Source organism: Microbacterium sp. zg.B48 (genome assembly GCF_024623505.1).
Classification (GTDB): domain Bacteria; phylum Actinomycetota; class Actinomycetes; order Actinomycetales; family Microbacteriaceae; genus Microbacterium.
The window spans coordinates 57672-115342 of sequence record NZ_JANJFE010000019.1; the positions used below are offsets into that span (position 1 = coordinate 57672).

The window sequence follows — 57671 nt, forward strand, 5'->3', positions numbered from 1 at the left end:
CAGGATGTCGAGCGCGTGATGCGTCTGCTGCTGCCCACGTTGCCGGAGAGCGATTGGCCGCTCGTGTTCGAGCACGGGGTCCTCGGGCCCAGACCGGACGACCCCTACACGAACACACCGCGGCGGGCGCGCCTGCTGCGTCCGCTGTCCTGGAAGCGCAACGGCTTCCTGCTGCTCCCGCAGGCACTGCTGCTGCGGCGTGGCCTGATCTGGCGCAAGCTGGCCGTGTTCCCGCTCGCCCGGCTGCAGAGCGTCGGCATCGAGCAGGGTCCGATCGATCGGACCCTGTCGGTCGCCGGCATCCGCGCCCATACGATCGCGGGCCGGGTGTCCGGCCGCCTGGGGGTGCTGGACCGGGATGCCGCGCTCGCACTCTTCGACGACGCCGAAGCTGCGGCGGTGGCCGCGGCCGCAACCGACCGCAGCCATCGCTGGGCGGGCGACGCGGCGGCATCCGAGCCGGTCGCGGAACCGGGAGGCGCACGGTGAGGCGCGACGGCCGGCTCGGCGTCGGCATCATCGGCGCCGGTCGGGTGGGACCGGTCGTGGGCGCCGCCCTCGGCGGGGCCGGACATGCGGTGGTGGGGATCACCCGCGGCTCGGACGAAGAACGCGTCGAGGCGATCCTGCCCGGCGTGCCCGTCCTGGATGCGCTCGAGGTCGTCCGCCGCAGTGAGCTGGTCGTCATCGCCGTACCCCACGAGGAGTTGCCCGGACTGGTCGCCGGACTGGCCGACCTGAACGCGTGGCAGCCGGGCCAGCTCGTCATGCACACCGATCCCGCGTACGGCATCGGCGTCCTCGCGCCGGCCGCCGCGAAGGGCGCGATCCCGCTCGCGGTGCACCCCGCAGTGGCGTTCAGTGGAACCTCGATGGATCTGCGTCAGCTCTCCCAGGCGTATGCGGCCGTCACCGCGCCGGCACCCGTGCTGCCGATCGCCCAGGCGCTCGCCGTCGAACTCGGCTGCGAGCCGGTCGTCGTCGCCGAGGAATCGCGCGCCGCGTACGCGGAGGCCCTCGAGACCGCCACCGAGTTCTCCCAGTCCATCGTCCGCCAGTCCACGCGGCTGCTGGCCGAGGCGGGTGTTCCCGACCCCGGCCGGTACCTTTCCGCGCTCGTGCACTCCACCGTCGATCAGGCACTGTCCGAAGCGGGCTCCGCGGCCACCGACGATCCGACGACCGCGATGGAGGGCTGATGCCGGCGCCGACCGGGGGCCGCGAGGTCGCTGCGTGCGCGCGGATAGACTTGGGCCGACTTCCGAGGAGCCCGAAACGATGAGCACTACGCCTGCGCCCGCCGACGCGAACGAGCCGACCGAGGAGGACGTCTTCGAGCAGAAGGCCGTGCGACTGGCCAAGCGCGAGCGGCTGATCGCCGAACGGCCGGATGCCGCGGGAGGCGCGTATCCGGTCGCCGTGCCGATCACCGACACCATCCCCGCGCTTCGCGCCCGTTTCGGCGAGCTGGAAGCCGGCGCCGAGACCGGTGTGACCGCGGCCGTCGCCGGTCGCGTGATCTTCAGCCGCAACACCGGCAAGCTGTGCTTCGCGACGCTGCAGGCCGGAGACGGCAGTCGCATCCAGGCGATGGTCTCGCTCGCCGGCGTAGGCGAGGAGTCGCTGCAGCGCTGGAAGGACCTGGTCGACCTGGGCGACCACGTCTTCGTGCGCGGTGAGGTCATCTCCAGCCGTCGCGGGGAGCTGTCCATCATGGTGTCGGACTGGCAGATCGCCGCCAAGGCGATCCTGCCCCTGCCCAACATGTACAGCGAGCTCTCCGAGGAGAGCCGCGTGCGCAGCCGGTACCTGGATCTGATCGTGCGCGACCGGGCACGGGAGACGGTGCGCGCGCGCGCGAAGGTCAACGCGTCCCTGCGCCAGACGTTCACCGACCGCGGCTACATCGAGGTCGAAACGCCGATGCTGCAGGTCCAGCACGGCGGCGCATCTGCCCGCCCCTTCGTGACCCACTCGAACGCGTTCGACACCGAGCTGTACCTGCGCATCGCTCCGGAGCTGTTCCTCAAGCGCGCCGTCGTCGGCGGGCTCGACCGGGTGTTCGAGATCAACCGCAACTTCCGCAACGAGGGAGCCGACTCCACCCACAGTCCGGAGTTCGCGATGCTCGAGTCCTACGAGGCGTACTCCGACTACAACGGCATCGCCGACCTGACGCAGGACCTCGTCCAGAACGCGGCTGTGGCCGTGGCCGGCTCCACCACCGTCACCTGGGCGGACGGGACCGAGTACGACCTCGGCGGCCAGTGGGACCGCATCTCGATGTACGACTCGCTGTCGGCGGCATCCGGTGTCCCGATCACGCCCCAGACCTCGGTCGAGGACCTCCGGGCGCTCGTGGCCCGCGAGGGCATCGAGGAGCCGCCGCTGGCCACGCACGGCAAGCTCGTCGAGGAGCTGTGGGAGCATTTCGTCAAGCCCGGCCTGGTGCGTCCGACCTTCGTCATGGACTTCCCGCTGGACACCAGCCCGCTGGTGCGCGAGCACCGCTCGATCCCGGGCGTGGTGGAGAAGTGGGACCTTTACGTCCGCGGTTTCGAACTTGCGACCGGTTACTCGGAGCTCGTCGATCCCGTCATCCAGCGCGAGCGGTTCACCGAGCAGGCCAAGCTCGCCGCACGCGGTGACGTGGAAGCCATGCGCGTGGACGAGGAGTTCCTCCGCGCTCTCGAGCACGGGATGCCGCCGTCGGGCGGCCTGGGGATGGGCATCGACCGTCTGCTGATGGCGATCACCGGTCTCGGCATCCGCGAGACGATCCTCTTCCCGCTGGTGAAGTAGCACCGCACCGCGCGGCGAGCCAGGCGGCACGCGTCACCCGCGCCGGAACGCCCAGTCCGGCAGATGCCCGGCATAGACGAAGGAGCGCACGATCTCGGCCAGCCCGTGCTCCGGCTCGATCCGGCATGCCCGCGCCGCGTAGCTCTCGGCGTGGGTGGAGCGGCCCAGCGCCCACGCCAGCCACGCGCACGTGGCGAGGGGTCCCGGCCGCTCCGCGCGCGGTGCGGCCGCCGCGATGCGTCGAGAGAGGGCGAGCGCCGCTTCGAGCCGGTCGGGATCCGGCCGCTCGCCCTCTCCCCACATCTGCATCGCCAGATGGGCGGGGTACTCCTCACCCGCCTCCCAGCGCAGCTGCGCATCCAGGGCTTCATCGCCCGCAGCCATGCCGCCGCTCCACTGGACGAGCGCGATGTCGCGCAGCGCGGGGCGCCCGAGGCACCACACCAGTGCCGCCGCCTGGAACGGGGCCAGACATCCGGGATCCCACCCCAGCGACTCCTCGAACAGCGTCGGGAGATCATCCAGCGTGCACACAGCGGCCAGCGCGCGGGGATCGACGCGGTGCTGGTCTGCGGATCCGGCCACGGATGCCGCGGCATCCGTCCGCCCGTCCCCGGATGCCGTCCCGCCTGGTCGCCGCGCACCGGAGTCCGGACCGCACAGCAGCCTGACCGCATCCTCCAGCGACGCGAGCGCGTCGGCCGTTCGCGCCCTCTCATCCCGCGGGACGCGCGGCAGCTCGGCGCCGGTGGCCTGATCTCCCGCGGTCACCGACAGCTCTGCGGCACTCTCGGGCGCCGCGCCGAGCTCGGCCAGGGCACGGCCGGACGGCGGGCACGATGGATCGAACGCGGAGCCCCAGCCGTCCGCCGCGACGCACAGCGCGTCGGTCAGCCGGATGCCGCACGCGTCGGCACGGCGTTCGAGCGCTGTGATCAGATCGCGGTGCGGCAGTCCCGCGGCGGCGAAGACAGCGTCGGTGTACGCAACCGCGGCCACCGCCTCCGCGTCGGGCAAGCGGCAGACCATGCCCACCAGGGTCGCGGTGAACCGATCCAGGTCGTCGAGGTCGGCAGTGCCGGGCAGATCGAACCGCATCGCACCGATGCTCCGCGACCCGGAGAAGGGAACCAGAACGAGGCTGCGGGTGGGGTGATAGCCGAGCATCTGGGGCACGAAGGAGAGGAATTGCGCCGCATTCGCGGCTGTGACGGTCGTGGTCATGAGTCGAGCTTGGGTCGTCCCGGGCCGGCGCGAACGGGCTTGGGTCCGCACTGGGGAAGGGTCGGTGGCCGCACCGGGGTGGGGAGGAACCGCTGGACGGTATCCTGGAGGCATGGATAGCTACTGGGTCGCGGTGTTCTGGTCGCTGCTGCCCACGGTCGTGGTGAGCGGGCTGTTCTTCTTCATCCTCCGCAGCATCCTGCGCAGCGACCGCACCGAGCGTCGCGTGTACGCGCGGGTGGAGGCGCAGGAGCGGGCCAAGCGGGGTCTGCCCCCGGCGCCGTCGGCGGCGTCCGAGCGCTGAGTCGTTCTCCCGTACGCTGGGGGAACGTCCGGGCGGGGGAGGCCACTTGATGACTGTCACGTTCGACGCGACGTGGTGGCTGATCCTCGTCTTCGTCACGGACATCGCCATCCGCATCGCGGCAGTCATCATCGTGCCGCGCAACCGCCGCCCGACCGCAGCGATGGCATGGCTGCTGGCGATCTACTTCATCCCCCTGATCGGGGTCTTCCTCTTCCTGCTCATCGGCAATCCGCGGCTTCCGCGCAAACGCCGCCGCATGCAGCAGCAGATCAACACGTACATCCAGGACACGAGCGCCTCGCTGGATTTCGGGACGCTGCGCCCGCACGCCCCGGACTGGTTCACCTCGCTGGTGACGCTCAACCGCAACCTCGGCGCGATGCCCTTGGCCGGCGACAACGCGGCGCACCTGATCTCGGACTACCAGCAGAGTCTGGACGAGATGGCCGCGGCCATCCGGCGGGCCACCCGGTACGTGCACATCGAGTTCTACATCCTGCAGACCGACCCGTCCACGGACAATCTGTTCCGTGCGATGGAGGAGGTCGCCGCGCGCGGGGTCACGGTGCGGGTGCTGCTGGATCACTGGGCCAACCGCGGCAAGCCGTTCTACAAGGAGACCTTGAAGCGGCTGGATGCGATGGGGGCCCAATGGCACCTGATGCTGCCGGTGCAGCCGTTCAAGGGCAAATATCAGCGGCCCGATCTGCGCAACCACCGCAAGCTTCTGGTGATCGACGGCAACGTCGCCTTCATGGGGTCTCAGAACGTCACGGACTCCACCTACAACCTGAAGAAGAACATCAAACGCGGTCTGCACTGGGTCGACCTGATGGCCCGGCTGGAGGGACCGGTCGTCGCTTCGGTGAACGCCGTCTTCCTCTCGGACTGGTTCAGCGAGACCGGTGAGATCCTCACCGACGAGATCGACCTGTTCAATGTGTCCTCCGGGCCCGGGGATCTGGACTGCCAGATCATCCCCTCCGGCCCCGGTTTCGAATTCGAGAACAATCTGCGGCTGTTCCTCGCACTGATCTACTACGCCCAGCGCAAGGTGATCATCGTCAGCCCCTACTTCGTGCCGGACGAAGCGCTTCTCCTCGCGATCACCACCGCCTGCCATCGTGGGCTGCACGTGGAGTTGTTCGTCTCCGAGGAGGGCGATCAGGCGATCGTCTACCACGCCCAGCGCAGCTACTACGAGGTGCTGCTGCGCGCAGGAGTGAAGATCTGGATGTACCGCAAGCCCTACATCCTGCACAGCAAGTCGATGACGATCGACGACGGGTTCGGCATCATCGGCTCCAGCAACATGGACATGCGCTCGTTCGGTCTGAACATGGAGATCTCGATGCTCGTGCGCGGAGAGCAGTTCGTCACCGAGATGCGCGACGTCGAAGCGAGCTACCGTGCGCTGAGCCGCCAGCTCACCCTGGAGGAGTGGGAGAAGCAGCCCCTGCGCTCCACCGTGCTGGACAACCTGGCGCGCCTCACCTCCGCGCTGCAATAGCTCCGGCGCCGTGACCCGGCTGTGACCGGATTCCCTGGCGAAGTCCAGTCGCATGCAGGACACTCGGGTCATGATCGCCTCGCACCGTCTGCTCGCCCTGCCCGTTGCCGTGCTGCTGACCGGCCTCGCCCTCGCCGGATGCGCTGCTCCGGTCGCCGGCGCCCCGTCCTCCAGCCCCGCTGCGGGGGGAGGAGAGGAGCAGGAGATCGACGCCGCCTGGCTGGACGACGGGCGGATGATCGGCCTGGTCACCCAGGGCAGCTCGGGTTGCGTCCCCACCGCGGAGGATGCGACGCTCGACGGCTCGGTGCTGACTGTGACCCTCGTCGGGCCGGATGCCGACACCGCCTGCACCGCGGACTACGGCCCCCGTGTGTCGTTGGTCGTGCTGCCTGCGGGTGTGGACCCCACCCAGGATCTGGAGATCCGGGTCACCGGCGACGGGTGGCGCGGCGACACCGATCTGGACGGTGTCCCGGGCCTGACCGCCGGCGGTACGACCGACTACGCGCCCAGCGCCGGGTGGACCGATGCGGACGGCCAGTTCGTGATCCTCACGTGGGGATCCTCGACCTGTGCGCCGATGGTCGAGACGGTCACCCTCTCCGGCCCGTCCGAGGTCACCGTCCTGTTCGCCACGCCGCCGACGGATCAGGTGTGCACGATGGACCTGGCCCCGCGTGCGGTGCTCGCCGTCGCCGAGGGTCTGGCCGATGACGCCGAGACCTTCGCGGTGCTGACCGGCGCGGAGTTCGACAACGTGCGGATCCCCATCGTCGGCGAGCACTGACCTCGGTGTGATCGGATGCCGCGGCCTCGGCATCCGATCACGGTTCGCGCAGGACGAGGAGCTCGCCGACCTGGCACTCCAGGACGCGGCAGATCGCAGCGAGTGTGGAGTAGCGGATCGCCCGAGCGCGGTCGTTCTTGAGCACCGAGAGGTTCACGACCGAGACGCCGACCAGCTCGGACAGTCGGGTCAGCGTCATCCCCTTGTCCTCGAGCAGTTCGTCCAGCCGGCAGTGGATGCCGCTCGGTCCGTCCTCGTCGGACTCCGCGGGAGTCACACGAGTCCTTCACTGTCGCGCTGCATCCGGATGCCGCGGCGGAACGCGAGCGAGATGAGTCCCAGCGCCATCGCCGCGATCCAGATCGGGATGAACGGCGCCGCCACCGCCCACGAAGGCGGGACGTATCCGGACAGGCCCGCGGCGGCCAGCACCCCGTTCCGGCCGAACGTCTCGAGCATGTAGACCGCGAGCGCCCCGCCGAGCATGGTCCACGCCGCGGCGTCGAGCAGTCGGGGATTGCCCCTGTCGAAGAATCGCCCGTGCAGGAACCGCACCGCCAGCGTCGCGAACACGGCGATCACGGCCAACCAGGCCAGTGCTCCCACGACGATCGAAAGCCCCAGTGACACTGTCGAGACGGAGTTGACTCCTCGGGCGACGATGTCTCCCGCGGTCACGTGCACGCTCGTGACCGGCTCGCCTTCTGCCGGGGAGAAGTCCACTGGGACGCCCGGGAAGGGCACCCCCGCCACCAGGCCGGCCGGGGTGAACGTCTCCAGCCACCGGATCACCGTCGTCACGACCACCACGACGGCCAGCGCCACCGCGGCGATCAGCGGAGCCATGAGGTCCGCCCGCTCCCTGCGGGTGATCGCCTCGTTCATCAGATCAGTCCTTCCGTGTCGCGCTGCAGGCGCTGCCCTCGGTCGAACACGAAGGACAGGGCGAGCACGGCGACCCCGGCCAGGAGGACGCCGGGCTCGAACGAGAAGGCCACCAGGAAGACATCGCCCGCGATCGGGTTGAGCTCGGAGGCGGCCATCATGCGTCCGAGCCCGCCCAGCCCGCCGGAGAGCAGGCTGCCCAGAAGCAGCGCACTCCCTGCGATCTGCGTCGCGACGACCAAGGAGCGGTGGAAGGGGCGCTTCCACAGCAGCAGGAGGAAGAAGTAGGCCACCGCTCCGGCGGTGATGGCGGCGGTGAGTGCGCCGAAGCCCACTCCGGCCGCGACCAGCCCCCGGGTGGAGTCGCTCAGGCCGGTCGCGATGACCCAGGCGGACTCGAACGTCGCCGACTCGATGCCCGCACCCCCGGCGGATCCGACATGGGGGACCTCCGCGTCGGTGAGCAGACCCACCGGGGTGCGGCCTCCGGCCATGTGGGCGATCTGACGAAGGGGAGGCAGCAGCAGGAGCAGACCGATGACCGCGGCCGCAGCCACGAACAGAGCGAGTGTGCCCCGCTCCATGGTCTTGGAAATGCTTTCGGGCGTGGTCATCCGAGGAGTTCCCTTTCGCGTGACGACGTGTGTATATCGATAATCGTTGTTATCGAAAGACGATATGCATGTCGGATGCCGGTGTCAACCCGTGCCGATATCCGATCGCCCCCCCGGTAGCCGGGCGCTATGCCCATGGCGAACACCGGCATAACGGCATCCCCCCGTCGTTACCCTCGATGTAAGGCGCTCGGTGCGCCCGTTGGCCCAGTGCCGGAGGAATGGATGATGTTCGAGAGATTCACGGACCGTGCCCGTCGTGTTGTTGTGCTCGCCCAAGAAGAGGCGAAGATGCTCAACCACAACTACATCGGCACCGAGCACATCCTGCTCGGTCTGATCCATGAGGGTGAAGGTGTCGCCGCCAAGGCGCTCGAGTCGTTGGGCATCTCGCTCGACGCCGTGCGCGAGCAGGTGCAGGACATCATCGGCCAGGGTCAGCAGCAGCCGACCGGCCACATCCCGTTCACGCCGCGGGCCAAGAAGGTGCTCGAGCTGTCCCTGCGCGAAGCACTGCAACTCGGTCACAACTACATCGGCACCGAGCACATCCTGCTCGGTCTGATCCGCGAAGGCGAGGGCGTCGCAGCCCAGGTGCTGGTCAAGCTCGGCGCCGACCTGAACAAGGTGCGCCAGCAGGTCATCCAGCTGCTCTCGGGCTACCAGGGCAAGGAACCCGCCGCCGTCAGCGGCGCCGCGCACGACAACACCCAAGCCGCTCAGGGAGGTTCTGCGGTGCTCGACCAGTTCGGTCGCAACCTGACGCAGGCTGCGCGCGAGAACAAGCTCGATCCGGTGATCGGGCGCGAAAAGGAGATCGAGCGGGTCATGCAGATCCTGTCTCGTCGCTCCAAGAACAACCCGGTGCTGATCGGAGAGCCCGGCGTCGGCAAGACCGCCGTCGTCGAAGGTCTCGCACAGGCGATCGTGAAGAACGACGTCCCCGAGACGCTCAAGGACAAGCAGGTCTACTCGCTCGACCTCGGCTCCCTCATCGCGGGTTCCCGCTACCGCGGTGACTTCGAGGAGCGCCTGAAGAAGGTCACCAAGGAGATCCGCACGCGCGGCGACATCATCGTCTTCATCGACGAGATCCACACGCTCGTGGGCGCCGGTGCCGCCGAGGGTGCCATCGACGCGGCATCCATCCTCAAGCCGCTCCTGGCTCGCGGAGAGCTGCAGACGATCGGCGCGACCACGCTCGATGAGTACCGCAAGCACTTCGAGAAGGATGCCGCACTGGAGCGCCGCTTCCAGCCGATCCAGGTCGCCGAGCCGAGCCTTCCCCACGCGATCAACATCCTCAAGGGCCTGCGCGACCGCTACGAGGCGCACCACAAGGTCCAGATCACCGACGGCGCGATCGTCGCCGCCGCGAATCTGGCCGACCGGTACGTCAGCGACCGCTTCCTGCCGGACAAGGCCATCGACCTGATCGACGAGGCCGGCGCCCGCCTGCGCCTGTCGATCCTCTCGTCGCCGCCCGAGCTGCGTGAATTCGACGACAAGATCGCGAAGGTGCGCGAGCAGAAGGAACAGGCCTCGGAGGACCAGGACTTCGAGAAGGCCGCATCGCTGCGCGACGAGGAGAAGTCGCTGCTGGCCGAGCGGCTGCGCCTGGAGAAGCAGTGGAAGAGCGGGGATGTGGCAACCCACGCCGTGGTCGACGAGGGTCTGATCGCGGAGGTCCTCGCGCAGGCCACCGGCATCCCGGTCTTCAAGCTCACCGAGGAGGAGTCCAGCCGTCTGGTCTTCATGGAGAAGGCCCTGCACCAGCGGGTCATCGGCCAGGAAGAGGCGATCTCGGCGCTTGCCAAGACCATCCGCCGTCAGCGCGCCGGCCTGAAGGACCCGAAGCGTCCCTCCGGCTCGTTCATCTTCGCCGGTCCCACCGGCGTCGGAAAGACCGAGCTGGCCAAGGCGCTCGCGGAGTTCCTGTTCGACGACGAGGCTGCGCTGATCTCCCTGGACATGTCGGAGTTCGGTGAGAAGCACACGGTCTCGCGGCTGTTCGGTGCCCCTCCCGGTTTCGTCGGGTTCGAGGAGGGCGGACAGCTGACCGAGAAGGTGCGCCGCAAGCCGTTCTCGGTGGTGCTGTTCGACGAGATCGAGAAGGCCCACCCGGACATCTTCAACTCTCTCCTGCAGATCCTGGAGGAGGGCCGTCTGACCGACGGTCAGGGTCGCGTCGTCGACTTCAAGAACACCGTCATCATCATGACCACCAACCTGGGTGCACGCGACATCGCGGGCGGCCCGGTCGGGTTCCAGGTCGAGGGTGACACGGCCACGTCCTACGACCGGATGAAGGGCAAGGTGCAGGAAGAGCTCAAGCGGCACTTCAAGCCCGAGTTCCTCAACCGCGTCGATGACATCATCGTGTTCCCGCAGCTGAGCAAGCCGGAACTGATCCAGATCGTGGACCTGTTCACCAAGCGCCTCGGCGATCGCCTGTTGGATCGGGACATGACGATCGAGCTGTCCCAGGCCGCCAAGGAGAAGCTCATCGAGATCGGGTTCGACCCGGCACTGGGCGCGCGCCCCCTGCGTCGTGCCATGCAGCGCGAGGTCGAGGACCGTCTGTCCGAGCGCATCCTGCACGGTGAGCTGAACTCCGGCGACCACGTCACGGTCGATGCCGTGAACGACGAGTTCGTCTTCGAGAACGGCCCGCGCGGCGACAAGGTCGCGGTCGGCATCACCACCGGCGGCGAGATCAGCTCGACACCCGACCTCGCGGTCGCGTCCGGCGAGTAGGACCGTCCCGGCCACGCCGGGGAACGAAGAGCGGATGCTGCGGCATCCGCTCTTCGTCGTCCAGCGCCGAGCCCTCTGCGGTTCACTTGTCGTGGATGTACGCGGGAGGGCGGTTTTGGCGTACATGCAGGGCAAGTGAACGTGGGATGCGGGCCCTTCCGCGCGGCCCCTCCTCGGCGGTTCGCTTGTCGTGGATGTACGGGCGAGGGCGGTTTTGGCGTACATGCAGGGCAAGTGAACGCAGGGGGGCGGGTGCTCGGCAGAAGCTCGCGGGCGCACCGTACGCTGGGACCGTGAGCCAATACACGATCCGGGCGGCCCGTTCCGCGGATATCCGCGGCATCCGTGACCTGCTCGAGCCGTACGTGCACCGGCGGATCCTGCTCGGCAAGGACCTCGTGGTGCTCTACGAGGCCGTGCAGCAGTTCGTGGTCGCCGAGGACGACGCCGGGCAGCTGATCGGCTGCGGCGCCCTCCACGTCATCTGGGAGGACCTCGGCGAGGTTCGCACCCTGATCGTCGCGGACGAGTGGCTGCACCACGGGGTGGGCGGCGAGATCGTCTCGGCCCTGGAGGCGAATGCCCGCGCCCTGGGTCTGTCCCGCCTGTTCTGCCTGACCTTCGAGGTCGAGTTCTTCACCCGCCGGGGCTTCACCCCGATCGGCGAGCAGATCGTCGACCCGGACGTGTACTCGCAGCTGGTCCGCAGCCCCGACGAGGGGGTCGCGGAGTTCCTCGACCTCGCGCACGTCAAACCCAACACGCTCGGAAACACCCGGATGCTCAAGCACCTCTGACCCGGGAAGCGACGCCCGGTTAGGCGCCGGTGAAGAGGGGCGGCCGCTTCTGCTGGAACGCGGCGAACCCCTCCCGGTAATCGTCGGTCTCGCCCAGCGCCGCCTGGGCGGCGTTCTCCAGCTCGACCGATTCCCACAGCGCGAGGCGTTCGTCGCGGATCCGCGAGACCAGGCGTTTGCTGGCCAGGAACGCCGCGGTGGCGCCGGCTGCGGCACGGGATGCCGCGTCCTGCGTCGCGGCGAGCACCTCCTCGGCGGGCAGGACGCGGGAGAACAAGCCGGACTGCACCGCCTCGGTGCCGCTCATCAGTCGCCCGGTGTAGATCAGGTCGAGGGTCTTGTGGGCGCCGAGACGCTCGTAGAAGAGCGCGTGCCCGCCCGAATCGAGCGTGGCCCCCAGCGCCGCGAACGGCGAGCCGATCTTGGCGCTGTCGGCGACGTAGACCACATCCGTCGCGATCAGCAGTCCCAGACCGACACCCAGGCACGCCCCCTGTGCGGCCGCGAAGGTCGGTGCCGGGAAGGCGGACATGCGCCGCAGCAGCGGGGTCACCAGCCCGCCGAGGTACCCCAGCACATCGTCCTCGCGCGGATCCACTCCGGAGATGTCGCGGCCCGCGCAGAACGCCGGACCCTCGCCGCGCAGCAGCAGGGCGCGCACCCCGGCCGCCTCGGCGGCGTCGTAGGCCGCGCCGATGTCCCTCAGCGCGGCCTCATCGAGTGCGTTGCGCTTGGCCGGGGCGTTCAGCACCACGTGGGCGAGGTCATCGGCGATGGTGAGGTCGATCATGCGGCTCCTAGACGTCGTAGTCCACCACGACGCGATCGCTCGTGGGGTGGGACTGGCAGGTCAGCACATAGCCGCGCTCGAGCTCGTCCGGCTCGAGCGCGAAGTTCTGCGTCATCCGCACCGTGCCGGCTACGAGCCGGGCACGGCACGTGCCGCACACCCCGCCCGCGCAGGCGAACGGCACGTCGCCGCGGACGCGCAGCGCGGCATCCAGGATCGCCTCGTTCGCCGCGACCGGGGAGGCCACGCTCGAGCGCAGCCCGTCGAGGGTGAATTCGACGGTGCGCATCTCGTCGCCCGCCCGCACCTCGACGGGTCGTCCGCGGTCGATCCGGGGGCCGTCGGCATCCGTCGTGAACAGCTCGAACCGGATGCTGTCGGCCGGCACACCGCGACGCTCCAGGGTGTCCCGGCAGAGGGCGACCAGCTCGAACGGGCCGCACAGGAACCACTCCGTCACCATGGCCGGCTCCACCAGGCGGTCCAGGATCGCGTCCAGCTTCGGCGCGTCGATGCGGCCGGACAACAGCGGCGCGGCGCGCTGCTCGCGCGACAGGACGTGGTGCAGTGCCAGGCGGGCGGGGTGGCGGTCCTTGAGGTCGGCGAGCTCTTCGAGGAACATCACGTCCTGCGTGGCGCGGTTGGTGTAGATGAGCGTGAAGCGGGCGGTCGGCGACGCGGCCAGCACGGACCCGGCCAGCGACATCATCGGCGTGATCCCCGAACCGGCGGCGATGCCGACCAGGTGCGCGCCGTCCAGGTCGGGCAGCCCGGAGGTGAAGGTCCCCTCCGGGCTCATCACGTCGATGCGGACCCCGGCCCTCAGGTTCTCGTGGGCCCACACCGAGAACAGCCCGCCGAGGTCCCGCTTGATCCCCACGCTGATCGAACCGGGCGCCGGCGGCCGGCAGATCGAGTAGCTGCGGCGCACCTCACGCCCCTGCAGGTGTGCGCGCAGCGCGACGTACTGACCGGGCAGGTAGTCGTAGTCGCCGTGCAGCTGAGGCGGGACGGCGAAGGTCACCTCGATGCTCTCCGCCGTGAGCGGGCGGACCGCCGCGACCTCGAGTTCGTGGAACCGCGCGCGGCGGCGCGTCTGCGTGCTCACAGCACCTTGAAGGAGTCGAAGGGCTCCAGGCACGCCCGGCACTCGTACAGTGCCTTGCACGAGGTGGAGCCGAAGCGGGCGACCTCGCGGGTGTCCAGGGATCCGCACCGCGGGCACCTCACAGCCAGGCGCAGGCGGATCGGCGCCTGCGCGATCGCGGACCGCCCGGACGGGGGTGCGATGCCGTATTCGGTCAGCTTGCGCTTGCCGGCATCGCTCATCCAGTCCGTCGTCCATGCCGGCGTCAGGGTGGTGCGCACCTCGACGGTGTCGTATCCGGCGGCGGTGAGGGCCAGGACGACGTCGTCGCGCATCGTCTCGAGCGCGGGGCAGCCGCTGTAGGTCGGGGTGATCGTGACCGTGGCGCGGTCACCGTCGACCTCGACCGCGCGCAGGACCCCCAGATCCTCGATGGTCAGCACGGGAACCTCCGGGTCGGTCACCGTCGCCGCGACCCTCCACGCGTGCGCGCGTGAATGCGGGCGCCGTGCCGTCGCGGGACGCATCACCAGGTCACCCCCGGATGCTGTCGCGCGAGCACCTGCATCTCGGCGAGCAGATAGCCCAACGTCGAGAAGTGCGTGCCGTGCCGGCCGCCGCCGGCGGAGACGAACCCCTGCGGCAGGTCCAGCTCCGCCTCGGCGAACACGGCCGCGATGACCGCGTCGAAGCCGTCGCGCAGGGTCGAAGGGCGCACCGCGATGCCCTCCAGGCGGTCCAGGAGCGGCTCGTCGCGGAACAGCTCGTCCACGTACGGCCAGACGTCTCCGACGGCGCGGATCATCCGCGTCCGGGACTCCGCGGTGCCGCCGGCCAGACGCAGCAGCCACTGGATGGCGTGATCCCGGTGGTAATCGACCTCCTTGAGCGACTTCTCGGCGATCGCCGCGAGCGTCTCGTCGTGCGAGTGGCGCAGGGCCGAATACAGCTCGAACATGTAGGTCGCGGCCACGAGCTGCCGGGCGGTCGTCTGCGCGAAATCGCCGTTGGGCTGCTCCACGATCCACGCGCAGCGGAACTCGCGCTCGTCGCGGAAGTAGGCCAGGTCGTCCTCGGAGCGCCCGTCCGCCGAGCCCGCATATCGCAGGAGCGAGCGGGCGTGGCCGAGCAGGTCCAGCGCGATGTTGCCGAGCGCGACGTCCTCCTCGAGCTCCGGGGCGCGGGTGATCCACCAGCCCAACTGCTGCGAGAGGATCAGGGCATCGTCGCCGAGCCACAGCGCGTACTCCGCGATCTCCGGTGACGCGATCGCATCCTCGGCCCCGGCGAGCTCGGCGGACAGCTCGACCTGATCGACCGTGACCGAGCCGTGAACCTGAAACGCGTCCTCGTGGCGGCTCACAGGTGCGGCACCCCCGCGGAGGCGGTGTAGTACACCGCGTGACGGTAGTTCTTGCCGGCCGGGCTCTCGAAGAACGCGCCCTTCGCATCCGGATCGCTGGCCGTGATCGCGTCGGCCGGGACGACCCAGATGGAGGTGCCCTCTCCGCGCCGCGTGTACAGGTCGCGGGCGTTGCGGACGGCCATCTCCGCGTCCGGTGCATGCAGCGACCCGGCGTGCACGTGGCTCAGGCCGCGGTTGGCGCGGACGAAGACCTCCCACAGCGGCCACTGCTCGGCAGGCGACGCGCCCGGTCCGACGCGTCCGGCGACCGCGTCCGGGGCCTCGGCGCCGGACGCACCGGGGGTCGGCGCGGCACCCATCACGCCACCGCCCCTTCGGCGTGACTCGGGGCTCCGGTCGCGCGCGCAGCGCGCGCTTTGCGCGCGTACTCGGCCGCCGCCGCCCGCACCCATGCGCCGTTCTCGTGGGCCTCACGGCGGGCACGCAGCCGCTCGGCGTTCATCGGTCCGCGTCCGGCGAGCACCTCGAAGAACTCGGTCAAGTCGATCTCGCTGTGCCGGTAGCGCTGCGTCTGCTCGTCCCAGCGCAGGTTCGGATCCGGCAGCGTCAGGCCCAGCGCCTCGGCCTGGGGCACCAGCATCCCGATGAAGCGCTGGCGCAGTTCGTCGTTCGAGAAGCGCTTGATCTTCCAGGCGGTGGACTGTGCGGAATTCGGGGACTGGTCATCGGGCGGGCCGAACATCATCAGACTCGGCCAGTACCAGCGGTTCACGGCATCCTGCGCCATCTCCCGCTGCGCCGGGGAGCCCTGCATGAGGGTGAACAGGATCTCGAAGCCCTGGCGCTGATGGAAGGACTCCTCCTTGCAGATGCGCACCATCGCACGCCCGTAGGGACCGTACGACGCACGGCACAGGGGCACCTGGTTGCAGATCGCGGCGCCGTCGACGAGCCAGCCGATCGCACCCATGTCCGCCCAGGTGGGGGTCGGATAGTTGAAGATCGAGGAGTACTTCGCCGTGCCGGCGATCAGCTGCTCGGTCATCTCCTCCCGCGTGATGCCGAGGGTCTGGGCGGCCGAGTACAGGTACAGGCCGTGACCGGCCTCGTCCTGCACCTTGGCCATCAGGATCGCCTTGCGCTTCAGGCTCGGCGCGCGCGTGATCCAGTTGCCCTCCGGCTGCATCCCGATGATCTCGGAGTGACCGTGCTGGGAGATCTGCCGGATCAGCGTCCGGCGGTACGCGTCGGGCATCCAATCGCGGGGCTCGACGCGCGAGTCCGCGGCGATGATCTCGGAGAAGCGGCGCTCCCCGTCGGAGATCTCCGGTTCGACGGTGGTCACATGCACGGAGGTCATCGTCGACTCCTGCCTTTGCAGAACGGTGGTTTACAGAACGATCGTTTAGTTATTATGGCAGACATGCGGCGACCCACGGAAGCGATGATGGAACGCGATCGCGCCTCGGCTGCGCTGGGCATGGTCGTCGACCACGACGAACCCGGCCGGGCCGTGGTGCACATGGTGATCCGCGACGACATGACCAACGGCTTCCACATCACCCATGGCGGCCTGGTGTTCGCGCTCGCCGACACCGCCTTCGCAATCGCCTGCAACGAGGACGAGCGGATCACGGTCGCGCAGGGCGCGGATGTCACGTTCCTCCGATCCACGACAGCCGGCCAGACCCTCACCGCCACGGCCGTGCGCCGGGTGCGCAGCGGGCGGGCGGGACTCTACGACGTGAGCGTCGTGGACGAGACGGGGGAGGTCGTGGCGGAGGTGCGCGGCCGGTCGCTCACGACGGACCGCACCCTGCCGCCGAGCTGAGGCCACCGTGCGGCGTGTACGCCGCTACGCGGCGGGCAGCTCCTTGGCGACGAGGGTCAGCACGTCGTACTGGGCGACGACCTCGTCCTTCTGGTTGCGGATCACGGCATCCCACCGCACTTCGCCGTACTCGTCGGTCTCGCGCGGGGTGATCTGCTTGGCGGTCAGCTCCACGCGGATCCGATCGCCGGGCGAGACCGGCGTGACGAAACGCAGATTCTCCAGCCCGTAGTTGGCCAGCACCGGTCCCGGTTCCGGGTCGACGAACAGCCCGGCCGCCCAGGAGACCAGCAGGTAGCCGTGCGCCACCCGTCCCGGAAAGAACGGGTTCGCGGCGGCGGCCGCCTCGTCCATGTGCGCATAGAAGGTGTCGCCGGTGAACCGCGCGAAGGTCTCGATGTCCTCGAGCGCGACCTCTCGCGACGCCGAGACGATCTGGTCGCCGATCCGCAGCTCGGCGAGGGATTTGCGGAACGGATGCCGGCCCACCGAGTTGGACGCGGCACCGGCGTGCCACACGCCGGTGAGCGCGGTGAGCATCTCGGGGGAGCCCTGCACCGCGGTGCGCTGCATGTGATGCAGGACCGCGCGGATGCCGCCGAGCTCCTCGCCGCCGCCGGCGCGTCCCGGACCGCCGTGCACCAGGGTGGGCAGCGGCGAGCCGTGCCCCGTCGAGGAGCGTGCATCGTCCCGGTCCAGCAGCAGCACGCGCCCGTTGAACGCCGAGATGCGGCTCATCAGCTCCAGCGCGATCTCGGGGTCGTGCGTCGCGATGCTCGTGACCAGCGATCCGCCGCCGCGCGCGACCAGATCGGCCGCCTGCGCGACGGTGTCGTATCCGAGCACCGACGCGACCGGTCCGAATGCCTCGAGCCGGTGCACGGCATCGGCTCCGGCATCCGGGAACCGCAGCAGCAGCGGCGTCACGAAGGCGCCCTCCGGCGCCTCGCCCACGGTCCCGTCGGCGCGGGTCACCGACGGCGTGCGGGTCGAGCCGATCACGAGCTGACCGCCTGCCGCTTCGAGCCGCTCGACCTGCGACAGCACGTCGTCGCGCTGCGCGGTCGAGGCGAGCGGACCCATCGTCACGCCCTCCGCCCGGGGGTCGCCGAGGACCACGCGCTCGTCGATCCGGGCGCGCACGGCATCGATGACAGCGTCGACGGATGCCGCGGGCACCAGAGCCCGGCGGATGGCGGTGCACTTCTGTCCCGCCTTGGCGGTCATCTCGGTGACGAGCTGGCGGACGTACGCATCGAACTCGGGCGTTCCGGAAACGGCATCGGGCCCCAGCACGGACGCGTTGATCGAGTCGGTCTCGCTGGTGAACCGGACTCCGCCGGTCTGGATGCTGTCATGCGCACGCAGCTTCTCGGCGGTCGTCGCGCTGCCGGTGAAGCCGACGATGTCGCCGAGACGGAGATGCTCGAACAGGTCCGGCACGCTTCCGCTGACCAGCTGCAGCGCACCGTCCGGCAGGAGGCCCGACTCGACCAGGATGCGCACGAACGCCTCGGCGACGTAGCCGGTCGGTGTCGCGGGTTTGACCAGGCTGGGCATGCCCGCCAGGAAGGCCGGTGCGAACTTCTCCAGCGATCCCCACACCGGGAAGTTGAACGCGTTGACCTGGACGGCGACGCCGGGCAGCCGCGTGTAGATGTGCCGGCCGAGGAATGAGCCGTCCGTGGACAGCGGCTCGACGGGGCCGTCGACGAACACCCGGGTGTTCGGCATCTCGCGTCTGGCTTTGCCCGAGTACGAGAACAGCACGCCGATGCCGCCGTCGATGTCCACCCAGGAGTCGGCTCTGGTCGCCCCGGTGCGCGCGGACAGCCCGTACAGCTCCTCCTTGCGTTCGGTCAGGGCGAGGGCGAGTTTCTTGAGCAGCACCGCGCGCTCGTGGAAGGTGAGCGCACCGATGCTCGCCTGGCCCACCGTGCGGGCATACTCCAGCGCGGCGCCGAGGTCGAGACCTGCGGTGCTGACCCGGGCCACGATCTCACCCGTCGAGGCATCGCGCACATCCGTCGCCCCGACCTCGTGCGCGGGGGTCCACCACGCGCCCTCGACGTAACTGGGCAGAATGCCGCTCATCCGCTGTCTCCTCGGGTTGTGGGCCGTCGCGCTCGCCCATACCTTACCGATCGTTCAGGAAAAGCGCTCGGCGGTGTGGGCCGGTGCGACACTGGAGGCGTGTCCGATCTCACCGCCGCAGCGCACCTCGCCCCCGCACGCCGCGGACGACCGGGATACGATCGGCGGCAGATCCTCGAAATCGCCGTGGACGTCTTCATCGCGCAGGGCTATGACGCGACCTCGGTCGCGTCATTGGCGGCTCGGCTGGGACTGTCGAAGTCGGCCCTGTACCACCACTTCGATTCCAAGGAGCATCTGCTGGATGTGGCGCTCGATGAGGCCCTCGACGGGCTGGAGGGCGTGCTGCGCGAACCCGGTGCGCGGGAGGGGGGTGCGGGGGAGCGGCTCGGCCACGTGCTGCGGGGAGCGGTCGGGGTCCTGGTGGACAAGCTGCCCTTCGTCACGCTGCTCCTGCGCGTCCGCGGCAACAGCGACGTGGAACGGCGCGCGCTGGAGCGCCGCCGCGCGTTCGATCACAAGATCACCGGAATGATGCGCGCCGCACAGGAGGAGGGCACCGTGCGCGCCGATGTCGACGCCGCGGTCGCGACCCGCCTGCTGTTCGGCATGGTCAACTCGATCGTCGAATGGTACCGGCCGACCGGTCCGGAGGGCGCCGCCGAACTGGCCGCCGACGTGATGACCGTCGCCCTGGACGGGCTGCGCACCCGCTGACCCGGCGGGCTCCGCTTCGCCGATGGCGATGACCGAAAGGGGCGCGCCGACCCGGAGTGGCCCGGGGCGCGGGCTTAGCCTGGAGGCATGAGCGCCGCCCCTCCCCGCAGACGGCTGTCGCCGGCGGTCTACCGGCGACGGCGGCTCGTGCTGCTGCTCGCGCTGATGGCTGCCGTCGCGCTGGTGTGGGTGCTCATCGCACAGCCATGGCGCGGTGCATCCGCAATCGCACCCGATCCGACACCCACGGCGACACAGGCCGGCGTCATCGATCTGCCGGTGCCCGGAGCCTCGACCCCGACGCCGAGCGAGACGCCGACTGCAGAGGCGGCTCCGGATGCCGTTCCCTCCCCCTCCGCGGCGCCGACTCAGACCACCGCGCCCACGGCCAAGTCGTGCATGTCCCGTGACGTCACGGTCGAGCCGCTCACCGATCAGGACGGCTACGATCCTGGGCAGAACCCGCAGCTGTCCATCCGGCTGACCAACAACGGCGCCGCGGACTGCACCATCAACGTCGGCACGAGCACGCAGGCGTTCACGATCGTGAGCGGCAGCGACGTCTGGTGGCGCTCGACGGACTGCCAGACCGAACCCAGTGACATGCTCGTCCTGCTTGCGGCGGGTCAGTCCGTCTCCAGCGCTGCCCCGCTCACCTGGGATCGGTCCCGATCGTCGGTGGACGACTGCGGCGGCGGCAATCGGCAGACCGCACCGGGCGATGGGGCCTCGTACCATCTCAGCGTCGAAATCGGCGGCATCCCATCGATGCAGTCCAAGCAGATCTTCCTGTACTGACGCACCGGATCGGCCACGCGCGGCCTGCCCGATCGCCACTGTGCACACTGTCCCCCGAAGAGGGGACAGACGTCTCCGGCCCGGCGCGCGTACTCTTGATTCAGCTCCCGGTTCAACCGGCTCTTGGCTGCCCCCCAGCAGTGATCCGTCCCCAGCGAGAGAACAAGAGCCTCCGGTGAGCATATGGCCCTCTCGAGTCATCCCCCGCGCAGGGGGTGGCCCGAGGGGGCCATTCACGTGTCCTGGCAACATCGCAAAAGCGCCTTAACGCCTGACCGGAGGCTCTTTTCCGCCTCGCGCGAGCAGGGGCGTCTGGCTCAGCAGAGAACGCGGGGTCGGAGTATCCCCCCGGACCACTCCGACCCCGCTTCCCCCATGCTAGGACCTGTCGCCGAAGACTTCCGACTCCATTGCGTCATAGCCCTCCGCCTGAGGGTCCCGATGCGTGCCGCCGGACAGTGCGTACTCCTCCTCGGGAGAGAGCACGAGGCGGTGCCGGAAGGACACGGCGAAGCCGACCAGGATGACCACGTAGACGATTCCGATCGCGATGATGGCGGGCAGGAACGTCGGGTTCAGCAGGAAGCCGACGAAGATCAGGGCGGCGATCACCGCGGCGATCACGGCACCGGGCACCCCCCACGGGCTGACATATGGGCGGCTGGCGTTCGGGAACTTCCGGCGCAGGATGATGAACGAGATCATCTGAAGCAGATAGGCGAGTACCGCGCCCCACACCGCGATGTTCAGCACGATGGCGCCGGCCACGGCCCCGGCTCCCTCGTTGACGGCAGCCAGGCTCTCCAGCACCACCAGGGCGACGAAGCCGATCACCGCGCCCACCACCAGCGCGACCCACGGAGTCTGGCGCTTGCCGGTGAGTGAGAGGAACTTCGGGTAGTACCCGGCACGCGAGAGCGAGTACATGTTGCGTCCGTAGGCGAACATGATCCCCTGCAGTGAAGCCAGCAGTCCGACCAGTGCGAACAGGGCAAGCAGCGCGGCGAGCTGGTCGCCGACGATCGCGCGGAACCCGTCCAGCAGCGGCTCCGCCGCGACCCCCGTCGCCTCGGCGCCGATGACGCCGGTGTTCAGGAACAGCACCAGCAGACCCGTCACGATCAGCGTGCCGCGCGCCCAGAATCCCGCCTTGGGGATGTCGCGGACCGGGTTGTGCGATTCCTCCGCGGCCAGCGGCAGCTCTTCGATCCCGAGGAAGAACCACATCGCGAACGGCAGCGCGAACAGGATGGGGAAGAAGCCGTGGGGCAGGAACGCCGACTGCCCAGGGTCGGGCTCGATGTTCCACAGCGCATCCCACGAGAACGACCCGGTGAACAGGGACATCAGCGAGAAGACCACGATGATGCCGATCGAGATGATCGAGACCACGATCGCGAACCGGAACGAGATGGCGGCGCCCCAGGAGTTCAGTGCGATGAACGCGACGTACAGGATGATCCACCACACCCACGTCGGCATAGAGAAGTTCAGCAGTTCGGTCGTGATCGCATCGGCGTACGACGCGGAGAAGTACACGATGACCGCGGTGGTCGCGACGTACTCGATGGTCTCGGCCGCTCCGGTTATCAAGCCGCCCCACGGCCCCATCGCCGATCGTGCGAACGAGTAGGCACCGCCGGTGTGCGGCATCGCGGCGGCCATCTCGCCGATCGAGAAGATCATGCCGTAGTACATCGCCACGAGGATCACGAAGGCGATGAGCATGCCCCCGAATCCGGCGAAGTCGATGCCGAAGTTCCATCCGGAGAAGTCACCCGAGATGACCGCGGCTACCGCAAGCCCCCACAGGCCCCAGATGCCCGCCGACCGCTTCAGGGTCCGCTTCTCGAAATACCCTTCCCCCGCCCGCGTATAGGTCGCCCCGGCGACCTTGGCCGAATCACTGCGAGCGGGCACATTGCTGGACTGAGTCATCGATCCTCCGAGCAGTCGGGTGCGGCGCGGAGCGGAGCGGCGCCATGCGCATGATTGTGATGCCTAAAGGTCGGTTCTGTCTACCTTTGCGGGGAACTTCCTGATTACAGTGGGACGCAGCGCGGACGCCCGGGATCGCGCTCGTGCCGCGCGCGGACTGCGCGCCCAGAGAGGGTGACGGATGCCAGGAAACCTCAGCGCCGCGGACTTGAACGCTGCCATCGCGGCCGACCGGATCGACACCGTGATCGTCGCCTTCGCCGATGCGCAGGGCCGGCTCGTCGGCAAGCGTGTCTCGGCCCGCTTCTTCCAGGAGGAGGTGCTCGTGCACGGCGCCGAGGCGTGCAACTACCTGCTCTCGGTCGACGTCGACATGAACACCATCGACGGGTATGCGATGTCCAGCTGGGAGAAGGGCTACGGGGACATGATGCTGCTGCCGGACCCGGCGACGCTGCGGCGGATGCCGTGGCTCGAGGGGACCGCGCTGGTCATGGCAGACCTGGCCTGGCAGGGAGGTGAACCGGTCGTCCAGTCGCCGCGCGCGATCCTCAAACACCAGCGGGATCGCCTCGCCGAACGGGGGCTGACCGCATACGCCGGCACCGAGCTGGAGTTCCTGGTCTTCGACGACACCTATCGGGATGCCTGGACGCGCGGCTACCGGGACCTGCAACCGTCGACGGATTACAACGTGGACTACGACATCCTCGCCTCGGGCAGGCTCGAGCCGTTGCTGAGAGACATCCGCCGGGGGATGGACGGCGCCGGGATGTACAGCGAGGGCGTCAAGGGGGAGTGCAACCTCGGTCAGCAGGAGATCGCGTTCCGCTACGCCGAGGCCCTGGAGACGGCCGACCAGCACACCATCTACAAGAACGGCGCGAAGGAGATCGCCGACAAGCACGGCAAGTCGATCACCTTCATGGCCAAATTCAACGAGCGCGAGGGCAACAGCTGCCACGTCCACCTGTCGGTGCGCGGCCCGGACGGGGAGCCGGTGATGGCCGGTGACGGCGAGTACGGGTTCAGCCCGCTGATGGGCCACTGGATCGCCGGCATCCTGGCGACGCTGCGCGAATTCACCCTGCTCTATGCCCCCACGATCAACTCGTACAAGCGCTACCAGGACGGGTCCTTCGCCCCGACCGGCGTCGCCTGGGGTCTGGACAACCGGACGTGCGCCCTCCGCGTCATCGGCCACGGGCAGTCGCTGCGCGTCGAGAACCGGGTGCCCGGCGGCGACCTCAACCCGTATCTGGGCATCTCTGCGATCATCGCGGGCGGACTGCACGGCGTCGCGAACGAGCTCCCGCTGCCCGAGCCGCTCGCCGGCAACGCGTACACGGCCGGAGTCGACCACCTGCCCACCACGCTGCGCGAAGCGGCGCAGCTGTTCGAGCAGTCCGCGATCGCCCGCGCGGCGTTCGGTGACGACATGGTCGATCACTACCTCCACCAGGCGCGGATCGAAGTCGCGGCGTACGACGCGGCAGTGACCGATTGGGAGCGGATCCGTGGCTTCGAACGACTCTGACCCGTCGACCGGCGCGGGCTCCGAGGCGGTCGGGGGCTCGCACCGGCGGGCGCCGGTGATCGGCCTGACGACGTATCTCGAGCAGGCCAGGCAGGGCGTGTGGGATGTCCGCGCCGCCTTCCTCCCGCACGTCTACTTCGACGCGGTCGCCGCCTCGGGCGGGGTGGCGGTGCTGCTGCCGCCCCAGCCCAACCCCGAGCTGGGGGCATCCGTCGTGCTGGACGGGCTGGACGGACTCATCCTGACCGGCGGGCTGGACGTGCAGCCCGAGCTGTACGGCGCGGAGCGGCATCCCTCCACCGACCCACCGCGCCCCGACCGGGACGCATGGGAACTGGCGCTGTTCCGGGGCGCCGACGAGCGACGCATCCCGGTGCTGGCGATCTGCCGGGGTCTGCAGCTGGTCAACGTCGCCCGCGGCGGGACTCTCCAGCAGCACCTGCCTGAGTCCATGGGCACCGACCGTTACCGCCTCGGCGGCGGCGTCTTCGCCTCCAACACCGTGGCCGTCGACGACGGCACCGCTCTGGCCGGCGTGGTCGGTGCGGGCGAACTGGCCGTCCACAGCTACCACCACCAGGGCATCGACCGTCTCGGCGACGGCCTCGTGGTCACCGCGCGCACCGACGATGGGCTCGTCCAGGCCGTCGAGTCCACCGGGGACGGATACCTGCTGGGCGTGCAGTGGCACCCGGAGCAGGACACCGAGGACCGACGGCTCTTCGCGGGGCTGGTCGCCCAGGCATCCCGGTATGCCGCGTCGCGATCCGTCGCCGCGCCGCCCGAGCGCGAACCCACACTGGAGGCGATGCCGTGAGCACGTTCACCCTGATCAACCCGGCCACCGCCGAGCCCATTCGCGAGGTGCCCCGCGCCGGTGTCGGCGACGTGGATGCGGCGATCTCCCGCGCGGTCGCGGCCCAGCGCTCCTGGGCGGCGCTGGCCCCGGTCGCCCGCGCGGATGCGCTGCGGGCGTTCGCCCGGGTCGTGGAGGCGCACATCGAGGAGCTGGCCGGACTCGAGGTGATGAACTCCGGGCATCCGATCAACTCCGCCCGATGGGAGGCATCCCATGTCGCCCAGGTGCTGAACTTCTACGCCGGAGCGCCTGAGCGTCTGTCCGGTCGGCAGATCCCGGTCGCGGGGGGCCTGGATGTCACCTTCCACGAGCCGTACGGGGTGGTGGGCATCATCGTGCCGTGGAACTTCCCGATGACGATCGCGGCATGGGGCTTCGCGCCCGCGCTGGCGGCGGGCAACGCGGTGGTGCTCAAACCGGCCGAGCTGACACCCCTGACCGCGATGCGACTCGGTGAGCTGGCCCTCCAGGCCGGACTGCCGGAGGGGCTGTTCCAGGTGGTCACCGGGTCCGGTTCGGTCGTCGGCCAGCGGTTCGTCACTCACCCGGATGTGCGCAAGGTCGTGTTCACCGGATCGACGGAGGTGGGGACGGATGTCGCGGCCGGCTGCGCCCGTGCGCTCAAGCCCGTCACGCTCGAGCTGGGCGGCAAGAGCGCGAACATCATCTTCGCGGACGCCGACCTGGAGCGCGCCGCCGCGTCGGCGCCGGCCGCCGTGTTCGACAACGCCGGCCAGGACTGCTGCGCGCGCAGTCGCATCCTCGTGCAGCGCTCCGTGTTCGACCGTTTCCTCGAGCTGCTCGAACCCGCCGTCGCCGACTGGCGCGTCGGCGACCCGCGGGACGAGGCGACCGAGATGGGGCCGCTCATCTCGGCTGCACACCGGGACTCGGTGATCCCGTTCGTGAAGCACTCGCGCGTGGCCTTCCGCGGCTCCGCACCGAACGACCCGGGGTTCTGGTTCGCGCCCGCGGTCGTCCTGCCCGACTCGCCCCGGGACCGGGTGGCGCAGCACGAGATCTTCGGGCCGGTCGTCGCAGTGCTGCCGTTCGAGGACGAGGCCGATGCGGTCCGCCTCGCCAACGACACGATCTTCGGCCTGGCCGGGTCGATCTGGACCGAGAACCTGGGCCGCGCCGTGCGCGTCTCGCGCGCGGTCAAGAGCGGTGTCCTGTCCGTCAACTCGCACTCGTCGGTGCGCTATACGACCCCGTTCGGGGGGATGAAGGCGTCCGGTCTCGGCCGCGAGCTCGGCCCGGACGCGGCGGAGCACTTCACCGAGACCAAGAACGTCTTCTACGCGACCGGAGACGCCTGATGAGTCCGATGCCCTCCCGCTTCGATTCCGTGTCCCCTATTCACATCTCCCCGAGGGTCTTTCCCCTGACTTCTCGGGACATCACCCCCTCGGGAGCAGCGCAATGAACGTCGATCTCACCCAGCGACTGAAGGACCGCGTCGCCGTCATCACCGGCGGGGCCAGCGGCATCGGTCTGGCGACGGCCCGGCGGTTCGCCGCCGAAGGCGCGTTCGTCGTGGTCGCCGACGTCGACCCGGCGACCGGGGAGGCCGCGGCATCCGAAGTCCACGGGGTGTTCCGCCGCGTCGATGTCGCCGATGAGGCGCAGGTGAACGCCCTCTTCGACGGCGTGGCGGAGGAGTTCGGCCGTCTCGACATCGCGTTCAACAACGCCGGCATCTCCCCTGCGGATGACGATTCGATCGAGACGACGGAGCTGCCCGCGTGGGATCGCGTGCAGGACGTCAACCTCAAGTCCGTCTACCTGTGCTCGCGCGCGGCGCTGCGCCACATGGTGCCGGCCGGCAAGGGGTCGATCATCAACACCGCCTCCTTCGTCGCGCTGCTGGGCTCGGCGACCTCGCAGATCTCGTACACCGCGTCCAAGGGCGGGGTGCTCGCCATGACGCGGGAGCTCGGGGTCCAGTTCGCGCGCCAGGGCATCCGGGTGAACGCGCTCTGCCCGGGACCGGTCAACACGCCGCTGTTGCAGGAGCTGTTCGCCAAGGATCCCGAACGGGCCCAGCGCCGGCTCGTGCACGTGCCGATGGGCCGATTCGCCGAGCCGGAGGAGCTGGCCGCCGCGGTGGCGTTCCTCGCCTCGGACGATGCGTCGTTCATGACGGCGACGACCTTCGTGGTGGACGGCGGAATCACCAACGCCTACGTCACCCCCCTGTGACCGGTCGCATGCGAAAGAACGGGGAGAAACCGGCCATGGAGCGAGGGCTCAGCACGCCGACGTGGGAATTCTCCCGCGTCTTCGACGACCTGCCGGGGTCACCGTGACCGAGACGCCGCTGCGCGAGGTGCGCCGGGCGGTGTACCGGCCGCTGCGCGAGGGGAACGCGCTCGAAGACACCGTCGCACGTCTGGTGCAGACCATCCGGCTCGGCGTGGTCGCGCCCGGGGAGTCCCTGCCGCCCGAGCGGGAGCTCGCCGGCCGGTACGAGGTCAGTCGCGACACCGTGCGAGAGGCGATCCGCGAGCTCGCCGACACCGGATACCTGGTCCGCCGCCGCGGACGATACGGCGGCACCTTCGTGGCCGACCCGCTGCCGCCGGCGCCGCATCCCGGGGTGGTGCCGCTGGACGAGCTGGACGACGTGCTGGGGCTGCGGCGGGTGCTCGAAGCCGGTGCCGCCCGCACGGCGGCCGGGCGCACCCTGACCCCCGAGTCCCGCACCGAGCTGTGGGCCCGCCACGAAGCGGCAACCGCTGCCGACACCGCGGAGTACCGCCGTCTCGACACCCTGCTGCACCTGACGATCGCGGAAGTCGCCGGCATCCCCTCGCTGGTCGCGCTCGCGGCGGAGAACCGCGCGCGGGTGAACGCCTGGCTGGACACCTTCCCCCTGCTGCCGCGCAACATCGAGCACTCCAACGCTCAGCACGAGCGCATCGTCACGGCGATCCTCGCAGGGCGAGCGGATGCCGCGGAGGCGGCCATCCTGGAACACCTGGCCGGTTCGGAAGCACTGCTGCGCGGCTTCCTCGCCTGAGCGCATACGGTCCGCCGGCGGGTGCGCGGAGCCAAGAGACGGGCGGCGTTCGGTAGCGTGGAGCGATGGCTTCAGCACACGATCCCGACCCGAGCGAGGTCGACGAACTCCCCGAATTCCGCAACACGGCACTCAGCGATGCGCTTCAGACCCAGGATCTCGCCGCGGTCGCCTTCGCCCTGCGACACGGACCCACGGTGGTCCCTCTGATCCCCGCGGATGCCGAGGCGGAATCGGGGCTGGAAGCGTCCAGTGCCGACGACGTGTGGACCTATCGCGATCCGAGAACCGGGCAGGTCGCGCTGCTGCTGTTCAGCGATGCCGCGAACAAGCCGGCCTCCCTTCCGGCCAAGGTCGCGCTGAACAGCCCGGGCTGGCTAAGGGCGTTCCTGGGGCTGCACGAGGAGGTCATCACCACGGTGTTCTTCGACATCGCCGGGCCGCATCCGATGCAGGCCAGCCCCGCCGCGCTCATCGCCGCTCTGGACGCATGAGCGGATCGCCGTCGGCTGCCTCGACTTCCGCGACGCGGCCTGGCATGCTCATGCGATGGAGTTCCTGATCGTCGCAGTCGTGTGTACCGCGGGGCTTGTGATCCCCATCGCGTTGGCCCGCATGCCGAGTCAGCAGAGCGGCAGCCGGCTCCAGGCGTCCGCGGCTCGCACCACGCTCCGCGGCCGGCGCTAGAACTCCGGAACGTCGCCGCCGGGGTCGGCTCTGCTGCGCGCCCGCACGTCGTCCAGCGCGCCCCGCAGGGTGCGCGAGCGGTTGTCGATGAACTCGCTGTAGCCCAGGCGTGCGGCCTCGCTGCGGCGCTGGGCCGTCTGCGTCACCGGGCGGATCTCGCCGGCGAGGCTCAGTTCGCCGATCGCGGCGAGCGTCTTGGGTACGGATTGATTGCGTACCGACCCCGCGACGGCGATCGCGATGGCCAGGTCGGCGGCGGGCTCGGTGAACCGCACGCCCCCCACGGTCGAGACGTACACGTCCAAGTTCGAGGTCACGATCCTGGCCTTCTTCTCCAGCACCGCGAGGACCATCGCCACGCGCGCGCCGTCCACGCCGTTCACGATCCGCCGGGGGTTGGGCGCCGTGGTCTGTATCGTCAGTGCCTGCACCTCGACCGGCAGAGCGCGGCGGCCCTCCAAGGCGATCGCGACGCACGTGCCCGGCTCCGGGCTGCCGTGACCGAGGAAGAGGGCGCTGGGATCGGCGACCTCGGCGATGCCCGCACCGGTCATGTCGAAGCAGCCCACCTCGTCGGTCGGTCCGAAGCGGTTCTTCAGAGCGCGCACGAACCGCAGCGACGTCTGCCGGTCGCCCTCGAACTGGCACACCACATCGACGAGGTGCTCCAGGATCCGTGGGCCGGCGATCGAGCCGTCCTTGGTCACGTGGCCGACCAGGACGACCGGGAGCCCGCGATCCTTGGCGACGCGGATCAGCGTGGAGGCCACTTCGCGCACCTGGCTGGGGTGGCCGGCCATTCCCTCGGAGAGGGACGAGGACACGGTCTGGACGGAGTCGACGATCAGCAGCTCGGGCTGGACCTGGTCGATATGCCCCAGGATCGTCGCCAGGTCGGTCTCGGCGGCCAGGTAGAGCTCGTCGTGCAGCGCCCCGGTCCGCTCGGCGCGCAGTCGCACCTGGCCGGTGGATTCCTCCGCGCTGGCGTAGAGCACGCGTCGGCCGGCGCGTGCGCTGGCGGCCGCGACCTCGAGCAGCAGCGTGGACTTGCCCACTCCGGGCTCGCCGGAGAGCAGGATCGCCGCCCCCGGGACGATGCCGCCGCCCAGCACGCGGTCGAACTCGCCGACGCCGGTGGTGCGGCGCGGGGTGTCCCGGGAGTCGATCGCCGTGATCGGGCGCGCGACGCGGTCGGTTCCGGGAGTGACGGCGGTCACGGCGCGGTTCAGGCCGGTCGGCTCGGATGCTTCAACCACCGTGCCCCACTGCTGGCACTCACCGCAGCGACCCACCCACTTCAGCGCGGTCCAGCCGCACTCGGTGCACCGGTACGGCGCGGTCGCGGTCGTGCGTCGGGTGGCCATGCTCTCAGGGTAGGCGCGGCGTGCGACACTCGGATGCCGCGCTCCGGCGGGCCGCGGCATCCCGTCCTCCGCGCAGCCGGGCAGGGACCATGCTGCGCTCGGCCACGGCCGGTGCAGTGCTCAGCGCAGCGAGGGCGGTGCTCAGCGCAGGGAGGTGGCGACCTCGCGCAGCGCGTCCGCCGACCGACGCAGCAGACCCACCTCGTGCGGGGAGAACGGGTTTTCGTGGATCGGCACCGCTCCGGAGGCGCTGACCACCGAGGGGACCGAGAGCGCCACGCCGCTGACACCGTGATAGTCCTGCAGCACGGTACTGACCGGCATCACGGCGTGCTCGTCGCCGAGGATCGCCTCGACGATCCGTGCGGTGGACAGCCCGATGGCGTAGTTGGTGGCGCCCTTGCCCTGGATGACCTTGTACGCGGCATCCCGCACATCCACGGCGATGTGGTCCAGTTCGTCCGCGCTCATCGGAGGGTGCCCGGGGGTCTCCCACTCCAGGATCGGGACGGTGCCGATCGTCGCCTTGGACCACAGCGGGAACTCGGTGTCCCCGTGCTCGCCGACGATGTACGCGTGCACGCTGGAGGTGGAGACCCCGGCGCGCTGACCGAGCTTCCAGCGCAGACGCGAGGTGTCCAGGACGGTGCCGGACGCGAAGATCCGCTCGGGCGGAAGCCCGGTCTCCTGCTGGGCGAGCACGGTGAGCACATCGCACGGGTTGGTCACGATCACGTAGATGGCGTTCGGTGCCACCTCCAGCAGCTGCGGCATCATCTTCTTGAGAATGCCGGCGTTCACTCCGGCCAGCTCGATCCGCGTCTGGCCGGGGTTCTGTTTCGCGCCCGCCGTGATCACGACGACGTGCGAGCCTGCGACCACGGAGATGTCGCTGCCGCCGACGATGTCGCTGGAGCCGGTGAACTGCGTGCCATGGGCGAGGTCGAGCACTTCGGCCTCGACCTTCTGCGTGGCGATGTCGTACAGCGCCACATGTCTGGCCGATCCGCGGATCAAGGCGGCGTAGGCGGAGCTGGATCCCACGCTTCCGGCTCCGACGACGGTCAGTTTCGAATTCTCGATGACAGCCATGCGGCAAGTCTGACAGTGCCGGGCTCGCGATGGGGCGCGCTGGTCATTTCACCGTCGACTCGGCGGAGGACGGGGCGTCGGGCTGCGGCGTCCCGTTTCTGATGCCGGCGTAGGAGATCAGGCCCCCGACGGCCATCATGACGGCCGTGACGATGGCTGCCCGGTGGAACCCGGCCAGGTCCAGGCTGCCGCCGACGATGGCGGCGAGCATCGCGATCACGAGCAGGCCGGCGACCCGGGCCACGGCGTTGTTGACCGCCGAAGCGATGCCGGAGCGGCCGCTGTCCACCGAACCGAGGATGGCGGCGGTCAGCGGCGAGACGGTGGTGGCCAGCCCCAGACCGAAGACGATCATGCTCGGCAGCACCTGCGTCCAATAGTCGAACTGCTCGTTCACGGTCAGCAGCAGGAGAGCGCCGATTCCCATCAGGATCGGCCCGATCGTCATGAACAGACGCGGTCCCCACTTGCCGGCGAGGGCTCCCATCCTCGAGCTGAGCAGGATCATCAGGATCGTGGTCGGGATGCTGGCCAGACCGGCGAGCGTGGCCGGCAGCCCGGCGCCCTGCTGAAGGTAGACGGCCACCACGAAGCCGTTCAGCGAGAGGGCGCCGTAGACGAAGAACGTCGCGACGTTCCCGGTCCAGAAGTTGCGGATCTTGAACAGACTCAAAGGCAGGATCGGTGTCGAGGTGGTCTGCTGGCGCACCAGGAACGCACCGAACAGGAGGATGCCGGCCACCAGCGGGATCCAGATCCCCGGCGCGGCCCAGCCCAGGTTGGGCTGTTCGATCAGGGCGAACACGGCCGCACCGAGGCCGAACGTGCACATCGCGCCGCCGAGCCAGTCGATGCGCGTGCCGGGGTTGCGGACGTCATGCGCCTGCAGGCGGGTGAGCAGCCAGAGCGTGATCGCGATCGGGATCACGTTGATCAGGAACACGAACCGCCACGAGAGCAGGTCGACGAACAGGCCGCCGATCAGGGGCCCGGCGACCATGGCGCTCGTGGTCAGAGCCGTCCACAGTCCGATGGCCTTGCCCTGCAGCGGACCGCGGATCGTCGAGGTGATCAGCGCGAGAGAGCTGGGCACCAGGAACGCGCCGGCGGCACCCTGCGCGGCGCGCGCGATGATCAGGAAGAGCGGATCGGGCGCCGCCGCGATCGCGATCGAGGCGATGCCGAACCCGATCAGTCCGATCCGCATCACCAGGATGCGGCCGAACGCGTCGCTGGCCGACCCGGCGAGCAGGATCAGCGCGCTGAGCGTGATGAGGTAGGCGTCGACCGTCCACTGCTGAGTGGTCAGGCCACCGCCCAGTTCCCGGCTGATGGCGGGCAGGGCCACGTTCACGACGGTGCCGTCCAGGAACGCCACGAACGAGGCCAGTGCGGCGATCCAGACGACGAGGCGCTGCTGCGCGTCCAAAGTGAGGCTCACGCAGCCAACCTAATCCCGCCGACCCGACCTGTGGGTCCCGTCATCGGCGGGCGCAGCAGAGCGGATGCCGTGACCCCGGTCCGCGGCATCCGCTGGTCTGCGCGCCGGTCCGCGGCATCCGCTGGCTGCAGGTCGTCAGGAGGTCAGGAGGTCAGGAGGTCAGGAGGTCAGCGTGAGTCTGCCCACGACCAGATGTCATCGCCGCGCAGGGTCGCATCCGCGCCGCCGTCGTCGTAGATGACCTGGCCGGCGAGGTGGGTGTTCTCCACGCTCGTGAGCCAGATGAGCAGGTAGGCGATGGATTCGGGCGACTGGTGGTCGTTCAGCGGCATGGGGACCGCGGCATCCACCATCGCCTGACCCTCCGGCGTACTGAGCAGCCCCGCCGTCATCGGGGTGACCACTGTGCCCGGTGCGACGGCGTTCAGCGGGATGCCCGCGCCCGCCCACGCGGGGGTGATCGACTCACGGCGCACCCAGCGCGACAGCGCGCGCTTGGACGACGGGTAGACCAGGTAGCCGACCTGCGGCCCCTGAGCAGCCAGCGCGGCCGCGATCTCGAGGGCCTTCGGCTCATCGCCGGCGAGGGCTGCCTCGACCATGTCGGGGGAGTTCGGCTGCAGCGAGGCCATCGAGGACACCACGGCCGCGCGAGGCGCCTGGGAGCGGGCGAGCGCGGGAAGCAGTGCAGTCAGGAGCTCGGTGACGCCGAAGTAGTTCACCGAGATGGTCTTGGGGATCGGCGCGGAGATTCCGGCGCACGCGATCACCGCGTCAATGGTCTCGGCCAGTTCCATCGCGCGGGCTGCCGCGTCCGCGCGGCCCTCCGGGGTCGACAGGTCGGCTTCGATGTCGGCGTCCCGCAGATCGATGCCGATCACCCGCTCGCCGCGGTCGCGGAGAATCGCCGCGGTCGCGGCTCCGATCCCGGATGCGGATCCGGTGATGACATACGTACGCGTCATGGCTCTTCTTTCATTCGTGGACGGTCGCGGGGTTCGCGATCGTCGGGGGGATGGCGACGGGATCGCCGCCGGACGGGGGGATGTCGCGCGGGCCTCGACTGGGTGCGGGGATGTCGGCGGGATGCGTGATCGCGCTCGCCGTGGCGACGAACCGCTGGACCAGTTCCGCCAGGCGGCGGCGCTCGTCCCGGGACCAGTCCGCCATGATGTGCCGGACCATCTGAAGTCCACTGTCGACGAGCGCGGCGTACACGTCGGCTCCGGAATCGGAGAGGGCGATGATCATGGCGCGTCCGTCGGTCGGATCGGGATGCCTGGTGATCAACCCGGCGGCGTGGAGCCTCGCCAGCTGCTTGCTGATGGTGGGACGACTGACTCGCAGTTCCGTCGCCAACTCGCTCGCCCGGCGCTGACCGCTCAGCCCGAGGGCGTACAGCGGCTGGATGTCCACGGGGTCGAGCGTGACACCGACGTCGGGAACGAAACGCGCCTGGAGGGCAAGGGCGGACCACTGTGCCATGAGCCGGGTCAGTCCCGACAACACGACGGCCTCGCTCTGGTCCCGCGTTTCCACATCTCCATCCTACCCGTGGTAGTTGCGGGAGGAAACTATTTGGACCCACCGCCCGCGCTTGACGCACAGTCGCCAAGTTGGCGGGTGGGTTGGCCGTCGCGTACACTCGTCCGCGGTGACGTGTCCGAGCGGCCGAAGGTGCAACTCTCGAAAAGTTGTGTAGGGTAACCCCCTACCGTGGGTTCAAATCCCACCGTCACCGCCACTGTCAAAGCCCCGCGATCCCTTGTAAACACTGGGATCGCGGGGCTTTCACTTTGCCCCGAAATGGGCCCGTGCCCACATTTTGCCCACATCTGAAACGGATCGAGGGCGTGTGATGTCTCAGGACATCGGTGACAGTTCTGCATCAGGACATCGGTGACACTTCGTGTGTCAGGACATCGGTGACACTCAGATCGTCTTGCGGGGGCCGCGGGGTTTGCCGTTGCCGACGTACCGGACGCCGGGTGCGGGCCAGGCGTGTTCGATGATGAGCGTGCCGCGGTCGTCGAAGATCATGAGGCTGTCGCGTTCGTAGATGACGTAGACGTCCTGTCCGCGGCGGGTATGGCTGATGTTGAACCAGATCCCACGAGCCTTGATAGTCCCGTTCAGGTGGATCGTCGCGACCCGGATACCGGCGGCGGCGCGGCCTTGCGGTGCGGGGATCGCGGCGGGGTTTGAGATGGCTCGCCGCTGTTCGACGGGCAGCGGTCTCGGCGGGTCGGCTTTCGGTGTCGCGTCCCACGCGGCTTGCGGGGTGGCCCGACCGGGCAGCGCTTGGTGGGGTCGGTTGACGTTATAGATCAGGTCGAACGCGTCGACCTGCTTCTGCAGTTGCTCGAGCGTGCCGGCGAGGGGCTGCTTGTCGAGGTAGCGGAACAGGGTCTGGTGGAACCGTTCGTTCTTGCCCTGCGTGGTGGGCTTGCCCGGCTTCCCGGTGATCGGTTCGACCCCGAGCGCGGTGACGTGCGCGACGAGCTGGCCGAGCACGCCCCGGCGTGACGGATTCAGCGCGAGACCGTTGTCGGACAGTAGTCGTTGCGGGACGCCGTGCGCGGCGATGCCCTTCTTCACCACGGTGATCGCGTCCTTCGACGTCTCACCCCACGCAACATGGGAAGCCACGGCGTAGCGGGAGTGATCGTCGATGAGTTGGAAGATCACACACTTCCGACCTGCGGCGAGGACGTACTCGGTCGCGTCCAATTGCCAGCACGCGTTCGGCGCCGGATACACGAACCTCCGATAGGACGCCCGCGGCTTCTTCCGCGGCTCCGCCCGCGCGACGCCCGCATCCCGGAAGATCCGCGCCAACGACGCCACCGACGGCGCCTCCATCCCAAGGGAGCGCATCTTCTCGTGCACGCTGATCGGCCCGTGATCCAGACCGGACGACTCCAGCGCGGCCCGCACTCCGATGGCCTGTCGCTTCACCTCATCGCTCAGCCGCGAAGGGCTTGCCCTTGGCCGCCGACTGCGTGGCTCGAGCGCCGCAGCCTGCCCCTCGGTCAACGACCGCTTGCGGATCGCATAGAACGTCTTCCTCGAGATCGAGTGCTCGGCGCAGAACGTCGACACCGACCCGCGCGGCGCGTCCGGCGGCCACTGCGCAATCGCGAGACGGACACGAGGATCAACAGGCTCAACGACGCTCATCCCTCACAAATAGAGGGGAGAAGCGTCACCACCAAACACCGCCGAAGCGTCACCGATGTCTTGACCCCGAAACGTCACTGATGTCCTGAGACATGACAAACGGATCGAGGGCGATTCAGGCCGATATGAGGGGTCGTCTACCGGTGCGCGACTCCAAGACATTCGAACAAACGTTCACCCGCTCGCGAAACCGGGCGAGCACGTTGCGAACGGCGGTGTCTTGTGTCCCGGGTCGTCGGGCTGGATCGGGCTCAGATCGCGCGGGAGCGTGCTCGGTCCAGGGCGTCCGACACGGCGTCCAGATCGTCGTCGAAGAGGTCGCTGTAGGTGTCGAGTGTCATTGCGGCGCTCGCGTGGCCGAGCATGCGCTGCACCGCCTTCACGTTCGCGCCGGCGCTGACTGCTAGCGATGCGGCGGTGTGGCGGAGAGCGTGCGGCGTGACCCTGGGGAGGTTGGGATCGGCCTGCTGTGCTCGGCGCACGGCACCGGCGAACCACCCAGCTTTTGAATTGGGCAACCGGAGTGGTTCTGCCCCGTCGCCGAAGACATAGGCGTCCCGGTCGCGGGCCTGGACGCGTAGGCGCAGTTCCTCGACCAGGAACGCGGGCAGCGGCACCGATCGCGTCTTGTGCGTCTTGGGGGTGCCCATGATCACGGTGTTGTTCACCATGACCGCGTTCTCCTCAATCGAGGCGCGTCTTCGCTGAAGATCAAGGTGCCGTATCCGCAGCGCGGTTGCTTCACCCCACCGCAGGCCGGTGTAGGCGAGGAAGCGTACGAGCGTGGGTTCGGCTGCGCTCCGGGCGAGGAGTTCCACTTGCGCGTGGGTGAGATATGCCTTGCCCTTCCTCCCCTTGCGGGGGACACCCACATCGCGGGCCGGATTCGCGGCGAGGCTGCGGTCCTTCACCGCGGTATCGAAGATGGCCGCGAGGATCCCATGCGCGCGGAGTACGTTCGTCGCGCTCTGCGTCTGTGCCATCTCCGAGATCCAGGCCTGGATCTCGGAGTGTCGGATGCTGCCGATGGCGCGGGTGCCCCATCGAGGCAGGACGTGGATGCGCCATGAGGACTCGAGCGAGCGGAACGTGGATGGTTTGAGGATCTGCTGGCGAGAGGCTATCCAGCTCGTGCCGAGCGCGCCCACCTTCGCCTCGGCGGCGCTGACGTCGATGAACTCGCCCTTGGCCTTGGCGACCTCGACTGTCGAGAGGAACAGTTCAGCGTCCCGTTTGGTTGTGAACCCTCGCCGATCGGTTTGAGTCCCGTCGGGGCGACGGTAGCGGACACGGTATCGGCGGCCCTGCTTGGTTGTGTACGCGGCGATGCTACCCACTCGCCGGTCGACCGACGTGTGCGGTCATGCCGACGAGGCGGCCGGAGTCGCGGGCTTTGCGGATCCAGTCCTCCGCGGTGCGCTGCGGGACATCCAGTTCCAGGGAGATGAGTTTGACCGGGGGCGAGCCGGCCAGTGTGGCGGCGCCGTAGAGGATCTCCACGACGTCCCATCGTTCGTCCTTCATGCCCCGTTTGACGACGGTGGATGCCATCCAGGGCGGGATGATGCGACCTTCGCCGGTCGTCAGATCTGCCACCGTGAGCCACCGTGCGTCCGACCCGTCGTCCAACCGCACCGCGACGCAGTGCGGAACCGCCGCCTGCAGCGTGGCCTGCGCCAGGGTGTGACCCACGCGGGAGGCATCCAGTTCGCCGTCCACGGCGCGGGTGATGACCGTGCTCGGGATGTACCGCACCTTCGCCGCGTTGTACCGCGCCTCGATGGTCGTCTCGATCCCGGCATCCTCATCCAGCGCTGTTGCGACAAAGCCCGGCGCAATGCGCAATGCAGTGCCGACAAGCGTGTCGGCAGCGTCTGCGGTCATCGCCTTGCCGTCGAGTGTCTTCACGTCGACCTTCACCCCCTCATCTTGCCTTACCTCGACTGCGTTCCGCAGATTCCTCTTGACTAAGCACACACTTTAGCCATGTACTTGTGTGGAAGGCAACAGGAGTACCACGAAAGGATTGAGCGATGTCCAGCACGACCAACCCGGCGGAGCCGATTCTGAGTAAGTGGCTGCTGAGGCCGGAGGACGTTGTGGAGTTGATTCCGGGGCTGAGCGTGAAGCTCCTGGCTCAGTGGCGGTACGAGCGGAGAGGCCCGCGGTACTACAAGGTCGGACGGATCGTGCTGTACCCGTTCGAGGACCTCGAGCAGTGGTTCGAGGCTCAGGTCGGCGCGAGCGGGTCGGAAAGATGACCGAGTTCTCGCGTACGCACATCGTCGCGATCGCCAACCAGAAGGGCGGAGTGGGGAAGACGACGCTCACGACGCAACTCGCAGCGGTCCTATCCCGCCGGTTCCGGGTGCTGGTGGTCGATGTGAATCCGCAGCGATCGACCGTGTGGTGGGCGGAGAACGCGCGCGACCGGTTGCCGTTCGATTTCGCCGGCTACCAGTCACCGGCAGCCCTCGCCCAATTGCCGGAGTTGACGGCGGAGTGCGACTTCGTCTTGGTTGACACACCAGGCGGAGTCGAGGCTACGCCGCTCCTGGAAACGGTGCTGGATGCGGTCGATTACGTCATGGTCCCGATGACGCCCGAGCGCTTGGCGGTGGAGCCGACTGCGCGGACCGTCTCCCGGCTGATCGAGCCCCGCCGGGTGCGGTACGGCGTGCTGCTGAACCGCATCGACCCGTCCATCCCCACCCAGTTGCGCACCTTCCAGGAACTGCTGGACACCACCCTCGGGCTTGCACGGTTCGAGGCGCATCTGCGGAAGTACCAGGCGTATGCGGAGGCACCGGTTCTCGGGCAGCTGGTCACCGCAACGCCGCCGACGGGACGCACCGCCGGCTACATCGCCGACCTCACCCGAGTCGGGTACGAGCTGAGCGACCAGTTCTCCCCAGCCCTCGCCGGTGTGTGGTGAACCGTGACCGGCGCCGACTGCGTCGCCCGCACCCATGGGGACCGGATCTGCGACCGACACTTCAGACCCGCACAGTGCGCGGCACGGAGAGGAGACCGCGATGACCAACGCTGACGATGACAGCGGCCTCACCGCCGATACTGGTGGGCAGCATTCGCTGGACGACCCCGCCGACTCGCCCCCGAGCAACGCGAACGCAGCGGGGGGCCGGGACGCCGTTCGTGCCGGGCGCCGTCGATACGAGGAGCCTCGGCGGGACCGGCGTGGGGAGGTGTTGAAGAGTTGGAAGGAGCGGAACCCAGAGAAGGTGAAGCAGTACCGGGACCGGTACCGGCAAACCCACCTGGAGCAGATTCGCCGGGAGAACCGGGAGCGAGAACGTGCCCGGAGGATCCGGCTGCGCGAGGAGCAGCAGGCGCAGCAGGAGCGACGCGCGTACGCGCGGGAGTGGTACGCGCAGCACCGGGAACAGTACCTGCAGTACCAGCGTGAGTACCGTGCCGCCCGGAAAGCCCAGGACCCGGAGAAGTACCGGGAGGGGGTGCGGGCACGGAACAAGCGGTGGCGGGACAACCACCGGGACCGGGAGAACGCCAAGCTGCGGGCGAAGTACTGGGACGATCCGGACCGGAAAGCCAAACGCGCCGCGAGCTACTACAAGACCCACACCGATGAGGTCCGGGCACGTCGCCGCGAACGGTACGCCGCCAACCGGGAACACGAACGTGAGATCCAGCGCCGCTACCGGGAACGCCAGAAGTTCCGGCGCGAGACAGGGCTCCCCGCACCCCAGCTGCACCGCACCCCGCGCGAGGAGAGACTGGCCAACGCCGCCGCAGCCGACCAGTTCTTCACCCGCCCGCGGACACGGGAAGAACGGGCGGAACTTCGCAAGGAACTGGGCACCCCGCCGGAGCTGCTTGCCGCGTGGATGCGGGACTGCAAACGCGCCCGCGCCGCCCACCACCTCGCCGAAGACGCGCAACTCCAGGCACGGCTACGCCGCGAACTCGCCCCCGCCCTGACCGCCAAGCAGATAGAGGAGGCGCGGCTGGAGGCGATCGGCAGACAAGTCAATCAGCGACTCCGCCGCAAAGACCCGCCGCGACGGGCCCCGCACAACGACCCGGCGGCCCCGCACCCGATGCTGCACCCGCACCCACAGACAGGACTACACCGATGACCACCCACACCCGGCCCGGTACCCTTCCGAGGACAGGACAGGACATGATCGAACGCCACAGAACAGAAGAGGCCCTCTACCGGGTCGCCGTCAGCGCCTTCACCCACTACCCAGGCAAGGACGCGAAAGAGCCCGGTTACACGGTGGACGAGGACATCAACTGGTGCATCGCACCCCTGTTGCCGCTGCCGCCGCAGCAGGCGGCGCAGATGCGGGAGACGATCCGGGAACTGATCACCAACCCGCAGTCCGATCGGCAGGCATTCATCGCCGCACTTGACCGACTCACCGGGGAATAGCCGGCCACCAGCACGTACGAGCGGGCCTCTCCTGGCCGGTCATGGTAGCTCCCGCCGGGATGCTCCGTTCCGGGCTTTCGCGGCATATCCTCCCTCGCTGCGCTCGGTCCGGTATTCCACGACCCGGCACTGCGCACCCCTCCGGTCGCACACGACGCCTCTTGCCAGGACAGACCCCACGACACAGTCAATTAACTGCGAGAAGCGGATATCACCCCGGCACCCCGGAGGACCGCCCAGGTTTGGGCGCGGTCCGCGGGTGAGGTGTCCGCCCACGTCGCGCGGCAGAGGACCATAGAGGGATGCGGGAAAGCGACTCATGACCGGCGATGATCCCATCGAGTTGGACGAAGACGGCCTGCCCAAGGGGCGGGATTGTCCGACGTGCGGTGCGCCGCTGGAACCCGGACCCATCGACGCGACGCTGGCGGTGGCCTGGATGTGCCCCAACCATGGCCCGGTCGAGTTCACCGCCGACCCCTTCGGCGACGATTAGACGCCCGGCGCCGGCACCGCCGGGGGAGTGAGCGCGCGCTGCACCGCACTCGCGCTGACCCCGATCACCCGACCGATGTGGGTGAACGAACGGCCCTGCGCACGCAACTCCTGCGCGATCGCCACCCGATCCTCCGTCATCACCGTGGGCCGCCCCGCACGACGACCCGCCGCCGCGGCATCCCGCATCCCGGCACGCGTCTCCACGCTCCGCAAACGCCGCGCCAAACCCTCCAACGCCGCAAGCACCTCCGCAGGATCAGACACCATCCCCGCGCCCGTGGACAGGGCAGGCTCCGCCAGCGACCGGAAACCAACGCCCCGTGCGGTCAGGTCGGCGATGGTGGAGATGAAATGGTGCAGCCCGTGCGAGAGCCGGGCAGAACTGGTCACCAACAACACATCACCGGCATCCAGATCGTCCAGGCACGCCGCCAACTCCGGCCTGGTCCGCGCGTCCGCCGAGGTCAGATCAGCAAAGACCGGCTCCGCCCCCGCCCGCTCCAACTCGTCAGCATCAGCCGTCGCACCAGCATCGGCGAACAGCTCCCGCGTGTACCCCACCACCCGGGTCATCGCGACGGACCGCCCCGCTCCGGACCCGCCGGCACCACCACCGGCCCGGTCGCGTCCACCGGGCGCTGAGGAGCCAGCAGCTTCCTTAGCGCGACCAGGTCCGAGGCGCTGCGATGCTCCTGCGCCGCGACCACCCTCGACCCGTTCGGCACGGGCAGTTCGGGGATGATCTCTCGCAGCGCCGTCTCGTGCAGATCGATCAGTACCTCGGTCACCGGACGGGGAACATTCCGTAGCGTGGCGGCGAATTCGGTGACCCGACGCAACTCGCTCAACCACTGCGCCGACTCCAAGCTCGACAAACGCTGCGACTGCGCCGCCCGCAACGCGGCCGCCGCACCCTGAAACGGTCGGTCAACGCCGGTACGCACGGCATCAAACGCGACTGCGCCGACCCGATCGATCACCGTCACCCGGTCCACCGCATCCGACTCCGCGGCAGCCGCCGCCAGCGCACCGGTCCCCTCGAAACCGCGATCGTGCATCTCGCGACTGACAAGATCACCCGTACGGCCAGCCTCCACTGCACGCAGATAGCCCGAGACGGTCGAAAGCAGACTTTCCGCACGCCGCGCAGCGACCACCACCACCCGCGTTCCGAACCCATCTGTGCGGAACCGCTGGAGCAGACACAGCGCCGTCGCCGGGTTCGCGAAACTGCCCTCCAGAATCAGGGAACGATGATGCTCGCGCGCAAACCGCATGCCCGCCCGCAACCACTCCGCCGTCGCCTCACTCACCTCCCGGGACGACTGCACCGCCCCGGACGCCGATGCCTCCGCGAAACGCGGATGGAACGGCCGCAACAGCTCAGCACTGAGCACGGCCACATCCCCGCCCAACTCGGCACGCAGCCGACCCGTCACGCGCCCGACTCCGGAACCCGGCTGACCGCTCAACAGGACGAAGACCGGGTCGGTGTTCCGGTCATCTCCGTCCGGGAACAACAACGGATGGATCTCGCGCGCAAACACGTCATCACGCGGAACAGCCGTCGGAGCAGGGTCCGTCATGACCCGCCCTCCAGAGTCAGCGCCCGCGCCGTCAACCGAGCGGCGAAGCCATCAACCGCGCGACGGTCGTAGCCATCGACGAGGAGACTCTCGCGACGGACCGCCTGCACCTCTTCCCAGGCCTCCCGCGCACCCGGGCCATCGCTCCGGACCACCGACAGCAGGAGTGCGGTAACCCTCGCGGAGGTGTCCCGCAGGAGCTCGAACGCGACCGCGTCGTTGACACGCCATGCTGACGAATGCGCCAAGCTGCCCTCCCGGCACCAGTGTAGCCACCGCCCCGAAAAGGTGACGAGCGCACTTTCCGTTCGCCAGTGCACAGTTTCAGGCGAGGGTGAAGGGCTGCGCCGCGTCGTCCGCAGCATGAGTTCGCACGAGCCGGTGACGTACGGCCGCGGCTGGTGCAAGTTTCAGCGTGGCCACCAGGAGGCGGCCGACATCCTTTGCCCAGTGGGAGGGCGCGGCGGGAGCGCGGCCCGCGAGTGCGTCCGCAACAACCGGTTGCGTGCCGCGGAGGGGCATCTTCCGGCGGGCGCTGTGCTCCCAATGACTCATGTGTCGCGGCCGATCCGTCGTCGTGGCACTATATGGGGCCAGGCGGCGTTGAATCACGGTGCGGGCGGTGCCGCCAGCGTCATCAGCATGCGGGCGAGGGCGTAGCGGGTATGGCCACGGGCGCTGCGCGGATCGTAGCCGAGTTGGCCTGCGAGGGTGCCGGCCCGCTCCTGAACACTGGAGTGGTGTCTTCCGAGCCGGATGGCGGCACCGCGACCGCTTCGTTCTGCGCTGAGAGCGTCCAGGAGCTCGAGGCTGCTCGAATCCAGCTTCGTCAGCGCCACAGCATCGGGATGCAACGGTGACCGCTCGGCGTTTTCCGCGATCGCGAGCGCCACACCGAGATCCGTCGCGTCGAGCATCGGCTCGGCGGGCGTGGTTAGGCGGGCAGCGATCAGCGCCGACGACCAGGAGGTCGGCAGCTGGTCGCTGGGTACGGTGAGCCCAACACCGAGCCGGGGTGGTTCGTCCCACGCGGCGTCCGGCTCCACGGTGGAGTCGAGGATCGTTGCGCGGGTGAGTCCGCATCGGGTAGTGACGACCGCGGAGGCGTGCGACAGCGCCGGGGCCGGGTCAGGCGGGGACGCGATGACTCGCAAAGTCCCCGGCTCGATCCGCAGACGTGTCAGGGCGGCCGCTCGCTCATCGAAGTCGGTGTGAGAGCTAATCGCCAGCTCCACGGCACTTTCAGCCCCGATGGTGCGACGTGCTCGGATGATGCCAACCGCCAGCGCCAGCCGTTCGAGGATCATGGCGTCGTTGGCGTGCGGTTCGCCCTGCCGCTCAAGCCACACCTCGGCGCCCATGCCGGCTTCACGGCGCGCCCACCCGTCGGACGCGGCCGCAGGTAGCCGCCCGCCGTCCCCGTCCACGCGGGTGAGGTGGGTGCCGTCCCGATACCCGACGGGAGCGCCGGCGAGCAGCGCAGCCCCGCGCAGCATGCTTTCGGCACCGACCAATCGGGTGACGAGCGCGTCGAAGTAGGAGACGACTTTCAGCGTCTCGCTGGCGTCTGGGTCAAGGGCGGTCAGACGTCCCATCAGGTCTTGCATCTCGGCTCCATCGCACGGGGTTCCCCCACCCTAACGTGGCCGGTGGTCAGACCACCGGCCACGTTGATGCGGGTCAGGCGCCGAGCACTCGGCTCAGCCAGCTCTCTCGAGCGGCGGCCGCTGCCTGCGAGACCGCGGCGTGCGGGGCAAAGGCCTCAAACCCGTGGAAGCCGCCAGCCCACACGTGCAGTTCCGCCTGCACTCCCGCTTCCCACAGTCGGGTGGCGTAGGCGACATCCTCGTCGCGGAACACCTCCGCGCTGCCGCAGTCGATGTACGCCGGCGGCAGCCCGGACAGGTCGGTCGCTCGGGCTGGGGCGGCGTAGATGGAGACGTCGTCAGTGCCGCGACGATCGCCGAGCAGCGCCGTCCAGCCGACAATATTGGAGGCGCGGTCCCACACGCCGACGCCGTCGATCTGCTGGGTGGAGCTAGTCGCGTCGCGGTCGTCGAGCATCGGACAGAACAGCATTTGCGCGGCCAGGGCCGGGCCGCCCCGATCACGAGCAAGAAGCGCCGTGCCAGCGGCTAGTCCGCCCCCGGCACTTCCTCCGGCGATGAACAGACGGGAAGGGTCGATGCCCAGCTCCTCGACGTGATCACCAGTCCACATCAGGCCCGCGTAGCAGTCTTCAACCGGGTATGGGTCAGGGAACTCCGGCGCGAGACGGTACTCGACGGTGACGATGACGCCGTTTGTGCGTTCGACCGCATCGAGAAGCATGGTTACTCCACCCCAGCGGTCGCCGACAATCATTCCGCCACCGTGCGTGTGGTACATCCCCGGTCCTGTACCCGTGCGGTCCTGCTTGTGGATGACGGACACGACGATGCTGTCATTCTCATATCCAGGGATCGTGACATCGCGGGTGACGAAACCCCTGGCTCTGAGGAGTTCCTGCGGGTCCTGTCCCGGGGTCATGGGCTGGCTGCGCATGGCGGGAATCATCTCTACGGTGAGCGCCGGGAACCCACCCATGAGGGTGAGGGCGGCGTCCAGTTCTGGGTCGAACGGGGGGCGGGCGAGTGTGTCAGTCATCGGAACTCCTTTGTTCTCGGGTCATGCACCCTCAGTCTTCATGCCCACCGAATTACAGCGCCCCCGCAACGCGTGACCGATTCGACAATCTCTCCCCGCCAAATGGCGGGGTCGCTCAGCGTCGCAGGCGATACCGTCGTCCCGGTCCAGGTGCTTCCCCAGTGAGCTTCGGTCATGAGTGCGCGAGTTGCCTGGGCCCCCGCCGCGACAGGTGAACGAGAAGCTATGCATCCGTCACCGCGACGCTGAGTAACGGGTTCGAGCACCGTTACTCAGCCTGAGTGGTGCCCGCACGGGATCCCTATCCGGCCACCGCCCGCAGGCGGGGCCGATTCGCGCTCGAGGCTTCTCGATCAGGCGCGTCCCTTGTGATCATCAGCGTGATCTCGGCGGTTGGCTAGGGCCGGCTCTACGACGCCAGGATGCCGGCCACGACTTCGCGGAGGTCGGCAGAGCGACCGGCGGCGCGCGCGGCCTGGAATCGCTCGGCGTCCGGCGAACCCTCGACCTCGGCAAGCACGCGTTGGTGGGTGGACAGGAGGGTCGGGCCGACTATCCCTCGACGCGCGCGGGCGTCCTCCGCCGCGCCCAGATAGATCCCGGCTTGCTCGAAGTCACCGGCGAGTGCCGTCACCGCGAACATGCCCTCGAGCGCCAGTGCCAGGCCCTCGTCGTGGTGCATGGCGTGGGATGTGCGGACGACGTTCACGAAGAGCTCACGCGCCGCGGGAAGGTCGCCGGCGCCGAGTCGCGTCCACGCGAGGCCGTGCACGGCAGCAGTCTCGCTGAAGACGTCTCCGCTGCTTCGTGCGGTGCGGAGGCTGGCCTCGAACAGGTCCGTTGCGGCTTGCACATCATTGCGAGCACCAGCGACCTGTCCCCGAATCAGCAACGCCGTGGACACCAGAAACGGGCTACGGCGTTCTTCGGCGATCTGCTGCGATCTCTCGAGATGAGCGTCGGCGTCGCTCAGTCTCGGAGGGTTCTGCTGCAGGAGCAGTATCGCCGTCGACATGCGGATGAAGATCTCACCGAACGTGTCTCCGTCCGCGACGAAGTACTCGAGAAGCGCCTCGAGTTCGCTGACGATCGCAGCGCCCGGTGACACCCACAGCCCCCCGACCGTCCGGTAGAACTCCGCCCTGTGCCTCGTCCGTTCGGATACCTTGTATCCCGCTTGGTACACCGTGTTCATCCAGATGCCGATCTCGATCACGCGTCCCGAGACCCACCAGAACCAGTACAGCGACCACACAATCTCGGCGACCGCATCGCCCTGCTCCGTCCGCAGGAGATACTCCACCGAGGCGCGGAGGTCTTCGTACTCGTCGTTCAGTCGACCGATCCACTCGACTTGCCGGAAGCTCACCAGCTCGGGTTCCGCCCGCACCGCGAGGTCTCGGTAGAACTGCGCGTGCTGCGCCTCCGCCGATCCGAGCTCCCCTTCGCTGTCGAGTTCCTCTCGGGCCCACTCTCGGACGGTCGCCAGCATGGTGTACGAGTGCACGGCGGCGGCCTCGCGCTCGTGTATGAGGCTGCTGTCGATGAGGCTGTCCAACAGATCGAGTGCGGTCGTAGCATCCGCGTCGACACACATCCACTCCACGGCGTCAAGAGCGAACGACCCGCGGAACACCCCGAGGCGCAGCAGAAGCTGACGCTCAGCGGGCGGCAGTATGTCGGCGCTCCATTTGATAGTGGCGCGCATGGTCTGCTGCCGGTCAGGGCGATCCCGGGCCCCGCTGACCAGCAGCGAAAGCGCGTTGTGAGCCCGGCGCGCCATGGCGGCCGGCGGCAGAACCCGCACACGGGCGGCCGCCAGCTCCACCGCGAGGGGAAGGCAGTCGAGCGCAGAGACCACCGCGGCGACATCCGGCCGATTCGCCGGGGTCAGGGTGAAGTCGGGCTTCACCGCGCGCGCCCGCTCGGCGAACAGGTCGACCGCGGCTTCGACGCTCATCGGAGGAACGGTGACAGCCTGCTCTCCGTCGACGCGCAGAAGCACGCGGCTGGTCACGAGCAGCGCCACCGTCGTGTGCTCGAGCAGCGTGCGCAGTTCGGGCACCGCTTCGACGACCTGTTCGACATTGTCGAGGACGAGCAGAATGCGGCGCTGATCGAGCGCTTGCGCCACGCGCTCCCGCAAAGGCACCTGCCCGAGGTCTCGAACCCCCATGGCGGTCGCGATCGTAGGGATCACGGCAGAGGGGTCGCGCACGGGCGCGAGGTCTACGAAGTAGACGCCGTCGGGGAAGGCGTCGCCCACCTCTTGCGCGACGGACAGGGCGAGACGGGTCTTTCCGATGCCGCCCGGTCCGACGAGCGTGACGACACGCCGGCCCTGCGTGGTCAGCAGTTCCGAGCAGTGCCGCAGCTCGTCGTCGCGGCCGATGAGTCGGTTCAGGGGGATCGGCGGTGCTGCTCTGGGCGGTGCCCCGACCTCCGCCGCGTCATCAGCCGCCAACCGCTCGTGCCGCGCGTCATCGAAGTGTTCGGCGAGGAGCGTGGCCAAGTCGCTCGTGACGAGTGCGCGGAGCTCGCTCTCGTCATCGAAGGCGACGTACGAGACGGTGTCATCGTCGCGGATCCTGTCGAGCAACTGGTCGAGCCGTTCCTCGCGATTCTCGCTGCGCTTGAGGTAGATCAGCTTGGGAACATCCGGAGCGAGGTTGTACTCGTCTTCCAGTCCGGAGATGTTCTCGCCGGGCGCGATCCATCCATACGAGTTCCAGTAGACGCCGACGAAGATGTCGGACTGCTCCAGATACGCACGGTAGAGAGACCGGGGCGGGTGAGGACGCGCGCCGAGCTCGAACATGACCGGGGCCATCGCGAGGGTCTCGATCGCCGTGCGGAGGGCACGCCGCTCGGGCAGCAGCTCCCTCAGGCTGGAGCTGACGAAGACGCGCAGCTTCTGATCCGGCGTACGAATGACGCCGGGTGACCGGCTCATGCGTGCAGTATCCACCTGCGGTGTAACGGCTGTCCATAACGGCCGGTGGGCAGAGGTCGGAATCGATTCCGCGACCGTCGATGTCGGCGGCGCGGAATCGATCGATGAGTCGAGCTGCCCGCCAGCTCAAATCCTCAAGCTCACCTTCGAGTGAGCATCCCTCACCGGGCGACGCGGGAGATGGTGCCACCGGGACGGACGATGCCATACGCCTGCTCGTAGGCCGGCATGTGACCGACCGCCTCGAGTACCACGTGCGCGCCTTCTCCACCGGTGATCTCCATCACTTTCGCAATCCCGTCGTCTCCGCGCTCGGCGACGACGTGGGCGTTCGGTCAAGGCCGCCGGATCGATTAAGACCTAGTTCGACGGCGGCCGCTGAATCGAGGTCCCGACCTGCGGCTCTGGCCCTCGCGAACTGTGCTGCTTGAGGTCCAAGCTCAATCTGTTGAAGAAGTCGACCGTGGAAGGAGAGTATCGCGGCCGCGGAATTGCCCTTTCGTTGTCGAATCGCGTCGGCGGCGCCGAGGAGGTGGCCTGCTCTGTCGATATCGCCGCGTGTGGCTGTAGTGGCGAATAGGCCCTCGAGGGCGTAGCCGACGCCCGGTTCGTGGCCAATGGTCGAGGCGATCAGCAGTTGTTCTCGGAAGCACTGCTCGGCTGGGTCGATATCGCCAGCGAAGATCCCGGCCCATCCGCGTGCGCCTACTGCAGAGCCGACGAGCAGACGGTCCCCGACGCTCCGACCGGCCGATATCGATGCGTCGAGCGTCTCGATTGCCCTCGGGACGTTGCCGCGCATGAGGTAGGCGCGTCCGATCATCATTCCGACGATGGCGCTTCCGAACTCGTCAGCAAGTGACGCGGCCGCGTCTGATGCTTGGTTCATAGTCTCGTCGGCGCTTAAAAAGTCCGGCGGATCCTTCAAGAGGTGAAGTAGCGCGACGGCGCACAGTGTCTTCGCTTCAGTGAGCCTGTCTCCCTGTTCGCGGAAGAAGGCGGCGCTCTCTTCGAGTGGCCGGAGTGCTGACTGCTCGGGCTTACGCCAGAGCTCTACGAGCAGGACCTCGATGTTTGCGATGTTTCGGCTCCGGTCGGAGGCATCCGATCCTTCGTCGAGAACCCGTTGCATCCAGACGCCGACGTCCTTGAGGCGGCCGCCAATTCCCCAGTACCAATCAAGCGACCAGACGAGGTCCACGGCGTCGTCCCATCGGTGCTGTTCGAGCAGGTACTCGATCGCCGTCCGGACTTCGTTGCCTTCATCAGTCAGTCGAGATAGCCAAGCCTCCTGGCGTGGCCCGATGATCTCTGCACCGGCTATGGCCGTCATCTGTAGGTAGAAATCGGCATGGAGCTCTTCGTAGTGCGCCAACTCGCCCCGACCAGTCAGTTGTTCGCGCGCGTACTCCCCGACCGTCGCGAGCATCGTGAACCATGCACGGGAGCCGCGGTCATGCTCCTGGATGAGGCTGCCGTCGATCAAAGCGCCGAGCGCTCGCAATGTTTCGTCCTCGGGGAGACCCTCGCTCATCCACGCGACGGCGTCGAAGGCGAATCCGGTGCGGAACACTCCGAGACGTTGCAGCAGCGTGCGCTCTTCTGGACTGAGCAGCTGGGCGCTCCACTCGATGGTGGCGCGAAGGGTTCTTTGTCGCTCGGGACGATCCCGTGCGCCATCTACCAGCAGTGGCAACGAGTGATGAAGGCGTTCGGCGATCTCGGCCGGACTGAGCAGGCGGACACGCGCCGCAGCGAGTTCGATGGCCAACGGGAGGTTGTCGAGCGATGTGCAGATGTCGGCGACGGCGCGGGCGTTCGCGTCGTTCAGTTCAAAGTCGGGCTTGACCGATCTTGCCCGTTCGGCGAACAGCTCTGTCGCGGCGCTGGCAGGCAACACGTTCAGTGGGAAGCTCTGCTCCCCGTCGACTCGGAGGAGGATCCGGCTGGTCGCGAGCACGCTCACTTCCGTGTCGCCAAGCAATTGGGCCAGATAAGGTGCGGAGTCAACGACATGTTCGACGTTGTCGAGGACCAGCAGCAGACGAGCCTCGCGGAGGGCCTCTTTCAGCTTTCCGATCAGGGAAACTTCGCCGCTGTCGCGGACACCTAAAGCGACGGCGATGGCATCAAGTACACGACTGGGGTCGTGCACGGGCGCGAGATCGACGAACGCCACCCCGTCGGGAAAAGCCGGCTCGACCTCGCGAGCAGCCGCGATCGCGAGTCGCGTCTTTCCGACACCGCCCGGTCCGGTGATGGTGACCAGACGCCGATGTTTTCCCGTGAGAAGGTCGGCGACGGTGGCCAGCTCTACGTCACGGCCGATCATGCGTGCCAGAGATGACGGTGGGCGGACGATGGTTGTGGCGCTTGGCGATGGCGCGGGCTCGAGCAGGGGGCCCTCGCGGGCGGATGCTGTGGTGAACCGTTCCGCGAGCAATATGGCTAGGTCCGATGTGAGTAGGCGCTTCAACTCCGCTGGCGTGTGAAACGACGCGTACGAAACTCGATCATCGCTCCGGATGCGTTCGAGTAATCTGTCGAGCCCCGCGTCACGTTTGCTGCTCTCCTTGATGTAGATGAGCATCGGGATGTCGGGCGTGAGGTTGTACTCGTCCTCGAGCCCGGACACGACCTCTTCTGGCGCGACCCACCCGTAGGACTCCCAATACATGCCTACGAAGACGTCGCTTTGCTCCAGATAGGCGCGGTAGAGCGATCGGGGGGGATGGGGCCGCGCGCCTAGTTCGAACATCACAGGAGCCAGTGCGAGCCGCTCGATCACGGCCCGAGCGGCCCGCCGCTCTGGCGCCAGTTCTCTCAACGTCGAACTGACGAAGACCCGCAGGCGCTGATCAGGCGTGCGGATGAGACCGCTCGCGGCCCGATCCATGCCGCACAGTCTCGTACCGCCACGTGCATCCTGTCCAGAGTTGAATCACGACTCAGCCCCGTCGCGGTGGGATCCGCCTGCCTGCAGCCGGTCGCGAAGGCGCCGATGGAGGACTGGTCCCGGGGGGGGACAAACGGGTTCTGGTGGTCCAGCGCGTTGTGCTGAGACAATTGGTCATGGCCGTCGTGCCAAGATCGCCCTCGTCAGCTGACTTTCGCGAGTGCTTCGCGGAAGTGCCGCGCACCGTGTTGACATCTTCTGGGCCCGTCGAGTACGCCGACCGAGGGCTCGGCGACGCGATCCTCTCCGTCCACGGCACCCTCGGTGGCTGGGACCAAGGACTCGTCGCCGCCGAGTTCCTGCGCCTCAACGGCTGTCGGATCATCGCACCAAGCAGACCCGGGTACCTGGGAACGCCGCTATCCACCGGACCCACCTTCGCAGAACAGGGCGACGCCATGGCAGCTCTGCTAGACGTGCTCGAGATCGGCAGCATCATGGTGTTCGCTGTTTCCGGCGGCGGACCTGCGGCGTATGAGCTCGCCTCGCGATACCCGGATCGTGTCAGCAAGCTCGTGCAGGTTGATGCGGTCTGTATCCCGGGACCCATTCCACGTGCTGCGTCGCAGCTGTTCGCGCGCGACACCCTGATAAGGGCGGAAATGTGGATGTTGAAACACGCCCCGAAGTCAACGCTGACGGCCCTGCTTCGGATCGCGGGCACGGACGGCAAGCATGTGGTAGCAGAACGCGCATCGACGCTAGCTGCCAGCCCAGGCCGCACCGCGGCGCTAGAAGCTTCCCTCCGCTCATCGCTAGGTGCGGCGCGCCGACGCGCGGGGATGAAAAACGATTATGCCGCGCTCCCGTCGGCACAAGTGAACCGAATCACCTGCCCCACGCTCATCGTCCACGCTCGCTCCGACAAGGCTGTGCCCGCCGCCAGCGCAGAGTACGCCCATGCCAACATTCCCCGTTCTGAGCTCTACTGGATCGATGGGTCACATCTCTCCTTCGGTCTGGAGGCCGCCGATACCGCCCCCGCGTACGTATTGAACTGGCTGAAAGGCCAGTGAATGGACAGGCTCGGCCTGAGGGCGGCTTTGCGGATCCCTCAGCGGGCACTGGTGCCGCATTGCAAAGTCAAAGGTGGGTTAGGCGCAGCGATTCAGGACGTGCCACGGGCGAGGACCCAGGCTGCGTTTACGAGCGAGACATTCCTAAGTAGAGATGGTCTCGACTGCATCGCGGCCAGGGTGGTGGATGGTAGCGATCGTGGGATGCGCGTAGTCGAAGTCCATCTGGGCATAGTCCCTTCGGTATGCGGCCGGGAGCTCGTTGTCGCCGACTACGAGTTGGACCCGTCCCTCAGCGGCATCAGCCATAGTGACAAGGCGCCTGTACAGGGCGGCCGAAAGCTCGTCATTGTCATTGAGCGAAGTGCGGGGACTGTCAATCAATAGGAAGGCGGGCAACAGAGTGTCACGCCTGCGGAGAGCTACGTTCATGAGAGTGACCCAATACGCCACCTGGGTCGCGGTTCTGACGCCGCCCACGGGGCTGAAGTCTTTGAGAGGCTGATCGTTGAGTACTGGTAGGTAGGTCTCGTGGTCAATCTTGGCTGAGCGCACTCCCGGAACTCCGATGGCGCGAACGTTGTCTGCGAACTCGTTGTCCAGTTCGCCGAAAACCTCTCTTCGCCGCTCAGCGAGCAGCGCCAGACGAACATCGAGCTCATCCTGCATTCGCTTGAGTTCTTGTCCGAGCCCTTGTGCATTCATTTCGAGATCGTCGGCACGGTCCCAGAACCTCATGACCTGCTCCAGCTCCCGTGATCGTCCTTCTGCGCTGGCAAGGCGTGCCGTTGCATCGGTATATGCCTGAAGTTGAGGTGTGATGCGATTCTGAGTCCGATCTTGGATAGCACGGGAGAGGTCGTCTACCAGGCGAGATCGGTCTGCCAGGTTTTGACCCGTCAATTGCAGCTCCGCTGAAAGACCGAGGACTTGCGTAGCGAGCTCGACATCCTGCTCCCTCAAGTGGACGAGCTCATAAGTCGCGTGATCTGAGTGTTCCGCTGCGAATAGTGGATCGGGCTGCAAACACAATCTGCACAGCTCGGGCGGTGCTTCGCGACTCTTGAGATTTTGCATGCATCTAGGGCAAACCGAGAACTCGATTTGCGCCAGGCGTTCCCCCGCGCTCGACATGCGTTCGAGCCTCGATATGTCCTGTTGTACATGCGCTCGTTCGGCGGCGAAGTCCGCGTGCTGCTGCTCAAGCAGCGATCGAGTGTTAAGTGCATCAGCAAGGCTCCTCTCGGCCTCGCCTAGCAAGTCACGCAGCGTGCGTGTTTCTCTGTCGATTGCCGGACGGATTGACTCGCGAAGATGCTCGAGGGCTATCGACGACTCCCGAATCTGAGCATTCGCATCCGCCTGATTCGCTATTGCCTCGAACCGCGACTGCGCGCCGCTGTCTTCAAGGAATTGTAGGACTACTGCATGCTCTCTCTGAGCATCGTCGTATTCCCCGCGAAGCCTTGCGACGGAGGACTGGGATTCGAGGATCGAGGGATTCGTGAGGGCAAAAAGAAGCTCAAAAACAGCCTTCCGCTTAGGGGTGTAATAGGAGTCCTCACTGCCGGCGATCTCCTTGTTGATGTCTCCTTGGGAGACATACATGTACTTGAAGATGTCGGCAAATGAGATGCGAGCGCCCTGCTTGGTGCTGTTGGATGCCCGCGAGGCTGCTCGCATATCATCGGGAACGCCCATTGCGGAAAGTAGTAGCGAGCTCAGGCTGGGTTCGCGTTTATCCGTGAAGTGATCTTCTAAGTCGGTCTGCTCCACGAGATCCCGGACACGAACGACCGCGGACGTCTCGGGGTCCACCGACCGCGTCAGCAGGTAGCGGCTGGCACCAATTCGAATGTCGACCGACACGTCGAGCACGCTGGTCCGCGCGACCTCCGCCAGGAGTGCGCGACCTCCAAGCGCGTGCTTGATCAACTCAAAGAGAGTACTTTTTCCAACGCCGACGCTGCCAGCGAGTACCGTCAATGCCGAAGGAAATTGGTAGCTAACGTCCCCGGCAACTGTTCGGACGTTGACGGATTCGAGGCGAAACGGCGTGGTCATTTGATCAGCTCACGATGCGGTCGGTTCATCAGGTCAGCAAGGCTCCGGTAAATGAGTTCTTTCAACCCGTTCCCGGTGAGCCCTGCCGAGGCTTCGGCGATTGCCTCGCACCGGTCGCCTACCGCACGCCACTGCGGTAGCGATGCAACGTCAGCCGCGAACCGTTTTCCTGCGGGTGTAGGAGCAAGCGCAACACTGCCTTGCCGGCCGCGCACATACTTGAGCAGGCTTCTCCCGACGAGCGAACCGATTACTGGGTAGTAGCGGTCGTCCCATGGGCCGTATTTGTAGCGAATCATGGGGTCTTCGACATCGGTCGGAGCGAGTGCTTCTGTTCCGCTGATGTGAAGCCTTGCGTCATGGGGGCTTAGGTCACGCAACACTCGAGAAGCGAGCGCCGGGTACCGGGTAAGGAAGTCCAGCTTCGCGAGCTTCGTGAGACCGTCGAGCTTGCGTGCGTGCCCATCTGCGGTGCTGACCGCGACGACCAGAAGGAGAACTCGAGTCTGGTGGTAGGCGAGGTCCTCCTGGAGCGCCACGAGGTGCTCGGCGATTGGGTCGGCGCTCAAGATTTCTCTCCCCGTGCCTTCTTTTCAGCGGCAATGGCAAGGTCGACGTCGAATCCGGGGCTGAACCACACCTGGCAGCGCGAAGCGAGGTCCGCCAGTCCGCCGAGGGCAAGCTCGCCGTCGAGTCCCGCCGAGAGGTATTGCGGCGGTGTATTCGTCATTCGTGCCGACATGGCACCCCAAAAGTCAGGGCCCCACCTGCCGACAGCAGTCCGCGTGCGTGCAGTTTCCTCGTCAGCGATGCGCAGAAGGTGACGTTCAATAGTTCCGCGTTCGGCTGAGCTGCCCGGTACAGTGGCTTCCCTGACTCGGCGGTATCTGGCGAAGTCGAGGCGCAGTCGTTCCGCTCGGGCGATGCTCGTGTCCGAGCAACCACCGTGGGCCATTTTCACGCTGAGCTTCGTCAACTTCGCCGGCCGAGCAAGCGGCATGTATGCGCCTGGGTTCTGTATCGCACTCCGCACGGCCACCAGAATGTCGCGTGTGGTCACGGTGCGGGATTCCAGCTCGTCCGTACCAGTGACCAGACCTGCGCGGTCGGTTGCCGCTGCGACCTTCGGTAAGCCTCCCTTGCCGGTGGCGCCACGGGCTCTCATCCGTACTTCGAAGAGTCGAAGTACGGAGATCCAGACAACTGATGCGATCGCGGCCGGCTGCTTCATCCTGATTGTCAATGGTTCCGCATAAAGACTGGGCGCTGCGTGAGCGGCGAACTCCCGGCCGGGTCGGGCGGTATCGAAGTACATGACTGCGAGGAACTCTCGCACGGCTTGAAGAAGGTCGTCTGGGGGAACGAGCTTCTTTGCTCGAGCCTCTTTCGCTGCTCGCCACGGAGCGGGCAGCTCCTTCCGATGCATCATGATCGCGCGACCGAGCTTGTCGATACAGCCGTCGACCATTTTCTGCTCGGAGTCGGATAGCACTTGCCCGTCCGTGACCCGGCGCAACAAATCGGGACAACGCGCAAGCTGGGACGCCTCGCCGGTGCTCATCGACGCGCATGACACCAGCCGAGCAACAACCTTGCGCTCGAGCCGGAGCCAGCGCGTGAAGAGATGGCCGAGCCCGCCATCGCTCACTAGAACGGTAATCGAGCTCCAAGGTCCAACATGTGGCTCGCGGTGCTTTGCAGAAACGATCTCGAGCTGATCGCTGATACGCATCACCCAGTCCTCATGGTGCTCGCACACCACCGCGCTGGTCGACTCGAAAGGTACGTCGAGATCGTCGGTAAGTTCGTCTAGGAGTGCTGCGATGCCATCCGCTGCGGCCATCGCAGCCTGCCAGTGAAATAGGTCCGCGGTACGGGCGCCGACATCGTCGGTGACATCGATTCGCAGCAGAGCGTCTGCGTCCCCCAACGGTGCCCCCCGGTTAGTTAGTGGCTACGCGATCTCTGGTCCTTGAGGCCGCGCACGCATTCAAACTAGTGGACTACCTAACATCGAGCGTGCACCGAGACAGTGGGGATTGCTGCGTCTGGCGACGATGACCAGATCTGCGCGCGGGTCGTTGGCATCCATATCGCTAAGCATCTGTACGCCAATGCCATTGAATATCGACAAGCGCAGCAGTCCCGTTGCTCCGCGCAGTGAGATAGATGGACCCGTTGCCTCCCGTCATCTCGTACCCGTCGATAGCGACCGGACCACAAGCCGGTACTCGAGCGAGTTCCTGTCCTTGAAGCGATCCGGGTCCAACTTGGCCGGCCGGGACGAGGAGCGCGAGTCGCAGTGGCCCCGCTCGCGGTAGAGCCCGATGACGGCGCGACATACGTACACCCAACTACCCCGGCAGCAGATGCTCCCCAAAAGCACTCGGGCTACCCAACCGATCGCGATGAGACCAGCGCAGTGACGAACGAGAGCATTCGACTCGAGCAGAAGAGAGCAATGCACGCAGGCACTCTTTGTGGAATCCGCCACGAGTTAGGCAAGTGAGAGTACTCTGGGATCGTGCGCGGAGGCCTCGAGCGGTGGAAGAGGGGTGTCGGATCGCGGGGTGTCCGACAGGCGCTGGCCTACGCCTTCGACGGCTCGTGTGACTCACACATCCGGACCACCTCCGGCGTGAATGCGCTCGCCGACTACAGCGATGTAGCGGCGGCGGGCGTCTCGCGGTTCACCGTCGAGGCTGGGATCATCAGCGCGGATCTTCTTGGTCCGGCGGAGTTGCGGCGATGGGTGGATGGCTGTGACCTGGACACGGGGGAGCGGCGCGGGCGGGATCTGAGCTCTCCGGACGCGGATCTGATTCTTGACGGAACGATCAACGCGCCCAAGTCGTACAGCATCGCGGCGTTGCTGAATCCGGATCTGGCACGGGAGTTCGAAGGACTGCAGGACCGGCTAAGGGACCGGGTCGTGCTGATCTGGCAGCGGGAGCTGAACGCGCGGCGCGGGGCGGGCGGGCGTGTCCGGGAGGCGCTGGATCGGATAGAAGTGGTGGAGCTGCATCATCGCCGCTCCCGGGCGCTGGATCCGCACATTCACCGGCACCTGTGGTTGTGTGTGAAGGTGCGCGGGCAGGACGGGCGCTGGTCGAACGTGGATTCGCGGGTGGCGATGAAGCTGCACACGGTGATCAATGCCGAGGGCGAGTTGGCGGCCCGGACCGACCCGACCTGGATCCCAGCCCTCGCCCGGCACGGCTTCACCTTGGATGCCGATGGCGAGATCGCCGAACTCGCGCACGCGGTGCGGCCGCTGTCGCGGCGGTCGAAGCAGATCGAACGGAACCGGGCGGTGCTGCTGGCTCGGTGGCGGGAGGAGCACGTCGGTCAGGAGCCGACCCCGACGGTGCTGCAGCAGATCGATCGGCTGGCGTGGGCGAAAGGGCGGCCGAATAAGCCCGGTGACCTTCGCGAGCACGATTGGGAATCGATGGTGCGCGACGAACTCCGTGCGATCGATCCTGGGCTTCTTCGCCGCCGGCGCGAGGTTCTACCAGCGGGCACGTCGCTGGCGGAGCTTGATGTGGAGTTGCTGGCCGCGCGGGCGATCGTGGAGGCGGATACGCGATCTGCGTCGTGCGGGGGGCGCTTCAGCCGGTTCGACATCCGCGCCGGCGCGACCCGTGCGCTGGCCGCATCCGGTGTCGTCCAAGCACGAGAGGACCTCCAAGGGACTCTGGATCTGATCGAGGCGCGAGCGCGGGCGCACACCCTGGACCTGCTCCCGGACGCACCCGACCGGCCCGACCACATCAAAGGGTTCATGGCCGCCGGCACGGCGGCCAGCAAGGTGGAACTGGGCGCCCGCTTCGACGCGCTGACCCGGCAGGGCGTGACGGTCGACGCCGAGGAGATCGCCGCCACCGCTGGCAATGTGCTCCCGGTCGGGGTCGGGCTGGACGAACGGCAGCTCGCGGCGGCCGGTGCGATCGCCGGCACCGACCGGCTGGTGTCGGTGACCGGGCCGGCCGGGGCGGGAAAGACCACGATGCTGCGGGTGGCCAAGAGCGCACTGGCCCAGCGTG

The 57671-nt window shown here is 67.9% G+C and carries 53 protein-coding genes, 1 tRNA gene and 1 pseudogene (2 of these 55 cut by a window edge); 25 read left to right on the top strand and 30 right to left on the bottom strand.

What is annotated here, in order from left to right; genetic code table 11:
- The 3 genes from NQ152_RS15635 to lysS form a co-directional block, all read left to right on the top strand.
- Positions 1-489: the final stretch of a PH domain-containing protein gene (locus NQ152_RS15635; RefSeq protein WP_257500799.1), read on the top strand. The gene continues 1083 nt to the left of window position 1, outside the view; the window shows 489 of its 1572 coding nt (coding positions 1084-1572); the start codon falls outside the window, past its left edge; it ends in the stop codon at positions 487-489.
- Complete coding sequence (locus NQ152_RS15640) at positions 486-1199, top strand: Rossmann-like and DUF2520 domain-containing protein (protein WP_257524644.1); 714 nt, start codon at positions 486-488, stop codon at positions 1197-1199. The genes NQ152_RS15635 and NQ152_RS15640 overlap by 4 nt, the downstream gene beginning before the upstream one ends.
- Before the next feature lie 79 nt (positions 1200-1278).
- Complete coding sequence (gene lysS / locus NQ152_RS15645) at positions 1279-2802, top strand: lysine--tRNA ligase (protein WP_257524645.1); 1524 nt, start codon at positions 1279-1281, stop codon at positions 2800-2802.
- A 33-nt stretch (positions 2803-2835) separates the two neighbouring features.
- Here the strand turns inward: lysS and NQ152_RS15650 are convergent, their stop codons facing one another.
- Entirely contained in the window at positions 2836-4026 is a 1191-nt protein-coding gene (locus NQ152_RS15650) for a DUF4192 domain-containing protein (protein ID WP_257524646.1), read from the bottom strand.
- A 112-nt stretch (positions 4027-4138) separates the two neighbouring features.
- On the opposite strand from NQ152_RS15650, the gene NQ152_RS15655 reads away from it, so the two are divergent.
- The 3 genes from NQ152_RS15655 to NQ152_RS15665 all read left to right on the top strand — a co-directional run bounded on the left by NQ152_RS15655 (position 4139) and on the right by NQ152_RS15665 (position 6633).
- On the top strand, positions 4139-4330 hold the full coding sequence (locus tag NQ152_RS15655) for a hypothetical protein (protein WP_257500795.1): 192 nt from the start codon (positions 4139-4141) through the stop codon (positions 4328-4330).
- 49 nt (positions 4331-4379) lie between these two features.
- Positions 4380-5843, top strand: a complete 1464-nt coding sequence (gene cls / locus NQ152_RS15660; RefSeq protein ID WP_257524647.1) for a cardiolipin synthase — start codon at positions 4380-4382, stop codon at positions 5841-5843.
- A gap of 70 nt (positions 5844-5913) precedes the next feature.
- Complete coding sequence (locus tag NQ152_RS15665; protein ID WP_257524648.1) at positions 5914-6633, top strand: hypothetical protein; 720 nt, start codon at positions 5914-5916, stop codon at positions 6631-6633.
- A 37-nt stretch (positions 6634-6670) separates the two neighbouring features.
- Here the strand turns inward: NQ152_RS15665 and NQ152_RS15670 are convergent, their stop codons facing one another.
- Genes NQ152_RS15670 through NQ152_RS15680 form a run of 3 tightly spaced genes read right to left on the bottom strand, consistent with a single transcriptional unit; the run spans position 6671 to position 8132 of the window.
- Complete coding sequence (locus NQ152_RS15670) at positions 6671-6910, bottom strand: helix-turn-helix transcriptional regulator (protein WP_257500792.1); 240 nt, start codon at positions 6908-6910, stop codon at positions 6671-6673.
- Positions 6907-7518, bottom strand: a complete 612-nt coding sequence (locus tag NQ152_RS15675) for a hypothetical protein (RefSeq protein ID WP_257524649.1) — start codon at positions 7516-7518, stop codon at positions 6907-6909. The genes NQ152_RS15670 and NQ152_RS15675 overlap by 4 nt, the downstream gene beginning before the upstream one ends.
- Positions 7518-8132, bottom strand: a complete 615-nt coding sequence (locus tag NQ152_RS15680; RefSeq protein WP_257524650.1) for a hypothetical protein — start codon at positions 8130-8132, stop codon at positions 7518-7520. The genes NQ152_RS15675 and NQ152_RS15680 overlap by 1 nt, the downstream gene beginning before the upstream one ends.
- Before the next feature lie 228 nt (positions 8133-8360).
- Here NQ152_RS15680 and NQ152_RS15685 point away from each other — a divergent pair, with 228 nt between their 5' ends.
- Together NQ152_RS15685 and NQ152_RS15690 are read left to right on the top strand one after the other, a co-directional pair.
- Positions 8361-10889 carry an ATP-dependent Clp protease ATP-binding subunit gene (locus NQ152_RS15685; protein WP_257500789.1) on the top strand — a complete coding sequence of 843 codons (2529 nt, stop codon included), beginning with the start codon at positions 8361-8363 and terminating at the stop codon, positions 10887-10889.
- A 293-nt stretch (positions 10890-11182) separates the two neighbouring features.
- On the top strand, positions 11183-11686 hold the full coding sequence (locus NQ152_RS15690) for an amino-acid N-acetyltransferase (RefSeq protein WP_257500788.1): 504 nt from the start codon (positions 11183-11185) through the stop codon (positions 11684-11686).
- Positions 11687-11705: 19 nt separating this feature from the next.
- Here the strand turns inward: NQ152_RS15690 and NQ152_RS15695 are convergent, their stop codons facing one another.
- The 6 genes from NQ152_RS15695 to paaA are packed head-to-tail and all read right to left on the bottom strand — an operon-like array spanning position 11706 to position 16289.
- Positions 11706-12476, bottom strand: coding sequence for an enoyl-CoA hydratase/isomerase family protein (locus tag NQ152_RS15695; RefSeq protein WP_257524651.1), 771 nt, complete (start codon positions 12474-12476; stop codon positions 11706-11708).
- Positions 12477-12483: 7 nt separating this feature from the next.
- Entirely contained in the window at positions 12484-13584 is a 1101-nt protein-coding gene (gene paaE / locus NQ152_RS15700; RefSeq protein WP_257524652.1) for a 1,2-phenylacetyl-CoA epoxidase subunit PaaE, read from the bottom strand.
- Positions 13581-14090, bottom strand: a complete 510-nt coding sequence (paaD, locus tag NQ152_RS15705; protein ID WP_257524708.1) for a 1,2-phenylacetyl-CoA epoxidase subunit PaaD — start codon at positions 14088-14090, stop codon at positions 13581-13583. The genes paaE and paaD overlap by 4 nt, the downstream gene beginning before the upstream one ends.
- A complete protein-coding gene (gene paaC, locus NQ152_RS15710) occupies positions 14090-14926 on the bottom strand; it encodes a 1,2-phenylacetyl-CoA epoxidase subunit PaaC (protein ID WP_257500785.1) in 837 nt (278 codons plus the stop codon). The genes paaD and paaC overlap by 1 nt, the downstream gene beginning before the upstream one ends.
- Positions 14923-15288, bottom strand: a complete 366-nt coding sequence (gene paaB, locus NQ152_RS15715) for a 1,2-phenylacetyl-CoA epoxidase subunit PaaB (protein ID WP_306816060.1) — start codon at positions 15286-15288, stop codon at positions 14923-14925. The genes paaC and paaB overlap by 4 nt, the downstream gene beginning before the upstream one ends.
- On the bottom strand, positions 15288-16289 hold the full coding sequence (gene paaA / locus NQ152_RS15720; RefSeq protein ID WP_257524654.1) for a 1,2-phenylacetyl-CoA epoxidase subunit PaaA: 1002 nt from the start codon (positions 16287-16289) through the stop codon (positions 15288-15290). Before paaA ends, paaB begins: the two co-directional genes overlap by 1 nt.
- Before the next feature lie 63 nt (positions 16290-16352).
- On the opposite strand from paaA, the gene paaI reads away from it, so the two are divergent.
- Entirely contained in the window at positions 16353-16760 is a 408-nt protein-coding gene (gene paaI / locus NQ152_RS15725; protein WP_257524655.1) for a hydroxyphenylacetyl-CoA thioesterase PaaI, read from the top strand.
- Positions 16761-16784: 24 nt separating this feature from the next.
- Here the strand turns inward: paaI and paaZ are convergent, their stop codons facing one another.
- Entirely contained in the window at positions 16785-18854 is a 2070-nt protein-coding gene (gene paaZ, locus NQ152_RS15730; RefSeq protein WP_257524656.1) for a phenylacetic acid degradation bifunctional protein PaaZ, read from the bottom strand.
- Between the two features lie 99 nt (positions 18855-18953).
- Between paaZ and NQ152_RS15735 the strand changes: the two genes are divergently transcribed.
- Together NQ152_RS15735 and NQ152_RS15740 are read left to right on the top strand one after the other, a co-directional pair.
- Positions 18954-19571 carry a TetR/AcrR family transcriptional regulator gene (locus tag NQ152_RS15735; protein ID WP_257500780.1) on the top strand — a complete coding sequence of 206 codons (618 nt, stop codon included), beginning with the start codon at positions 18954-18956 and terminating at the stop codon, positions 19569-19571.
- A gap of 87 nt (positions 19572-19658) precedes the next feature.
- Positions 19659-20369 carry a hypothetical protein gene (locus NQ152_RS15740; protein WP_257524657.1) on the top strand — a complete coding sequence of 237 codons (711 nt, stop codon included), beginning with the start codon at positions 19659-19661 and terminating at the stop codon, positions 20367-20369.
- 378 nt (positions 20370-20747) lie between these two features.
- Here the strand turns inward: NQ152_RS15740 and NQ152_RS15745 are convergent, their stop codons facing one another.
- Positions 20748-22307 carry an amino acid permease gene (locus tag NQ152_RS15745; protein WP_257524658.1) on the bottom strand — a complete coding sequence of 520 codons (1560 nt, stop codon included), beginning with the start codon at positions 22305-22307 and terminating at the stop codon, positions 20748-20750.
- A gap of 181 nt (positions 22308-22488) precedes the next feature.
- Here NQ152_RS15745 and NQ152_RS15750 point away from each other — a divergent pair, with 181 nt between their 5' ends.
- From NQ152_RS15750 to NQ152_RS15775, 6 genes are all read left to right on the top strand, one after another.
- A complete protein-coding gene (locus NQ152_RS15750; protein ID WP_257524659.1) occupies positions 22489-23844 on the top strand; it encodes a glutamine synthetase family protein in 1356 nt (451 codons plus the stop codon).
- Positions 23825-24661: a gamma-glutamyl-gamma-aminobutyrate hydrolase family protein gene (locus NQ152_RS15755; protein WP_374113603.1), complete on the top strand. Its 837-nt coding sequence runs from the start codon at positions 23825-23827 to the stop codon at positions 24659-24661. Before NQ152_RS15750 ends, NQ152_RS15755 begins: the two co-directional genes overlap by 20 nt.
- Positions 24658-26022, top strand: a complete 1365-nt coding sequence (locus NQ152_RS15760; RefSeq protein ID WP_257524660.1) for an aldehyde dehydrogenase family protein — start codon at positions 24658-24660, stop codon at positions 26020-26022. The genes NQ152_RS15755 and NQ152_RS15760 overlap by 4 nt, the downstream gene beginning before the upstream one ends.
- A 103-nt stretch (positions 26023-26125) precedes the next feature.
- The gene (locus NQ152_RS15765) at positions 26126-26905 is read left to right on the top strand and encodes a 3-oxoacyl-ACP reductase (protein WP_257524661.1); all 780 of its coding nucleotides are present in this window, start codon (positions 26126-26128) and stop codon (positions 26903-26905) included.
- A 103-nt stretch (positions 26906-27008) separates the two neighbouring features.
- A complete protein-coding gene (locus NQ152_RS15770; RefSeq protein WP_257500774.1) occupies positions 27009-27725 on the top strand; it encodes a FadR/GntR family transcriptional regulator in 717 nt (238 codons plus the stop codon).
- Positions 27726-27790: 65 nt separating this feature from the next.
- Positions 27791-28219 (top strand): dehydrogenase, encoded by a 429-nt coding sequence (locus NQ152_RS15775; protein WP_257500773.1) that lies wholly within the window; start codon positions 27791-27793, stop codon positions 28217-28219.
- Positions 28220-28408: 189 nt separating this feature from the next.
- Here the strand turns inward: NQ152_RS15775 and radA are convergent, their stop codons facing one another.
- The 5 genes from radA to NQ152_RS15800 form a co-directional block, all read right to left on the bottom strand.
- Entirely contained in the window at positions 28409-29776 is a 1368-nt protein-coding gene (gene radA, locus NQ152_RS15780; RefSeq protein ID WP_257500772.1) for a DNA repair protein RadA, read from the bottom strand.
- A gap of 141 nt (positions 29777-29917) precedes the next feature.
- Positions 29918-30868 carry an L-lactate dehydrogenase gene (locus tag NQ152_RS15785; protein ID WP_257500771.1) on the bottom strand — a complete coding sequence of 317 codons (951 nt, stop codon included), beginning with the start codon at positions 30866-30868 and terminating at the stop codon, positions 29918-29920.
- 43 nt (positions 30869-30911) lie between these two features.
- Entirely contained in the window at positions 30912-32309 is a 1398-nt protein-coding gene (locus tag NQ152_RS15790; RefSeq protein WP_257524662.1) for an MFS transporter, read from the bottom strand.
- Positions 32310-32476: 167 nt separating this feature from the next.
- Positions 32477-33274 carry an SDR family NAD(P)-dependent oxidoreductase gene (locus NQ152_RS15795; RefSeq protein ID WP_257524663.1) on the bottom strand — a complete coding sequence of 266 codons (798 nt, stop codon included), beginning with the start codon at positions 33272-33274 and terminating at the stop codon, positions 32477-32479.
- A gap of 10 nt (positions 33275-33284) precedes the next feature.
- Positions 33285-33848, bottom strand: coding sequence for a MarR family winged helix-turn-helix transcriptional regulator (locus NQ152_RS15800; RefSeq protein ID WP_257524664.1), 564 nt, complete (start codon positions 33846-33848; stop codon positions 33285-33287).
- 114 nt (positions 33849-33962) lie between these two features.
- Here NQ152_RS15800 and NQ152_RS15805 point away from each other — a divergent pair.
- A tRNA-Ser gene (locus NQ152_RS15805) sits at positions 33963-34053 on the top strand.
- A 188-nt stretch (positions 34054-34241) separates the two neighbouring features.
- Here the strand turns inward: NQ152_RS15805 and NQ152_RS15810 are convergent.
- The 3 genes from NQ152_RS15810 to NQ152_RS15820 all read right to left on the bottom strand — a co-directional run bounded on the left by NQ152_RS15810 (position 34242) and on the right by NQ152_RS15820 (position 37409).
- Positions 34242-35411 (bottom strand): integrase core domain-containing protein, encoded by a 1170-nt coding sequence (locus NQ152_RS15810; protein ID WP_374113609.1) that lies wholly within the window; start codon positions 35409-35411, stop codon positions 34242-34244.
- Between the two features lie 329 nt (positions 35412-35740).
- Positions 35741-36826 (bottom strand): site-specific integrase, encoded by a 1086-nt coding sequence (locus NQ152_RS15815; RefSeq protein WP_257524665.1) that lies wholly within the window; start codon positions 36824-36826, stop codon positions 35741-35743.
- Positions 36819-37409, bottom strand: coding sequence for a hypothetical protein (locus tag NQ152_RS15820; protein WP_257524666.1), 591 nt, complete (start codon positions 37407-37409; stop codon positions 36819-36821). The genes NQ152_RS15815 and NQ152_RS15820 overlap by 8 nt, the downstream gene beginning before the upstream one ends.
- Before the next feature lie 113 nt (positions 37410-37522).
- Between NQ152_RS15820 and NQ152_RS15825 the strand changes: the two genes are divergently transcribed.
- The 5 genes from NQ152_RS15825 to NQ152_RS15845 all read left to right on the top strand — a co-directional run bounded on the left by NQ152_RS15825 (position 37523) and on the right by NQ152_RS15845 (position 40402).
- On the top strand, positions 37523-37750 hold the full coding sequence (locus tag NQ152_RS15825) for an AlpA family transcriptional regulator (protein ID WP_257524667.1): 228 nt from the start codon (positions 37523-37525) through the stop codon (positions 37748-37750).
- Complete coding sequence (locus tag NQ152_RS15830) at positions 37747-38424, top strand: ParA family protein (RefSeq protein WP_257524668.1); 678 nt, start codon at positions 37747-37749, stop codon at positions 38422-38424. Before NQ152_RS15825 ends, NQ152_RS15830 begins: the two co-directional genes overlap by 4 nt.
- A gap of 100 nt (positions 38425-38524) precedes the next feature.
- The gene (locus NQ152_RS15835; protein ID WP_257524669.1) at positions 38525-39607 is read left to right on the top strand and encodes a hypothetical protein; all 1083 of its coding nucleotides are present in this window, start codon (positions 38525-38527) and stop codon (positions 39605-39607) included.
- Positions 39608-39651: 44 nt separating this feature from the next.
- Positions 39652-39906: a hypothetical protein gene (locus NQ152_RS15840; RefSeq protein ID WP_257524670.1), complete on the top strand. Its 255-nt coding sequence runs from the start codon at positions 39652-39654 to the stop codon at positions 39904-39906.
- 319 nt (positions 39907-40225) lie between these two features.
- Positions 40226-40402, top strand: coding sequence for a hypothetical protein (locus NQ152_RS15845; protein WP_257524671.1), 177 nt, complete (start codon positions 40226-40228; stop codon positions 40400-40402).
- Here the strand turns inward: NQ152_RS15845 and NQ152_RS15850 are convergent.
- From NQ152_RS15850 to NQ152_RS15880, 7 genes and pseudogenes are all read right to left on the bottom strand, one after another.
- Positions 40399-40977, bottom strand: a complete 579-nt coding sequence (locus NQ152_RS15850; protein WP_257524672.1) for a recombinase family protein — start codon at positions 40975-40977, stop codon at positions 40399-40401. The two genes, NQ152_RS15845 and NQ152_RS15850, sit on opposite strands and share 4 nt — an antisense overlap.
- Entirely contained in the window at positions 40974-41951 is a 978-nt protein-coding gene (locus NQ152_RS15855; protein ID WP_257524673.1) for a zeta toxin family protein, read from the bottom strand. Before NQ152_RS15855 ends, NQ152_RS15850 begins: the two co-directional genes overlap by 4 nt.
- 647 nt (positions 41952-42598) lie before the next feature.
- A complete protein-coding gene (locus NQ152_RS15860; RefSeq protein ID WP_257524674.1) occupies positions 42599-43597 on the bottom strand; it encodes a hypothetical protein in 999 nt (332 codons plus the stop codon).
- Positions 43598-43670: 73 nt separating this feature from the next.
- Positions 43671-44636: an alpha/beta hydrolase gene (locus NQ152_RS15865; RefSeq protein ID WP_257524675.1), complete on the bottom strand. Its 966-nt coding sequence runs from the start codon at positions 44634-44636 to the stop codon at positions 43671-43673.
- A 409-nt stretch (positions 44637-45045) separates the two neighbouring features.
- Positions 45046-47589, bottom strand: coding sequence for a DUF4062 domain-containing protein (locus NQ152_RS15870; protein WP_257524676.1), 2544 nt, complete (start codon positions 47587-47589; stop codon positions 45046-45048).
- Positions 47590-47759: 170 nt separating this feature from the next.
- Positions 47760-47912, bottom strand: a pseudogene (locus tag NQ152_RS15875) (zinc-binding dehydrogenase); the annotation flags it as partial.
- Positions 47873-50485, bottom strand: a complete 2613-nt coding sequence (locus NQ152_RS15880; protein WP_257524677.1) for a DUF4062 domain-containing protein — start codon at positions 50483-50485, stop codon at positions 47873-47875. The gene NQ152_RS15880 and the pseudogene NQ152_RS15875, both read right to left, overlap by 40 nt.
- Before the next feature lie 176 nt (positions 50486-50661).
- Here NQ152_RS15880 and NQ152_RS15885 point away from each other — a divergent pair, with 176 nt between their 5' ends.
- A complete protein-coding gene (locus NQ152_RS15885) occupies positions 50662-51561 on the top strand; it encodes an alpha/beta fold hydrolase (protein ID WP_257524678.1) in 900 nt (299 codons plus the stop codon).
- A 144-nt stretch (positions 51562-51705) separates the two neighbouring features.
- Here NQ152_RS15885 and NQ152_RS15890 read toward each other — a convergent pair whose 3' ends face one another.
- The 3 genes from NQ152_RS15890 to NQ152_RS15900 are packed head-to-tail and all read right to left on the bottom strand — an operon-like array spanning position 51706 to position 55555.
- Positions 51706-53625, bottom strand: a complete 1920-nt coding sequence (locus NQ152_RS15890) for an AAA family ATPase (protein ID WP_257524679.1) — start codon at positions 53623-53625, stop codon at positions 51706-51708.
- The gene (locus NQ152_RS15895) at positions 53622-54194 is read right to left on the bottom strand and encodes a hypothetical protein (protein ID WP_257524680.1); all 573 of its coding nucleotides are present in this window, start codon (positions 54192-54194) and stop codon (positions 53622-53624) included. Before NQ152_RS15895 ends, NQ152_RS15890 begins: the two co-directional genes overlap by 4 nt.
- Positions 54191-55555, bottom strand: coding sequence for a hypothetical protein (locus NQ152_RS15900; protein WP_257524681.1), 1365 nt, complete (start codon positions 55553-55555; stop codon positions 54191-54193). The genes NQ152_RS15895 and NQ152_RS15900 overlap by 4 nt, the downstream gene beginning before the upstream one ends.
- A gap of 594 nt (positions 55556-56149) precedes the next feature.
- On the opposite strand from NQ152_RS15900, the gene NQ152_RS15905 reads away from it, so the two are divergent.
- A protein-coding gene (locus tag NQ152_RS15905; protein WP_257524682.1) for an AAA family ATPase crosses the window boundary here: on the top strand, positions 56150-57671 show its start. 1661 nt of this gene lie beyond the right edge of the window; the window shows 1522 of its 3183 coding nt (coding positions 1-1522); the start codon lies at positions 56150-56152; the stop codon falls past the right edge of the window.

Coding starts and splice junctions, on each gene's coding strand:
- lysS (WP_257524645.1), top strand. CDS start 1,279: ATGAGCACTACGCCTGCGCCCGCCGACGCGAACGAGCCGACCGAGGAG.
- NQ152_RS15650 (WP_257524646.1), bottom strand. CDS start 4,026: ATGACCACGACCGTCACAGCCGCGAATGCGGCGCAATTCCTCTCCTTC.
- NQ152_RS15655 (WP_257500795.1), top strand. CDS start 4,139: ATGGATAGCTACTGGGTCGCGGTGTTCTGGTCGCTGCTGCCCACGGTC.
- cls (WP_257524647.1), top strand. CDS start 4,380: ATGACTGTCACGTTCGACGCGACGTGGTGGCTGATCCTCGTCTTCGTC.
- NQ152_RS15665 (WP_257524648.1), top strand. CDS start 5,914: ATGATCGCCTCGCACCGTCTGCTCGCCCTGCCCGTTGCCGTGCTGCTG.
- NQ152_RS15675 (WP_257524649.1), bottom strand. CDS start 7,518: ATGAACGAGGCGATCACCCGCAGGGAGCGGGCGGACCTCATGGCTCCG.
- NQ152_RS15680 (WP_257524650.1), bottom strand. CDS start 8,132: ATGACCACGCCCGAAAGCATTTCCAAGACCATGGAGCGGGGCACACTC.
- NQ152_RS15685 (WP_257500789.1), top strand. CDS start 8,361: ATGTTCGAGAGATTCACGGACCGTGCCCGTCGTGTTGTTGTGCTCGCC.
- NQ152_RS15695 (WP_257524651.1), bottom strand. CDS start 12,476: ATGATCGACCTCACCATCGCCGATGACCTCGCCCACGTGGTGCTGAAC.
- paaD (WP_257524708.1), bottom strand. CDS start 14,090: ATGCGTCCCGCGACGGCACGGCGCCCGCATTCACGCGCGCACGCGTGG.
- paaB (WP_306816060.1), bottom strand. CDS start 15,288: ATGGGTGCCGCGCCGACCCCCGGTGCGTCCGGCGCCGAGGCCCCGGAC.
- paaA (WP_257524654.1), bottom strand. CDS start 16,289: ATGACCTCCGTGCATGTGACCACCGTCGAACCGGAGATCTCCGACGGG.
- paaI (WP_257524655.1), top strand. CDS start 16,353: ATGCGGCGACCCACGGAAGCGATGATGGAACGCGATCGCGCCTCGGCT.
- paaZ (WP_257524656.1), bottom strand. CDS start 18,854: ATGAGCGGCATTCTGCCCAGTTACGTCGAGGGCGCGTGGTGGACCCCC.
- NQ152_RS15740 (WP_257524657.1), top strand. CDS start 19,659: ATGAGCGCCGCCCCTCCCCGCAGACGGCTGTCGCCGGCGGTCTACCGG.
- NQ152_RS15745 (WP_257524658.1), bottom strand. CDS start 22,307: ATGACTCAGTCCAGCAATGTGCCCGCTCGCAGTGATTCGGCCAAGGTC.
- NQ152_RS15750 (WP_257524659.1), top strand. CDS start 22,489: ATGCCAGGAAACCTCAGCGCCGCGGACTTGAACGCTGCCATCGCGGCC.
- NQ152_RS15765 (WP_257524661.1), top strand. CDS start 26,126: ATGAACGTCGATCTCACCCAGCGACTGAAGGACCGCGTCGCCGTCATC.
- NQ152_RS15775 (WP_257500773.1), top strand. CDS start 27,791: ATGGCTTCAGCACACGATCCCGACCCGAGCGAGGTCGACGAACTCCCC.
- radA (WP_257500772.1), bottom strand. CDS start 29,776: ATGGCCACCCGACGCACGACCGCGACCGCGCCGTACCGGTGCACCGAG.
- NQ152_RS15785 (WP_257500771.1), bottom strand. CDS start 30,868: ATGGCTGTCATCGAGAATTCGAAACTGACCGTCGTCGGAGCCGGAAGC.
- NQ152_RS15795 (WP_257524663.1), bottom strand. CDS start 33,274: ATGACGCGTACGTATGTCATCACCGGATCCGCATCCGGGATCGGAGCC.
- NQ152_RS15825 (WP_257524667.1), top strand. CDS start 37,523: ATGTCCAGCACGACCAACCCGGCGGAGCCGATTCTGAGTAAGTGGCTG.
- NQ152_RS15830 (WP_257524668.1), top strand. CDS start 37,747: ATGACCGAGTTCTCGCGTACGCACATCGTCGCGATCGCCAACCAGAAG.
- NQ152_RS15835 (WP_257524669.1), top strand. CDS start 38,525: ATGACCAACGCTGACGATGACAGCGGCCTCACCGCCGATACTGGTGGG.
- NQ152_RS15840 (WP_257524670.1), top strand. CDS start 39,652: ATGATCGAACGCCACAGAACAGAAGAGGCCCTCTACCGGGTCGCCGTC.
- NQ152_RS15845 (WP_257524671.1), top strand. CDS start 40,226: ATGACCGGCGATGATCCCATCGAGTTGGACGAAGACGGCCTGCCCAAG.
- NQ152_RS15850 (WP_257524672.1), bottom strand. CDS start 40,977: ATGACCCGGGTGGTGGGGTACACGCGGGAGCTGTTCGCCGATGCTGGT.
- NQ152_RS15860 (WP_257524674.1), bottom strand. CDS start 43,597: ATGCAAGACCTGATGGGACGTCTGACCGCCCTTGACCCAGACGCCAGC.
- NQ152_RS15865 (WP_257524675.1), bottom strand. CDS start 44,636: ATGACTGACACACTCGCCCGCCCCCCGTTCGACCCAGAACTGGACGCC.
- NQ152_RS15870 (WP_257524676.1), bottom strand. CDS start 47,589: ATGAGCCGGTCACCCGGCGTCATTCGTACGCCGGATCAGAAGCTGCGC.
- NQ152_RS15880 (WP_257524677.1), bottom strand. CDS start 50,485: ATGGATCGGGCCGCGAGCGGTCTCATCCGCACGCCTGATCAGCGCCTG.
- NQ152_RS15885 (WP_257524678.1), top strand. CDS start 50,662: ATGGCCGTCGTGCCAAGATCGCCCTCGTCAGCTGACTTTCGCGAGTGC.
- NQ152_RS15890 (WP_257524679.1), bottom strand. CDS start 53,625: ATGACCACGCCGTTTCGCCTCGAATCCGTCAACGTCCGAACAGTTGCC.